General features: G+C 34.4%; 38 protein-coding genes, 16 tRNA genes and 7 rRNA genes (2 of these 61 only partly in view). 5 read left to right on the forward strand and 56 right to left on the reverse strand.

The features are described 5' to 3' along the window. From fusA to purR, 56 genes are all read right to left on the reverse strand, one after another. Positions 1-1,000 carry the 5' end (the start) of an elongation factor G gene (fusA, locus tag G9F70_RS23135; protein WP_164947573.1) on the reverse strand. It extends 1,079 nt beyond the left edge of the window, so only the first 1,000 of its 2,079 coding nucleotides appear in the window; its start codon is at positions 998-1,000; its stop codon lies beyond the left edge, outside the window. 319 nt (positions 1,001-1,319) lie between these two features. Continuing rightward, positions 1,320-1,394, reverse strand: a tRNA-Asn gene (locus tag G9F70_RS23140). Between the two features lie 8 nt (positions 1,395-1,402). After that, positions 1,403-1,519, reverse strand: a 5S ribosomal RNA gene (gene rrf / locus G9F70_RS23145). Positions 1,520-1,601: 82 nt separating this feature from the next. Continuing rightward, positions 1,602-4,527: ribosomal RNA gene (locus G9F70_RS23150) — 23S ribosomal RNA — on the reverse strand. Between the two features lie 310 nt (positions 4,528-4,837). Then, positions 4,838-6,356 (reverse strand): 16S ribosomal RNA (locus G9F70_RS23155). 872 nt (positions 6,357-7,228) lie between these two features. Further along, positions 7,229-7,304: transfer RNA gene (locus G9F70_RS23160), tRNA-Ala, on the reverse strand. Positions 7,305-7,307: 3 nt separating this feature from the next. Further along, a tRNA-Ile gene (locus tag G9F70_RS23165) sits at positions 7,308-7,384 on the reverse strand. A 7-nt stretch (positions 7,385-7,391) separates the two neighbouring features. After that, positions 7,392-7,508, reverse strand: a 5S ribosomal RNA gene (gene rrf / locus G9F70_RS23170). Between the two features lie 39 nt (positions 7,509-7,547). Beyond that, positions 7,548-7,622, reverse strand: a tRNA-Asn gene (locus G9F70_RS23175). 5 nt (positions 7,623-7,627) lie between these two features. Continuing rightward, a 5S ribosomal RNA gene (rrf, locus tag G9F70_RS23180) occupies positions 7,628-7,744 on the reverse strand. 58 nt (positions 7,745-7,802) lie between these two features. After that, positions 7,803-10,728, reverse strand: a 23S ribosomal RNA gene (locus G9F70_RS23185). A 157-nt stretch (positions 10,729-10,885) separates the two neighbouring features. Next, positions 10,886-10,962: transfer RNA gene (locus G9F70_RS23190), tRNA-Ile, on the reverse strand. Between the two features lie 5 nt (positions 10,963-10,967). Next, positions 10,968-11,043, reverse strand: a tRNA-Ala gene (locus G9F70_RS23195). Positions 11,044-11,218: 175 nt separating this feature from the next. Continuing rightward, positions 11,219-12,736: ribosomal RNA gene (locus G9F70_RS23200) — 16S ribosomal RNA — on the reverse strand. Together the 16S, 23S and 5S rRNA genes with 6 tRNA genes alongside form the textbook arrangement of a ribosomal RNA operon. Positions 12,737-13,309: 573 nt before the next feature. Continuing rightward, a complete protein-coding gene (gene murD / locus G9F70_RS23205; protein ID WP_164945010.1) occupies positions 13,310-14,686 on the reverse strand; it encodes a UDP-N-acetylmuramoyl-L-alanine--D-glutamate ligase in 1,377 nt (458 codons plus the stop codon). A 229-nt stretch (positions 14,687-14,915) separates the two neighbouring features. Then, positions 14,916-16,316 (reverse strand): glycine--tRNA ligase, encoded by a 1,401-nt coding sequence (locus tag G9F70_RS23210; protein WP_164945011.1) that lies wholly within the window; start codon positions 16,314-16,316, stop codon positions 14,916-14,918. 384 nt (positions 16,317-16,700) lie between these two features. After that, positions 16,701-16,775: transfer RNA gene (locus tag G9F70_RS23215), tRNA-Asn, on the reverse strand. Positions 16,776-16,935: 160 nt separating this feature from the next. Continuing rightward, positions 16,936-18,465 carry a lysine--tRNA ligase gene (gene lysS, locus G9F70_RS23220; protein ID WP_124998367.1) on the reverse strand — a complete coding sequence of 510 codons (1,530 nt, stop codon included), beginning with the start codon at positions 18,463-18,465 and terminating at the stop codon, positions 16,936-16,938. Between the two features lie 153 nt (positions 18,466-18,618). Further along, positions 18,619-19,101, reverse strand: a complete 483-nt coding sequence (gene greA, locus G9F70_RS23225) for a transcription elongation factor GreA (protein ID WP_124998369.1) — start codon at positions 19,099-19,101, stop codon at positions 18,619-18,621. A gap of 259 nt (positions 19,102-19,360) precedes the next feature. Next, positions 19,361-20,179, reverse strand: a complete 819-nt coding sequence (locus G9F70_RS23230) for a hypothetical protein (protein ID WP_164945012.1) — start codon at positions 20,177-20,179, stop codon at positions 19,361-19,363. 76 nt (positions 20,180-20,255) lie between these two features. Beyond that, the gene (gene dusB, locus G9F70_RS23235) at positions 20,256-21,233 is read right to left on the reverse strand and encodes a tRNA dihydrouridine synthase DusB (RefSeq protein ID WP_164945013.1); all 978 of its coding nucleotides are present in this window, start codon (positions 21,231-21,233) and stop codon (positions 20,256-20,258) included. Between the two features lie 8 nt (positions 21,234-21,241). Further along, the gene (locus G9F70_RS23240) at positions 21,242-22,021 is read right to left on the reverse strand and encodes a type III pantothenate kinase (protein WP_124998376.1); all 780 of its coding nucleotides are present in this window, start codon (positions 22,019-22,021) and stop codon (positions 21,242-21,244) included. A 452-nt stretch (positions 22,022-22,473) separates the two neighbouring features. After that, on the reverse strand, positions 22,474-22,635 hold the full coding sequence (locus G9F70_RS23245) for a hypothetical protein (protein ID WP_164945014.1): 162 nt from the start codon (positions 22,633-22,635) through the stop codon (positions 22,474-22,476). Positions 22,636-22,842: 207 nt separating this feature from the next. Further along, complete coding sequence (locus G9F70_RS23250; RefSeq protein ID WP_164945015.1) at positions 22,843-24,513, reverse strand: formate--tetrahydrofolate ligase; 1,671 nt, start codon at positions 24,511-24,513, stop codon at positions 22,843-22,845. A 312-nt stretch (positions 24,514-24,825) separates the two neighbouring features. Then, positions 24,826-26,661: an ATP-dependent zinc metalloprotease FtsH gene (ftsH, locus tag G9F70_RS23255; RefSeq protein ID WP_164945016.1), complete on the reverse strand. Its 1,836-nt coding sequence runs from the start codon at positions 26,659-26,661 to the stop codon at positions 24,826-24,828. Between the two features lie 111 nt (positions 26,662-26,772). Beyond that, the gene (gene hpt / locus G9F70_RS23260) at positions 26,773-27,309 is read right to left on the reverse strand and encodes a hypoxanthine phosphoribosyltransferase (protein WP_164945017.1); all 537 of its coding nucleotides are present in this window, start codon (positions 27,307-27,309) and stop codon (positions 26,773-26,775) included. Positions 27,310-27,311: 2 nt separating this feature from the next. Beyond that, positions 27,312-28,682: a tRNA lysidine(34) synthetase TilS gene (tilS, locus tag G9F70_RS23265; protein WP_224617754.1), complete on the reverse strand. Its 1,371-nt coding sequence runs from the start codon at positions 28,680-28,682 to the stop codon at positions 27,312-27,314. A gap of 249 nt (positions 28,683-28,931) precedes the next feature. Continuing rightward, positions 28,932-31,322 (reverse strand): stage II sporulation protein E, encoded by a 2,391-nt coding sequence (gene spoIIE / locus G9F70_RS23270; RefSeq protein WP_164945019.1) that lies wholly within the window; start codon positions 31,320-31,322, stop codon positions 28,932-28,934. Between the two features lie 461 nt (positions 31,323-31,783). Beyond that, positions 31,784-31,860 (reverse strand) — tRNA-Met (locus tag G9F70_RS23275). Positions 31,861-31,865: 5 nt separating this feature from the next. Next, a tRNA-Met gene (locus tag G9F70_RS23280) sits at positions 31,866-31,941 on the reverse strand. 5 nt (positions 31,942-31,946) lie between these two features. Then, positions 31,947-32,035, reverse strand: a tRNA-Leu gene (locus G9F70_RS23285). An 85-nt stretch (positions 32,036-32,120) separates the two neighbouring features. After that, positions 32,121-32,196 (reverse strand) — tRNA-Met (locus G9F70_RS23290). Positions 32,197-32,201: 5 nt separating this feature from the next. Beyond that, positions 32,202-32,290, reverse strand: a tRNA-Leu gene (locus G9F70_RS23295). 85 nt (positions 32,291-32,375) lie between these two features. Next, a tRNA-Met gene (locus tag G9F70_RS23300) sits at positions 32,376-32,451 on the reverse strand. A gap of 188 nt (positions 32,452-32,639) precedes the next feature. After that, positions 32,640-32,716, reverse strand: a tRNA-Met gene (locus tag G9F70_RS23305). 5 nt (positions 32,717-32,721) lie between these two features. After that, positions 32,722-32,797: transfer RNA gene (locus tag G9F70_RS23310), tRNA-Met, on the reverse strand. Positions 32,798-32,802: 5 nt separating this feature from the next. Further along, positions 32,803-32,891, reverse strand: a tRNA-Leu gene (locus G9F70_RS23315). A 126-nt stretch (positions 32,892-33,017) separates the two neighbouring features. Further along, positions 33,018-33,431: a S1 domain-containing RNA-binding protein gene (locus tag G9F70_RS23320; RefSeq protein WP_164945020.1), complete on the reverse strand. Its 414-nt coding sequence runs from the start codon at positions 33,429-33,431 to the stop codon at positions 33,018-33,020. A 79-nt stretch (positions 33,432-33,510) separates the two neighbouring features. After that, entirely contained in the window at positions 33,511-33,783 is a 273-nt protein-coding gene (locus tag G9F70_RS23325; protein ID WP_124998393.1) for an FtsB family cell division protein, read from the reverse strand. Positions 33,784-33,876: 93 nt separating this feature from the next. Beyond that, entirely contained in the window at positions 33,877-34,281 is a 405-nt protein-coding gene (gene yabQ / locus G9F70_RS23330; RefSeq protein ID WP_124998395.1) for a spore cortex biosynthesis protein YabQ, read from the reverse strand. 6 nt (positions 34,282-34,287) lie between these two features. Continuing rightward, positions 34,288-34,581, reverse strand: coding sequence for a sporulation protein YabP (gene yabP, locus G9F70_RS23335; protein ID WP_164945021.1), 294 nt, complete (start codon positions 34,579-34,581; stop codon positions 34,288-34,290). A gap of 133 nt (positions 34,582-34,714) precedes the next feature. After that, the gene (locus G9F70_RS23340; RefSeq protein WP_124998399.1) at positions 34,715-34,975 is read right to left on the reverse strand and encodes an RNA-binding S4 domain-containing protein; all 261 of its coding nucleotides are present in this window, start codon (positions 34,973-34,975) and stop codon (positions 34,715-34,717) included. A 231-nt stretch (positions 34,976-35,206) separates the two neighbouring features. Then, complete coding sequence (locus G9F70_RS23345) at positions 35,207-35,482, reverse strand: HU family DNA-binding protein (protein WP_124998401.1); 276 nt, start codon at positions 35,480-35,482, stop codon at positions 35,207-35,209. Between the two features lie 144 nt (positions 35,483-35,626). Beyond that, the gene (gene mazG, locus G9F70_RS23350) at positions 35,627-37,069 is read right to left on the reverse strand and encodes a nucleoside triphosphate pyrophosphohydrolase (protein WP_164945022.1); all 1,443 of its coding nucleotides are present in this window, start codon (positions 37,067-37,069) and stop codon (positions 35,627-35,629) included. A 14-nt stretch (positions 37,070-37,083) separates the two neighbouring features. Continuing rightward, positions 37,084-38,619 (reverse strand): polysaccharide biosynthesis protein, encoded by a 1,536-nt coding sequence (locus G9F70_RS23355; protein WP_164945023.1) that lies wholly within the window; start codon positions 38,617-38,619, stop codon positions 37,084-37,086. A 165-nt stretch (positions 38,620-38,784) separates the two neighbouring features. Beyond that, entirely contained in the window at positions 38,785-39,336 is a 552-nt protein-coding gene (gene spoVT / locus G9F70_RS23360) for a stage V sporulation protein T (protein WP_164945024.1), read from the reverse strand. 179 nt (positions 39,337-39,515) lie between these two features. Further along, positions 39,516-40,514, reverse strand: coding sequence for a peptidylprolyl isomerase (locus tag G9F70_RS23365; protein ID WP_164945025.1), 999 nt, complete (start codon positions 40,512-40,514; stop codon positions 39,516-39,518). Between the two features lie 101 nt (positions 40,515-40,615). Beyond that, the gene (gene mfd / locus G9F70_RS23370) at positions 40,616-44,143 is read right to left on the reverse strand and encodes a transcription-repair coupling factor (RefSeq protein ID WP_164945026.1); all 3,528 of its coding nucleotides are present in this window, start codon (positions 44,141-44,143) and stop codon (positions 40,616-40,618) included. A 46-nt stretch (positions 44,144-44,189) separates the two neighbouring features. Next, positions 44,190-44,753, reverse strand: coding sequence for an aminoacyl-tRNA hydrolase (gene pth / locus G9F70_RS23375; protein WP_164945027.1), 564 nt, complete (start codon positions 44,751-44,753; stop codon positions 44,190-44,192). 101 nt (positions 44,754-44,854) lie between these two features. Next, positions 44,855-46,003: a trypsin-like peptidase domain-containing protein gene (locus tag G9F70_RS23380; RefSeq protein WP_224617892.1), complete on the reverse strand. Its 1,149-nt coding sequence runs from the start codon at positions 46,001-46,003 to the stop codon at positions 44,855-44,857. A gap of 92 nt (positions 46,004-46,095) precedes the next feature. Then, positions 46,096-47,508 carry a sensor histidine kinase gene (locus tag G9F70_RS23385; RefSeq protein WP_164945029.1) on the reverse strand — a complete coding sequence of 471 codons (1,413 nt, stop codon included), beginning with the start codon at positions 47,506-47,508 and terminating at the stop codon, positions 46,096-46,098. Beyond that, entirely contained in the window at positions 47,509-48,195 is a 687-nt protein-coding gene (locus G9F70_RS23390) for a response regulator transcription factor (protein ID WP_124998419.1), read from the reverse strand. Positions 48,196-48,534: 339 nt separating this feature from the next. Beyond that, the gene (locus G9F70_RS23395; RefSeq protein ID WP_164945030.1) at positions 48,535-49,506 is read right to left on the reverse strand and encodes a ribose-phosphate diphosphokinase; all 972 of its coding nucleotides are present in this window, start codon (positions 49,504-49,506) and stop codon (positions 48,535-48,537) included. 241 nt (positions 49,507-49,747) lie between these two features. Further along, the gene (gene glmU, locus G9F70_RS23400) at positions 49,748-51,118 is read right to left on the reverse strand and encodes a bifunctional UDP-N-acetylglucosamine diphosphorylase/glucosamine-1-phosphate N-acetyltransferase GlmU (protein WP_164945031.1); all 1,371 of its coding nucleotides are present in this window, start codon (positions 51,116-51,118) and stop codon (positions 49,748-49,750) included. Between the two features lie 166 nt (positions 51,119-51,284). Then, a complete protein-coding gene (gene spoVG, locus G9F70_RS23405; RefSeq protein WP_164945032.1) occupies positions 51,285-51,611 on the reverse strand; it encodes a septation regulator SpoVG in 327 nt (108 codons plus the stop codon). A 107-nt stretch (positions 51,612-51,718) separates the two neighbouring features. Beyond that, complete coding sequence (gene purR / locus G9F70_RS23410; RefSeq protein ID WP_164945033.1) at positions 51,719-52,540, reverse strand: pur operon repressor; 822 nt, start codon at positions 52,538-52,540, stop codon at positions 51,719-51,721. Between the two features lie 422 nt (positions 52,541-52,962). On the opposite strand from purR, the gene murC reads away from it, so the two are divergent. The 5 genes from murC to G9F70_RS23425 form a co-directional block, all read left to right on the forward strand. After that, positions 52,963-54,342: a UDP-N-acetylmuramate--L-alanine ligase gene (murC, locus tag G9F70_RS23415; protein ID WP_164945034.1), complete on the forward strand. Its 1,380-nt coding sequence runs from the start codon at positions 52,963-52,965 to the stop codon at positions 54,340-54,342. Between the two features lie 118 nt (positions 54,343-54,460). Then, positions 54,461-54,583: a hypothetical protein gene (locus G9F70_RS27155; RefSeq protein WP_263484357.1), complete on the forward strand. Its 123-nt coding sequence runs from the start codon at positions 54,461-54,463 to the stop codon at positions 54,581-54,583. Between the two features lie 305 nt (positions 54,584-54,888). Next, the gene (locus G9F70_RS27160; RefSeq protein WP_263484358.1) at positions 54,889-55,014 is read left to right on the forward strand and encodes a hypothetical protein; all 126 of its coding nucleotides are present in this window, start codon (positions 54,889-54,891) and stop codon (positions 55,012-55,014) included. A gap of 349 nt (positions 55,015-55,363) precedes the next feature. Next, entirely contained in the window at positions 55,364-57,100 is a 1,737-nt protein-coding gene (locus G9F70_RS23420) for an ABC transporter ATP-binding protein (protein WP_164945035.1), read from the forward strand. Beyond that, on the forward strand, positions 57,100-57,671 hold the 5' end (the start) of the coding sequence (locus G9F70_RS23425; protein WP_164945036.1) for an ABC transporter ATP-binding protein. 1,216 nt of this gene lie beyond the right edge of the window; only the first 572 of its 1,788 coding nucleotides appear in the window; its start codon is at positions 57,100-57,102; its stop codon lies off the right edge, out of view. The genes G9F70_RS23420 and G9F70_RS23425 overlap by 1 nt, the downstream gene beginning before the upstream one ends.

Consider the following 57,671-nt stretch of genomic DNA (forward strand, 5'->3'; position numbering starts at 1 on the left):
TCTTAGCTTTCCCAGTAATTACACGGAACATAGATAATTTACCTACAAATGGATCTGCGATAGTTTTAAATACTAATGCAGAAAATGGATCAGTATCATTAATTTTAACTTGCATATATTTATTATTTTTTATATCTTTTGCACTGTAAAGAGTTGTATCAATTGGTGAAGGAAAACATTCAATCATATCTTCTAGCAAGGTGTTAATTCCTATCCCCAGTAATGCAGATCCGCACATTATAGGTGCAATTTCTCCCTTAGAAGCTCCTTTTATAAGTCCCTGGTATATTTCTTCTTCACTTATAGAGCCCTCATTAAAGTATTTATCTAATAAAATTTCATCAGTCTCAGCTACAGCTTCCATAACCATTTGTTTACATTCATCTACTTTATCAATTAATTCTTCTGGAATATCACTATCTTCCATGTTATGTGTTTTAGGATTAAATATTCGAGCTCTTCTAGATATTACATTTATTACACCTTTAAAATTTTCTTCACTACCTATAGGGTATTGAATTGGTACTGCAGATATTCCAAATTTTTCTTTTATCTCCTGCAAAACTACTTCAAAATTACTATTTTCTCTATCTAGCTTGTTAATAAAAAATGCTCTAGGTAACTTATGCTCGCTTATATATTCCCAAGCTTTTTCGGTTCCAACCTCTATACCTGATACACCACAGATAGTTATCATTGCCATATCTACAGCTCTTAAACCCTCAATCATTTCACCTATATAATCAAAATATCCAGGCATATCTACTAAATTTATTTTCACATCTTCCCATTCACTTAAAGCTACTGATGTAGAAATAGATGTTTTTCTCTTCTTTTCTTCACTATCATAATCACTAACTGTAGTACCATCATCAACTTTTCCAAATCTATCTATAGCTTTGGTGTAATATAGTATTGATTCCATTATTGTAGTTTTTCCCGATCCACTATGTCCAACAATTCCTACATTTCTTAGATTATTGCTTTTATATTCTTTCATATACAATACCTCCTAGCTTTTCATTAGATATATATTCATATATTCTACCTTTAAATAAAAAACCCTTTACGAATAACTAAATTTTCTAAATAGTCTAAAAATTCACTTGCACTATGTTGTATTTATTATCCCTTAAAAAAACATAAAAGTATCAATAACATAAAATTATTGATACTTAAGTATATATTTATAGTAAATAAAAGTTATTACTAAAAATTTCTATTTACTATAAAAATTTATATAATATTTGTTATAACAGATTAATTTTGGGCAAATAAAAAAAAGCTATTAACTAGCTTTTATATACTTTAAATAAAAATGGCTCCGCGAAAAGGATTTGAACCTTCAACCTATCGGTTAACAGCCGAGTGCTCCACCGTTGAGCTATCGCGGAATATTTTAACCTGGCGACGACCTACTCTCCCACAAAGTTACCCCTGCAGTACCATTGGCGCATTGAAGCTTAACCGACCTGTTCGGTATGGGAAGGGGTGTTACCTTCATGCCATAATCACCAGATTGAGAAAATATATATTCTCTCAAAATTGCACAGTGAAATTATCTTCTCGCTTTCGCTTGAAGCTTACGCTTTATATATATTAAGGTCAAGCCCTCGACTTATTAGTATTAGTCAGCTGAACATGTTACCATGCTTACACCTCTAACCTATCAACCTGGTGTTCTTCCAGGAGTCTTACTAACACCGTGCTTACGCACGAGTTATGGGAAATCTCATCTCAGGGTGGGCTTCACGCTTAGATGCTTTCAGCGTTTATCCCTTCCAAACATAGCTACCCAGCGATGCCACTGGCGTGACAACTGGTGCACCAGAGGTTTGTCCATCCCGGTCCTCTCGTACTAAGGACAGCTCCCTTCAAATTTCCTACGCCCGCGACGGATAGGGACCGAACTGTCTCACGACGTTCTGAACCCAGCTCGCGTGCCGCTTTAATGGGCGAACAGCCCAACCCTTGGGACCTACTTCAGCCCCAGGATGCGACGAGCCGACATCGAGGTGCCAAACCTCCCCGTCGATGTGGACTCTTGGGGGAGATCAGCCTGTTATCCCCGAGGTAGCTTTTATCCGTTGAGCGATGGCCCTCCCACGAGGTACCACCGGATCACTAAGTCCGACTTTCGTCCCTGCTCCACTTGTAGGTGTCGCAGTCAGGCTCCCTTCTGCCTTTGCACTCTTCGCGCGATTTCCAACCGCGCTGAGGGAACCTTTGAGCGCCTCCGTTACTTTTTTGGAGGCGACCGCCCCAGTCAAACTGCCCACCTAACAATGTCCTGTGACCAGATTCATGGCCTCCAGTTAGAACCTCAGTACTGTCAGGGTGGTATCCCAAGGATGACTCCACACAGGCTGACGCCCATGTTTCTCAGTCTCCCACCTATCCTGTACAGACAATACCGAAATTCAATGCTAAGCTACAGTAAAGCTCTACGGGGTCTTTCCGTCCAATCGCGGGTAGCCAGCATCTTCACTGGCACTACAATTTCGCCGGATGTGCTGTTGAGACAGTGCCCAAATCATTACGCCATTCGTGCGGGTCGGAACTTACCCGACAAGGAATTTCGCTACCTTAGGACCGTTATAGTTACGGCCGCCGTTTACTGGGGCTTAAGTTCATACCTTCGCTTGCGCTAAGTAATCCCCTTAACCTTCCAGCACCGGGCAGGCGTCAGCCCCTATACATCAGCTTTCGCTTTAGCAGAGACCTGTGTTTTTGCTAAACAGTTGCTTGGGCCTATTCTCTGCGACCTACTTTCGTAGGCACCCCTTCTCCCGAAGTTACGGGGTCAATTTGCCGAGTTCCTTAACAGCAATTCTTCCGATGGTCTTAGGATTCTCTCCTCACCTACCTGTGTCGGTTTGCGGTACGGGCACCAATATCCTCGATAGAGACTTTTCTTGGCAGCGTGGAATCAGATACTTCAGGAATAAATTCCCTTCCCCATAACATCTCAACGTTCCGAGCAAACGGATTTGCCTGCTTGCTCCGCCTAAATGCTTAGACACACATCCAATAGTGTGCACATCTTATCCTCCTGCGTCATCCCATTTCTAATAACGTCCATTGGTGGTATCGGAATATCAACCGATTGTCCATCACCTACGCCTTTCGGCCTCGGCTTAGGTCCCGACTAACCCTGAGAGGACGAGCCTTCCTCAGGAAACCTTAGGTTTTCGACCGTTAAGATTCTCACTTAACTCTCGCTACTTATGCCAACATTCTCACTTCTGTACCGTCCACCACTCCTTACGGTATGACTTCAGCCAGTACAGAAAGCTCCTCTACCGCGTACACATAGTGTACACCCATAGCTTCGGTGGTAAGTTTTAGCCCCGGACATCTTCGGCGCAGGATCTCTTGACTAGTGAGCTATTACGCACTCTTTGAATGAGTGGCTGCTTCTGAGCCAACATCCTAGTTGTCTTAGAAATCCCACATCCTTTTCCACTTAACTTACACTTTGGGACCTTAGCTGATGGTCTGGGCTGTTTCCCTTTTGACTACGGATCTTATCATTCGCAGTCTGACTGCCGAAATAAAAGTATATGGCATTCGGAGTTTGATAGGGTTCAGTAACTGTTGTCAGCCCCTAGCCCATTCAGTGCTCTACCTCCATTACTCAATTAATCGACGCTAGCCCTAAAGCTATTTCGAGGAGAACCAGCTATCTCCGAGTTCGATTGGAATTTCTCCGCTATCCACAGCTCATCCCATGGTTTTTCAACACCAACGTGGTTCGGACCTCCACGGAATTTTACTTCCGCTTCATCCTGGCCATGGATAGGTCACCCGGTTTCGGGTCTACGACATGCAACTATAGCGCCCTATTCAGACTTGGTTTCCCTTCGGCTCCGTACCTTAAGTACTTAACCTTGCTACATATCGTAACTCGTTGGCTCGTTCTACAAAAAGCACGCCGTCACACATAAAAAGTGCTCCGACCGGTTGTAGGCACACGGTTTCAGGTTCTATTTCACTCCCCTTCCGGGGTTCTTTTCACCTTTCCCTCACGGTACTTCTTCACTATCGGTCACTAGGTAGTATTTAGCCTTGGGAGGTGGTCCTCCCTGCTTCCCACAAGGTTTCACGTGTCTCGTGGTACTCTGGATTAGATCTGACTGTTTTTCCTTTTCATTTACAGGCCTATTACCTTCTGCGGAGCAGCTTTCCAGCTATCTTCAATTAAGGAATTGCAGTATTTATGATCTATCCTCAACCCCTAGGTCAAAGACCTAGGTTTGGGCTCTTTCCCTTTCGCTCGCCGCTACTTAGGAAATCGATGTTTCTTTCTCTTCCTCCGGGTACTTAGATGTTTCAGTTCCCCGGGTCTACCTCTGCATACCTATTTATTCAGTATGCAGTACATAGTTGTTACTATGTGGGTTCCCCCATTCGGAAATCTTTGGATCACTGGCTATTTGCGCCTACCCAAAGCTTATCGCAGCTTAACGCGTCCTTCTTCGGCTCCTAGTGCCAAGGCATTCGCCATGCGCCCTTTGTAGCTTAACCTTTATCTTTATCTATTTGCATAGATAATTTCGTTTATTTACATAAACGTTTTAATTCATTTTGCGAAATTGTATTAAATTCATCTATACACCATTTACATGGCTTTAACTTATTAAAACAACTTTAATTTCACTGTGCAATTTTCAAAGAACATTTTTAGAAAAACTATCTATTAGTCAACTCCAAAGAGTTAACTAAAATTAGTCTCTCAAAATTAAACAGAGAATAGGTTACGAGTAATTACAGTAGACATTTTGAAGAATAAATTCTTCTTGTTGCATTGACCGAAGTCTTTGCATCTACTCCCTAGAAAGGAGGTGATCCAGCCGCAGGTTCTCCTACGGCTACCTTGTTACGACTTCACCCCAATCATCAATCCCACCTTCGGCCGCTGGCTCCTTACGGTTACCTCACGGACTTCGGGTGTTACCAACTCTCATGGTGTGACGGGCGGTGTGTACAAGGCCCGGGAACGTATTCACCGCGACATGCTGATTCGCGATTACTAGCAACTCCGGCTTCATGTAGGCGAGTTGCAGCCTACAATCCGAACTGGGATGAGTTTTTGAGTTTGGCTCCACCTTGCGGTCTTGCATCTCTTTGTACTCACCATTGTAGCACGTGTGTAGCCCTAGACATAAGGGGCATGATGATTTGACGTCATCCCCACCTTCCTCCCGGTTAACCCGGGCAGTCTCACTAGAGTGCTCAACTAAATGGTAGCAACTAATGATAAGGGTTGCGCTCGTTGCGGGACTTAACCCAACATCTCACGACACGAGCTGACGACAACCATGCACCACCTGTCACCCTGTCCCGAAGGACTTCGCCCATCTCTGGGTTATGCAGGGGATGTCAAGTCTAGGTAAGGTTCTTCGCGTTGCTTCGAATTAAACCACATGCTCCGCTGCTTGTGCGGGCCCCCGTCAATTCCTTTGAGTTTTAATCTTGCGATCGTACTCCCCAGGCGGAATACTTATTGTGTTAACTGCGGCACCGAGGTTCGACCCCCGACACCTAGTATTCATCGTTTACGGCGTGGACTACCAGGGTATCTAATCCTGTTTGCTCCCCACGCTTTCATGCCTCAGCGTCAGTTACAGTCCAGTAAGTCGCCTTCGCCACTGGTGTTCTTCCTAATCTCTACGCATTTCACCGCTACACTAGGAATTCCACTTACCTCTCCTGCACTCTAGACACCCAGTTTCAAATGCAGCACCCAAGTTAAGCTCGGGTATTTCACATCTGACTTAAATGTCCGCCTACGCATCCTTTACGCCCAGTAAATCCGGACAACGCTTGCCACCTACGTATTACCGCGGCTGCTGGCACGTAGTTAGCCGTGGCTTCCTCCTCTGGTACCGTCATTATCGTCCCAGAAGACAGAACTTTACAACCCGAAGGCCTTCATCATTCACGCGGCGTTGCTGCGTCAGGGTTTCCCCCATTGCGCAATATTCCCCACTGCTGCCTCCCGTAGGAGTCTGGACCGTGTCTCAGTTCCAATGTGGCCGATCACCCTCTCAGGTCGGCTACGCATCGTTGCCTTGGTGGGCCGTTACCTCACCAACTAGCTAATGCGCCGCGGGTCCATCTCAAAGTGGAATTCTCTAAAAGAAAATTCCTTTGATGTAAAGGTCATGCGACCAAAACATATTATGCGGTATTAATCTCCCTTTCGGGAGGCTATTCCCCTCTTTGAGGCAGGTTACCCACGTGTTACTCACCCGTCCGCCGCTAATCCACCCCGAAGGGTTTCATCGCTCGACTTGCATGTGTTAGGCACGCCGCCAGCGTTCGTCCTGAGCCAGGATCAAACTCTCAATTTAAAAGTTTACACTTTTTATTTGAAATGAATAATCTGCAACCACTGTTAAGCTGGTTAGCAAGCTCATTACATACTTTTTAGTCTTACGACTAAAATTACTTTTTTATCTAAAGTAATTAACTGGTCTAACGAAATATTATTTCGCTATTTTACCTATTTCTCTGTTTAATTTTCAAAGACCAATTTGCTTTGTCATCATGTGACGACTTTTACTATTATACTAGGTATTTCTTATTTTGTCAATAACTTTTTTAATATTTTTTAAATATTTTTTTTAAATATTAAATGTTAACTTATCAATGTTTACCTTTATCGTTACTCACTAGTAGCGACAAGGAGTATTCTATCATAATAATAAAATAGTATATTTAGATTAATTCTTGTATATCAGTTTTATCCTTCATTTCCTAGATATTTCTACATATTACTTTGTTTTAGTTGTATTGACACACATGGCTAGGTATATAATAATTTGTCTATACTTAAGCATATTATGCATTTATTTTCAGAATTCATTGTAAATGTTATAAGATTGGTTAACAAGCTCTAAGTCTATTACATTAAAAATGCCGTTAAAATTCCCTACCCTAAGAAGGTTAAAAACAATAATGATAAAAAGTAATTTAAATATAATTTCGTACAAATAAAAACTAACATACCCCCATATTATAAATTCAACAAATGCTATATACACAATTAAAATGACACAAAAAATATTATAAGTTTTACTATGTATCAATTTAAAATCATACCCAAACAGGTATAAAAGTAAGACCTGAAAGTGCATAAAATTTTATTTACGAAAACTTTTAATGAATTTTAGAATTAATCATGCAAAAAATAAAAAAAACAGTCCAATATGAACTGTTTTTTTGGTGGAGATAAAGGGAATCGAACCCTTGACCCCCTGCGTGCAAGGCAGGTGCTCTCCCAGCTGAGCTATATCCCCTTATGGTGGACCTTCAGGGACTCGAACCCCGGACCGACCGGTTATGAGCCGGTAGCTCTAACCAGCTGAGCTAAAGATCCATAAATTACCTGGCGACGACTTACTCTCCCACAAGGTTGCCCCTGCAGTACCATTAGCGCATTGAAGCTTAACCTTCGTGTTCGGTATGGAAACGGGTGTTACCTTCATGCCATAATCACCAGATTGGTTAATATCACCAATATACTATTAAATTTTTAAAAATGGCTCCGCGAAAAGGATTTGAACCTTCAACCTATCGGTTAACAGCCGAGTGCTCCACCGTTGAGCTATCGCGGAACATTACCTAGCGACGACTTACTCTCCCACAAGGTCACCCCTGCAGTACCATTAGCGCATTGAAGCTTAACCTTCGTGTTCGGTATGGGAACGGGTGTTACCTTCATGCCATAATCACTAGATTGAGAAAATTTATATTCTCTCAAAATTGCATAGTGAAATTTTTCGCTTATATATATTAAGGTCAAGCCCTCGACTTATTAGTATTAGTCAGCTGAACATGTTACCATGCTTACACCTCTAACCTATCAACCTGGTGTTCTTCCAGGAGTCTTACTAACACCGTGCTTACGCACGAGTTATGGGAAATCTCATCTCAGGGTGGGCTTCACGCTTAGATGCTTTCAGCGTTTATCCCTTCCAAACATAGCTACCCAGCGATGCCACTGGCGTGACAACTGGTGCACCAGAGGTTTGTCCATCCCGGTCCTCTCGTACTAAGGACAGCTCCCTTCAAATTTCCTACGCCCGCGACGGATAGGGACCGAACTGTCTCACGACGTTCTGAACCCAGCTCGCGTGCCGCTTTAATGGGCGAACAGCCCAACCCTTGGGACCTACTTCAGCCCCAGGATGCGACGAGCCGACATCGAGGTGCCAAACCTCCCCGTCGATGTGGACTCTTGGGGGAGATCAGCCTGTTATCCCCGAGGTAGCTTTTATCCGTTGAGCGATGGCCCTCCCACGAGGTACCACCGGATCACTAAGTCCGACTTTCGTCCCTGCTCCACTTGTAGGTGTCGCAGTCAGGCTCCCTTCTGCCTTTGCACTCTTCGCGCGATTTCCAACCGCGCTGAGGGAACCTTTGAGCGCCTCCGTTACTTTTTTGGAGGCGACCGCCCCAGTCAAACTGCCCACCTAACAATGTCCTGTGACCAGATTCATGGCCTCCAGTTAGAACCTCAGTACTGTCAGGGTGGTATCCCAAGGATGACTCCACACAGGCTGACGCCCATGTTTCTCAGTCTCCCACCTATCCTGTACAGACAATACCGAAATTCAATGCTAAGCTACAGTAAAGCTCTACGGGGTCTTTCCGTCCAATCGCGGGTAGCCAGCATCTTCACTGGCACTACAATTTCGCCGGATGTGCTGTTGAGACAGTGCCCAAATCATTACGCCATTCGTGCGGGTCGGAACTTACCCGACAAGGAATTTCGCTACCTTAGGACCGTTATAGTTACGGCCGCCGTTTACTGGGGCTTAAGTTCATACCTTCGCTTGCGCTAAGTAATCCCCTTAACCTTCCAGCACCGGGCAGGCGTCAGCCCCTATACATCAGCTTTCGCTTTAGCAGAGACCTGTGTTTTTGCTAAACAGTTGCTTGGGCCTATTCTCTGCGACCTACTTTCGTAGGCACCCCTTCTCCCGAAGTTACGGGGTCAATTTGCCGAGTTCCTTAACAGCAATTCTTCCGATGGTCTTAGGATTCTCTCCTCACCTACCTGTGTCGGTTTGCGGTACGGGCACCAATATCCTCGATAGAGACTTTTCTTGGCAGCGTGGAATCAGATACTTCAGGAATAAATTCCCTTCCCCATAACATCTCAGCGTTAAGAGCAAACGGATTTGCCTGCTTGCTCCGCCTAAATGCTTAGACACACATCCAATAGTGTGCACATCTTATCCTCCTGCGTCATCCCATTTCTAATAACGTCCATTGGTGGTATCGGAATATCAACCGATTGTCCATCACCTACGCCTTTCGGCCTCGGCTTAGGTCCCGACTAACCCTGAGAGGACGAGCCTTCCTCAGGAAACCTTAGGTTTTCGACCGTTAAGATTCTCACTTAACTCTCGCTACTTATGCCAACATTCTCACTTCTGTACCGTCCACCACTCCTTACGGTATGACTTCAGCCAGTACAGAAAGCTCCTCTACCGCGTACACATAGTGTACACCCATAGCTTCGGTGGTAAGTTTTAGCCCCGGACATCTTCGGCGCAGGATCTCTTGACTAGTGAGCTATTACGCACTCTTTGAATGAGTGGCTGCTTCTGAGCCAACATCCTAGTTGTCTTAGAAATCCCACATCCTTTTCCACTTAACTTACACTTTGGGACCTTAGCTGATGGTCTGGGCTGTTTCCCTTTTGACTACGGATCTTATCATTCGCAGTCTGACTGCCGAAATAAAAGTATATGGCATTCGGAGTTTGATAGGGTTCAGTAACTGTTGTCAGCCCCTAGCCCATTCAGTGCTCTACCTCCATTACTCAATTAATCGACGCTAGCCCTAAAGCTATTTCGAGGAGAACCAGCTATCTCCGAGTTCGATTGGAATTTCTCCGCTATCCACAGCTCATCCCATGGTTTTTCAACACCAACGTGGTTCGGACCTCCACGGAATTTTACTTCCGCTTCATCCTGGCCATGGATAGGTCACCCGGTTTCGGGTCTACGACATGCAACTATAGCGCCCTATTCAGACTTGGTTTCCCTTCGGCTCCGTACCTTAAGTACTTAACCTTGCTACATATCGTAACTCGTTGGCTCGTTCTACAAAAAGCACGCCGTCACACATAAAAAGTGCTCCGACCGGTTGTAGGCACACGGTTTCAGGTTCTATTTCACTCCCCTTCCGGGGTTCTTTTCACCTTTCCCTCACGGTACTTCTTCACTATCGGTCACTAGGTAGTATTTAGCCTTGGGAGGTGGTCCTCCCTGCTTCCCACAAGGTTTCACGTGTCTCGTGGTACTCTGGATTAGATCTGACTGTTTTTCCTTTTCATTTACAGGCCTATTACCTTCTGCGGAGCAGCTTTCCAGCTATCTTCAATTAAGGAATTGCAGTATTTATGATCTATCCTCAACCCCTAGGTCAAAGACCTAGGTTTGGGCTCTTTCCCTTTCGCTCGCCGCTACTTAGGAAATCGATGTTTCTTTCTCTTCCTCCGGGTACTTAGATGTTTCAGTTCCCCGGGTCTACCTCTGCATACCTATTTATTCAGTATGCAGTACATAGTTGTTACTATGTGGGTTCCCCCATTCGGAAATCTTTGGATCACTGGCTATTTGCGCCTACCCAAAGCTTATCGCAGCTTAACGCGTCCTTCTTCGGCTCCTAGTGCCAAGGCATTCGCCATGCGCCCTTTGTAGCTTAACCTTTATCTTTATCTACTTGCGTAGATAATTTCGTTTATTTACATAAACGTTTTAATTCATTTTGCGAAATTGTATTAAATTCATCTATACACCATTTACATGGCTTTAAATCTTTTAAACAACTTTAATTTCACTATGCAATTTTCAAAGAACATAAATGGTGGGTCTAAATGGACTCGAACCATCGACTTCTGCCTTATCAGAGCAGCGCTCTAACCAGCTGAGCTATAGACCCATTAATGGTGGAGGTAAAGGGAATCGAACCCTTGACCCCCTGCGTGCAAGGCAGGTGCTCTCCCAGCTGAGCTATACCCCCATTTTTGGAATTTCATTTTAGAAAAACTATTTATTAGTTAACGCCTAAGAGTTAACTAAAATTAGTCTCTCAAAATTAAACAGAGAATAGGTTACGAGTAATTACAGTAGACATTTTGAAGAATAATTAAATTCTTCTTGTTGCATTGACCGAAGTCTTTGCATCTACTCCCTAGAAAGGAGGTGATCCAGCCGCAGGTTCTCCTACGGCTACCTTGTTACGACTTCACCCCAATCATCAATCCCACCTTCGGCCGCTGGCTCCTTACGGTTACCTCACGGACTTCGGGTGTTACCAACTCTCATGGTGTGACGGGCGGTGTGTACAAGGCCCGGGAACGTATTCACCGCGACATGCTGATTCGCGATTACTAGCAACTCCGGCTTCATGTAGGCGAGTTGCAGCCTACAATCCGAACTGGGATGAGTTTTTGAGTTTGGCTCCACCTTGCGGTCTTGCATCTCTTTGTACTCACCATTGTAGCACGTGTGTAGCCCTAGACATAAGGGGCATGATGATTTGACGTCATCCCCACCTTCCTCCCGGTTAACCCGGGCAGTCTCACTAGAGTGCTCAACTAAATGGTAGCAACTAATGATAAGGGTTGCGCTCGTTGCGGGACTTAACCCAACATCTCACGACACGAGCTGACGACAACCATGCACCACCTGTCACCCTGTCCCGAAGGACTTCGCCCATCTCTGGGTTATGCAGGGGATGTCAAGTCTAGGTAAGGTTCTTCGCGTTGCTTCGAATTAAACCACATGCTCCGCTGCTTGTGCGGGCCCCCGTCAATTCCTTTGAGTTTTAATCTTGCGATCGTACTCCCCAGGCGGAATACTTATTGTGTTAACTGCGGCACCGAGGTTCGACCCCCGACACCTAGTATTCATCGTTTACGGCGTGGACTACCAGGGTATCTAATCCTGTTTGCTCCCCACGCTTTCATGCCTCAGCGTCAGTTACAGTCCAGTAAGTCGCCTTCGCCACTGGTGTTCTTCCTAATCTCTACGCATTTCACCGCTACACTAGGAATTCCACTTACCTCTCCTGCACTCTAGACACCCAGTTTCAAATGCAGCACCCAAGTTAAGCTCGGGTATTTCACATCTGACTTAAATGTCCGCCTACGCATCCTTTACGCCCAGTAAATCCGGACAACGCTTGCCACCTACGTATTACCGCGGCTGCTGGCACGTAGTTAGCCGTGGCTTCCTCCTCTGGTACCGTCATTATCGTCCCAGAAGACAGAACTTTACAACCCGAAGGCCTTCATCATTCACGCGGCGTTGCTGCGTCAGGGTTTCCCCCATTGCGCAATATTCCCCACTGCTGCCTCCCGTAGGAGTCTGGACCGTGTCTCAGTTCCAATGTGGCCGATCACCCTCTCAGGTCGGCTACGCATCGTTGCCTTGGTGGGCCGTTACCTCACCAACTAGCTAATGCGCCGCGGGTCCATCTCAAAGTGGAATTTTCCGAAGAAAAATCCTTTGATGTTTCAATCATGCGATCAAAACATATTATGCGGTATTAATCTCCCTTTCGGGAGGCTATTCCCCTCTTTGAGGCAGGTTACCCACGTGTTACTCACCCGTCCGCCGCTAATCCACCCCGAAGGGTTTCATCGCTCGACTTGCATGTGTTAGGCACGCCGCCAGCGTTCGTCCTGAGCCAGGATCAAACTCTCAATTTAAAAGTTTACACTTTTTATTTGAAATGAATAATCTGCGCCAACTGTTAAGCTGGTTAGCAAGCTCATTACATACTTTTTAGTCTTACGACTAAAATTACTTTTTTATCTAAAGTAATTAACTGGTCAAGCGAAATATTATTTCGCTATTTTACCTATTTCTCTGTTTAATTTTCAAAGACCAACTGTTGTTGTCATCATGTGACGACTTTTACTATTATAATTCTTTTTTCTTTCATTGTCAACTGTTTTAAAAAACTTTGATAATGAATTTTTAATTCATCACTGTGAACTTAAATCTAACTTGAAACCGTATGTTCCAGCGACAATTAATATAATATCATATGTTTAAGGCGCACATTGTTTAAAATTATTGATTATACGAATTTATATTCATATTTATAGTTATTTCTCCAGTATATGACCTTTTACTTATAATGATACGCTAGGAGCATTTGTTGTGCATTTAACCACATTTCAAAAGGAAAGCCTCCCATTTCTATAAATGAGAGGCTAACAATTGAGAATTATCATCTCCCCAATCTCTTATTAAATCATTGCCTATATACTTCCATACTATAATAACATTATTATTTCCTTATATTTATTTCCTCTTACTTCAAAATTTTCAAACATATCGAAACTTGCACAGGCTGGTGACAAAGTCACTATATCATTAGGCCTTGCAATTTCTTTAGCTTTATAAATTGCCTGGTTAAAATCTTCTGCTAATATAATTTCTAAAGAAATTTTCTTTTCTTTTATTATGCAGTCGAAAACTTCCTTTATTTTATATTTAGTATCGCCTACCAATATTAGTGTTTTAATATTTGAGTAGCCTTGTTCTGCTAAAGGTTCAAATGGGATTTGTTTATCATATCCTCCTGCAATTAGTATAACCGGTTTTTCAAAGGCTTTAATACTTGCTATAGTCCTCGTTGGACTAGATGCTATCGAATCATTATAATACTTAACTCCATCTACTTCCCTAACAAATTCACCCCTATGAGGCACCCCCATAAATGTAGTAGCTACTTCTCTCATGCTCTCAACTGACACTTCATCTTCCGTTGCACAAAATGCAGTTAACATATTCGCCACATTGTGTATCCCTTTTATCTTTATTTCTGCGCGGCTGCATACTTCCTTATTCATAATAAACAATTTATCATTTTCAAAATATGCACCATCTTTTAACTTCTCTTTTAAACTAAAACACTTAACTTTTCCCTTAGCTTCTTTCCTAAGTTCATAAGTCAATGTGTTATCCTTATTAAGTATAAGGATACCCTCCTTATTTTGATACTTAAATATATTCCTCTTTGCATCTATATATTCTTCCATATCCTTATGGATATCCAAATGATTTGGACTTAAATTTGTTACTACTGCTACATCTGTAGAAACAGTCATGGTCATAAGCTGAAAACTTGATAATTCCAATACTACTTTATCATCTTTGCTTATTTGTTGAATATTTGCAAAAAGTGGAGTTCCTATATTCCCTCCAACCCAAGTTTTATATCCTTCTTCTTTTAATATATTATATATTATTGTAGTTGTAGTTGTTTTTCCATCGCTACCAGTAACACCAAAAATTTTCGCTGGACAATATTTTATGAACTCTTCCATTTCCGACGTTATATAAGTTCCTTCCTGTTTTGCTTTTAAAAGAGCAGGATTATCTATTCTTATAGATGGTGTTTTAAAAATAACATCAAACCCTGTTAAGTCATCTAAGTAATGCTCCCCTAAGACTAGTTTTACACCTTTTTTTTCAAAGTCTGTTGCAACTGTCCCAAGTAAACTATAAGTTTTTTTATCGAAAGCTGTAACAACAGCCTGCAACTCCACGAGGAATCCTATTAAAGGAATGTTACTAACTCCTATACCTACAACTCCAACTTTTTTTCCTTTTATAAACTCTTTAAATTCACTGAAATTCTTCTTCATATAACCCTCCATGCAATCTTCGTATATTTAATATTTTATTATTGGTTTCAAAATTTGTTTCTCTTAATTATAACACTTTAACGATTACAGTAGAATGCACTTTTTTCATAATATAAATATTTTTAGTTAAGTTTATTCTATAAAAAAATAGCCTATAGTATAAATATAGCTTCTTACAGCTTATTTTATACCACAGACTATCCTCTTAGTTCAAACTAACAATTGCAATTTAAAATTGTAATTTTTCTTCTATAAACTTTTCTAAATCATTTATATTTAATCTTATTTGATCCATTGTATCTCTATCTCTAACTGTTACGGTATTGTCTTCTAAAGTATCAAAGTCCACAGTTATACAATATGGAGTTCCTATTTCATCTTCTCTTCTGTATCTCTTTCCTATGCTTCCAGCTTCATCGTAGTCTACATTGAAGTTTTTGCTTAGCATAGCAAAAACTTCATTAGCTTTCTCTGATAATTTTTTACTTAGTGGTAAAATAGCTGCCTTAAATGGTGCAAGTGCTGGATGTAAATGAAGCACGGTTCTCACATCTCCATCTTTGCCGCCTTTAACTTCTTCTTCATCATATGCATTAACTAAGAATGCAAGTGCAACCCTATCTGCACCTAGAGAAGGTTCTATACAATAAGGTACATATTTTTCATTAGTTATAGGATCTAGATAGCTCAAATCATTCCCTGAATGTTCCATATGTTTTTTTAAGTCATAATCAGTTCTATCAGCAATTCCCCATAGCTCTCCCCATCCAAAAGGAAACAAGAATTCTATATCACAAGTAGCATTACTATAGAATGATAATTCTTCGGCGCCATGATCTCTAAATCTCAAATTTTCCTTATCCATTCCCAAATTATATAAGAAATTAGCACAAAACTCTTTCCAATATGCAAACCATTCTAAATCCGTACCTGGCTTACAGAAAAATTCTAATTCCATTTGTTCAAATTCTCTTGTTCTAAAAATAAAATTTCCTGGTGTTATTTCATTTCTAAAAGCCTTTCCTACTTGACCTATACCAAAGGGAACTTTTTTTCTTGACGCTCTTTGGACATTTTTAAAGTTTACAAAGATACCCTGAGCAGTTTCTGGTCTTAAATATATTTCTGATTTTCCTTCTTCAGTTATCCCCATAGAAGTCTTAAACATTAAATTAAATTTTCTAATATCAGTAAAATTTTTCTTTCCACATTTTGGACATACTATTCCCTGTTTTTCCATATAGTCTTTTAATTCTTCGTTTGTCCATCCATCCGCAGTAGCTACTTCTGCGCCTTGCTCTGTCATATGGTCTTCTACTAATTTATCTGCTCTAAATCTAGCTTTACACTCTTTGCAATCCATTAGTGGATCAGAAAATCCTCCAACGTGGCCTGTTGCAACCCATACTTCTGGATTCATAAGTATAGCGCAGTCTACACCCACATTATATGGACTTTCTTGAACAAATTTTTTCCACCAAGCTTTTTTGACATTGTTTTTAAATTCGACTCCCAGTGGACCATAATCCCATGAGTTAGCGAGCCCTCCGTATATATCGGATCCTGGAAATACAAATCCTCTATTTTTACATAAACCAACGACCTTATCCATGCTTTTTTCAAATGCCATGTTAATGCCTCCTAATTTTTTAATATTATTATGATACCTTAAATAATCTTCCAGTATTTTAAGTATAAAAAAAAGACTATACCTTAAGGGACGAAAATCAATTCCGCGGTTCCACCCTTATTGGCACAAGCCCTACTCTAAGTTCTATACACTCAAAAGTTCCTTTCATAATAACACTTTGATTGTTTACACTAGCCACAATCTCTCTTAAAAAGTACTACTACTACTCTTCTTTATCACAGTGAAATATTTCATTATATTAATATTATACTAAACTTCATGTTATTGTCAATAACAGCATACAATAATCCAATAAATTTATATTATTGTAAAAGAATTTACAATTTTATTATTAAGTTCAAAAAATAAAAAAATTAAAAAAAATGGCTCCGCGAAAAGGATTTGAACCTTCAACCTATCGGTTAACAGCCGAGTGCTCCACCGTTGAGCTATCGCGGAATAATATTTTTTTAACAACAATATTATTATAACATAAATAATTAAAAAATCAATAGCTTTGATGTATTTTATTATAATTTAATTTAATTTAGTATATACGAAAAAATTAAAAGGATATTTTAGATCAACTAAAATATCCTTTTAATATAATTTGTTTAAACTACTGCATTGGTTTCATTGTAGGGAATAGGATGACATCTCTTATTGAAGCAGAGTCAGTTAAGAACATTACCATTCTATCGATGCCTATACCTAGCCCTCCTGTTGGAGGCATTCCTGTTTCTAATGCACTCATAAATTCTTCATCTATTAAATAAGCCTCATCATCGCCTAGTTCTCTTTCATTTGCTTGTTGCATAAATCTCTCTCTTTGAACTACTGGATCATTTAATTCTGAGTATGCATTGCATACTTCACGTCCAAATACAAAACCTTCAAATCTCTCTGTATACTCTGAATTTCCTCTCTTCTTCTTAGTAAGAGGTGATATTTCTACAGGATAATCACATAAGAATGTTGGCTCCATTAAATGTTCTTCTGCATATTCTTCAAATAGCGCATTTAATATATCTGCTTTTGTACAGTCGTCTATCTCTTTTTTAAATTCTAAATGCTTTTCTTTAGCTATTTTTCTAGCTTCTTCATTAGTATTAATTAGCGCAAAATCTACACCTGAATACTCTTTTACTGCATCTACCATAGTAATTCTTCTCCATGGTGGAGTAAAGTCTATTTCAGTGCCTTGATAATTAACCTTTGTAGTTCCATGAATTTTTTCACAAACATAAGCTATCATATTTTCCGTAATTTCCATCATATCATTATAATCCGCATAAGCCTCATATAGTTCTATCATTGTAAACTCTGGGTTATGTCTTACATCCATTCCTTCATTTCTGAAGTTTTTACCCATATCATATACCTTTTCAAAACCAGCAACAATAAGTCTTTTTAAATATAATTCTGTTGCTATTCTAAGATACATATCAATGTCTAGGGTATTATGATGAGTCATAAATGGTCTTGCTGCTGCGCCTCCTGCTATTGGAGCTAAAATCGGAGTTTCAACTTCTAAAAATCCTTTATTATCTAAGAATTCTCTAATATACCTGATTATTGCTATTCTCTTCATAAAGGTCTCTTTTACTTCTGGATTCATTATTATGTCTACTTCTCTTTGTCTATACCTTAAATCAGGATCCTTTAAACCATGCCATTTTTCTGGAAGTGGTTTTAGAGACTTAGCTATAAGTTGAAAATCCACTATATGTAATGATATTTCACCAGTTTTTGTAACAAACGGAGTACCAGTTATGCTTAAAAAATCGCCTATATCAAAAGTTTTATATTCTTTTAATTTTTCTTCCCCTACATCATCTATTTTTATGTAAAGTTGAATCTTACCATATCTATCATGAACATCAGAAAAACCAGCCTTACCATGAACTCTTTTAGACATAAGTCTACCTGCTACAATAACCTGTGTACCTACTAACTTCTCGTAATTGTCTTTAACCTCTTGTGATGTATGAGTTCTTTCAACTTTGTACACATCAAATGGATCTTTACCTTGCTCTTGCAAATCAGATAACTTACGTCGTCTTATGGTTACCTGTTCGTTATATTTAGCTTCAAGTTCATGTAAATCCTTTTCTTCATTCTTTACTTCGTTCTTTTCTTCGTTTGACATTGATATCCCTCCTGATTTCTTCTAGCACAGAAAAAAGACATTAATATTTTAGTCTGCACTATTTCTTATGTATATATATTTCTTTAGGGTACCTATCAACAATAAATTGTTAGGTACCCTTATACAGTATAAAAAATTAAATATTAAAAAAAACTAACCTCGTTTAACTTCTAACACTTCGTATTTTCCGATACCATCAGGAACTGTCACTTCTATAATCGCTCCTGCTTTCTTTCCCACCAATGCACTTCCAACTGGTGATTCATTTGATATCTTATTTTCCATTGGGTCTGCTTCTGCTGAACCCACAATATAAAATTCAACTTCCTCATTAAACACATAATCCTTAACTTTAACTATAGACCCTATGCTTACTACACCTTTTTCAATTTCATTTTCATCTATAACACTTGCATTTCTAAGCATATTTTCTAATTGTATTATTCTACCCTCTACAAATGCTTGGTCGTTTTTAGCTTCCTCATACTCTGCGTTCTCACTCAAATCCCCATAGCCCAAAGCTACCTTTATCTTTTCTGTTATTTCTTTTCTCTTTACGGTTTTAAGAAATTCTAATTCATCCTCTAATTTTCTTATCCCCTCATAAGTCATTACATATTTTTTTGGTTGGCTCATTTCTTTCTCCCCTTTAAAATTTTTATTGAATAATCTAATAGCTATCCATAAAACCGCAATAATGTTTTTCTTAAACACTAGCATATTCGTATAATTTATAAGATATTCTTAACCTACAATTTTTCTGTACAATATTATATATTCAAATTAATGAATTATTGGGGCTAAAATTCATTATTAGAATAACAATCCACATAACCATATTAGCACATTATAAATCAGCCCATTAATATTGTCAATATGTTAGGCGGAAAACACACTAACATATTACATTATTGTTGAATTTTATTTCTTTTAAATATATACCATTATACTTAAGAGCTTTTTCAATATCATCCTCTTGCATTTGGCATAATATCGCTCCTATGAGTTCCATTGAAAATCCAACTTCAAAAGTGTTCCAGGGTACATTATAGCTTACATCATTTACAGAAATATTATTCTTTGCCTGGCTGATACTATTATCTAGAAGCCATACTAATTTACCCGAACTAAATTCGTAATCCGCAGACGAAACAATAAAATCTGCTATTTTAATAGCATAAATCTCATCATTTGTTACAATAGGTGATACACCAAAATTAGCAATAATATAATCTGCTAATTTTCTGGCTTTCACCAAATCCCATGACAAAAATACAATATATTTGCTTTGCTTTGCCAGTTCCACAATAATATTATAGTTTATCGTGTCGCTGGCATCACATACCACAATACAACAATTTTTAAGACTTTTATTTCTCACCCTAAGCATAAGTTTCATACTTTTTATAACAGTAAAAGCAAAAAATCTTTTTTGAAATAGATTAAAGTAATTGTAATCAAAGGGTCTTAGTGTTTTTAATGATAATTGCACTCCTTCGCATTTACATATCTTTTTCGCATAATTTAAGTTATTTAAGTATGCACTTTTATTAAAATTAGGTGGAAGCCTTACACTTGTCAATTTAATATCTAGTTCTTTAATGTACTCATTACTTATTAACTTTATCTTTCGTTTATCTTTAATTTTACTTAAAATTCCAAATTCATTATAGGAATTATCAATATCTGAAGTTACACATAAAATTGGCTTCATAAATATGCACCTTGTAAATTAATGTACTATTATCTTATTCAGTATAATTATATAAATTCATATATTAATCTAAAAATTATGAAGTTACCATTTTTAAATACTTTTTATAATCTAAAAGAAGTTGCAGTACATCTTCGTATTTAGTTTTAGTGTTAATTTTTTCCTTTATTTCAGTACAATTATTAAGGCCTTTAACATACCAGGCTGTATGCTTTCTCATTTCCCTAACCGCTTTAATCTCTTCATAATATTTTGTCGCTAAATCTAAATGCCTTATGCACATATCTATTTTTTCCACCGCAGTAGGAAATGTTACCTCTTGACCATTTATCGCCTGCATAATCTCTCTAAAAATCCATGGATTACCTCTTGCTCCTCTTGCAACCATTATAGCATCGCAACTTGTGACTTCCTTTATTCTTATAGCATCCTCTACAGAAAAGACATCTCCATTGCCTATTACAGGAACTCTAACACTTGCTTTTACATCCCTTATAATGTCCCAATCAGCCTTACCTTCATACATTTGCTCCCGAGTCCTACCATGTACTGCAATAGCATCTATTCCAGCATCCTCCATGTATTTAGCAAATTCTACAGCATTAACACTATTTGAATCAAATCCTTTTCTGAACTTTACTGTAACAGGCTTTGTAGAAACTTTTTTCATTTCCACTATTATTTCAGCTGCCAGTTTTGGATTTTGCATCAAAGCAGATCCCTCACCATTTTTTACTATCTTAGGCACAGGACAACCCATATTTACATCAACCATACATATATCAGGTCTTGCATTGAATATCTCACAGGCACTAGCCATAATCTTAGGATCATTCCCAAATATCTGAATAGCTACCGGTTTCTCCTTTGGTGAAATCTGCATAAGAGCCTCTGTATTGCTACTACCATAATACAGCCCTTTAGCGCTTACCATTTCAGTATATAGAAGACCACAACCTAATTCTTTGCATAATCCTCTAAATGCAATATCCGTAATCCCTGCCATAGGAGCTAAAAAAACATCATTTTCGAAGTGGATATTTGATATTTTCATTAAATCACCTATTCCCTATTTTTTTCATAAATCATTCTAAGGCCTTCTAATGTTAAATAAGGATGAAACTCATCAATAGTAGAACAATCTCTGCTTATTAATTTTGAGAGTCCTCCTGTTGACACTACAAACGGCTCTTCTTCTCCCATATCAATCATTTCGCTTTTCATTTTATTAACGATATAATCTATTTGTCCAATATATCCATATATTATACCAGCCTGCATGCTTGAAACAGTATTTTTACATATAACTGTTTCTGGTTTTATAAGTTCCACCCGAGGAAGCCTTGCCGCTCTCTCAAAAAGTGCTTCAGAAGCTATTTTAATACCAGGGCATATAGTTCCCCCTAAATAATTAGCATCTTTACTTATAGCACAAAAAGTTGTGGCTGTTCCAAAATCTATTAAAATTAATGCTCTTTTATAAATTTCATGGGCTGAAACAGCGTTAACAATTCTATCTGCACCTACTTCTTTTGGATTATCATATTTTACATTTATTCCAGTCTTAACTCCTGGCCCTACTACCATAGGTGTCAGTTTGAAATATTTTCTTATCATATGTTCTAATGAATACATAATATTAGGAACAACTGAGGAAATTATTACTCCTTTAATTTGCTCTATTTTTATGTTTCGTTGGTAAAACAATTGCATTACTTGAATTCCATATTCATCAGCAGTTTTTTTTGAATCAGTAGATAGTCTCCACTCTACAAGTAACTCTTTTTCCTTAAAAATTCCTAAAACAGTATTAGTATTTCCAACATCTAAAACTAAAATCACTTTATACACCGCCTATATAATATAAAGCAGCGTGTACGCTGCTTTGTATTTTTTCCATTGCTAAAAACAGAAGAATAGTACATAAAATAATACAAAATATTAGTTTTAACTATTCCTAATTTAACAATTTAATTTTAACAACTTGAACATATTTGTCAAGTTAATTTTTTATAAGAAGTTTTTTATGATAATAAGTTTTGTTTAAAATAGATTTTATTTATGTTAGTTTGTTGATATTTTATATTGAATTTCCTGTAATATCTCTTTCTGATCATTTAATAGGGTGTATATATTTTAGAAAATAATTAAAACCCTCCATCTGTTATTAGATAAAGAGTTTTATTTTTTACAAATTCACAAAATATGTACCTGCCTATTATTTCCCAAAAATAGTTAAGAGAATACCTGCTGCAGTACTTATAGCAAAAGCAATGGAACCTATAACAATTATTTTAAAAGTATCCTATTTCAATAAATGAGCCTTGTTCTAAAATAGATTGTAATCTTTCTCTTGCAGTCATTTTGTGTAAGTTATGTTGCATTTTTATTTTAGAATCTCCGCCGCCTTGCTGAGATTTTTTTACAACTTCAATTAAATTATCTAACTTGTCCATATCCATACCCCCATATTTATAAATCATGAAGCTCTTTGCCCATAATGATAATATCATAGGTCATGAATTTTCTATATTTGTTTTTGCAAGTTATAAATCATTTTTCTGTTTATTGAAAAAATAAGATTGTTATAGAATATATTCTATAACAACCTTATTTTAATCTATATTGAATCATCCTTGCATAGCTATTCATCTAAAATGTGCTTAGAATAAACCTGATATAGTGCCATCTTCAGAAATATCCATTTTATCCGCTGCTGGAACCTTAGGAAGACCAGGCATTGTCATTATACTTCCCGTTAAAGCTACAATAAATCCAGCTCCATTAGAAATCTTAACTTCTTTTACATTTATAGTAAAATTTCTTGGTCTTCCTAGTAAGCTTGGATTATCTGATAGTGAATTTTGAGTTTTAGCAACACATATAGGAATTTTATCTAATTCAAGTTTTTCTATTTCAGCAATTTGCTTATTTGCAGAAGAACTATATTCCACCCCATCTGCCCCATATATTTCTGTGGCAATAATGTTTATTTTTTCTTTTATAGTTAACTTTTCCTCATATAAAACCTTAAAGTTACTTTTTTCATTTTGCAGAGTATCCAATACTTTATTAACTAACTCCAGGCCACCATCTGCACCTTTTTCCCATACCTCCGTTAAAGCTACTTTAACACCCACATTAGCACAAAATTCACTTATATAATTAATTTCTTGTTGTGTATCAGTCATAAATTTATTTATTGCTACTACTACAGGAACTCCAAATTTTTTAATATTTTCTATTTGTTTTTCTAGATTTGTAATCCCTTTTGAGAGAGCTTCTACACTAGGCTCGTTTAGTTTATCTTTTTTTACTCCACCATGATGCTTAAGTGCTCTTATTGTAGCCACAAGAACCACACAATCTGGCTTTAAATTACCATATCTGCATTTTATATCAAAGAATTTTTCAGCGCCTAAATCTGCTCCAAATCCCGCTTCTGTTACAACATAATCACCGAGTTTTAAAGCCATCTTAGTAGCAAGTAAACTATTGCAACCATGAGCTATGTTTGCAAAAGGTCCACCATGTATTATGGCAGGTGTGTTATCAAGAGTCTGAACTAGATTTGGTTTTATAGCATCCTTCATAAGTAGTGCCATTGCACCATTTACTTTTAAGTCTTTGCAATAAATTGGATTACTCCGCATGTCATAGGCTATTAAAATTTTACCCATTCTTTCTTTTAGGTCCATAAGGTTTTCAGATAAACATAAAATGGCCATTATTTCTGAAGCAACAGTTATCATAAAGCCATCTTCCCGTACAAACCCATTAGGCTTACCACCAAGTCCAACAACAATATTTCGAAGGGCTCTATCATTCATATCCATAACTCTTTTAAATGTTATTCTTCTACTATCAATTCCCAACTCATTCCCTTGGTGAATATGGTTATCTATAGCCGCTGAGAGTAAATTGTTAGCTGCAGTTATTGCATGCATATCTCCCGTAAAGTGTAAATTTATATCCTCCATTGGTACTACTTGAGCATACCCGCCACCAGCAGCTCCACCTTTAACTCCAAATACTGGGCCTAGAGAAGGTTCCCTTAAAGCTATCACTGCATTTTTACCTTGTTTACATAATGCTTGTGCAAGCCCTATTGTAACAGTAGATTTCCCTTCTCCTGCAGGGGTAGGATTGATTGCTGTAACCAATATTAGCTTACCATTTTTTTTATTTTCATTTCTTTTTAATACATCTAAAGAAATCTTTGATTTATATTTTCCATATAAATCAATATCATCTTCAGTTAATCCTATTTTTTCTGCCACCTTAAGTATTGGTAGCATCTTAGCATTTTGAGCAATTTCTATATCACTTTTCATATACTGCACCCCTTATATATAAATTAAATCATCTCCTACGGAGCTGTAATTAATGACTTCAGAAGGAGATTTAGATTCCCATTGAAATTTTCTTTTTGTTACAATATGTCACCCCTACTTATAGAAGTGGGGGACTTCCTTTCTAAAATGTCGTTAAATCATATCTGCATAGGAATTATTTTTGTCTTAGTTTTTTGTGTTTTCTTTACATTATATCAGATGTTGAAGTGAAAATGCAGTAAAGATTTCAGAAAATTTCAGCAAATGCTAAAAAAAACATACAGTAAATTTACTGTATGTCTTTTAATCTAGCTAAATCTTTGATAAATCAATGCTATCTGTATCTGGTCTAGCAATTATTTCCTCAAATTCTGCCCCTTCGAGTTTTTCTTTTACAAGAAGTTCTTGAGCTACTGCATGAAGTTTATTTATATTTTCAGTAAGTATCGTTGAAGCCTTTGCATATGCTTCATCAATAAGAGCCTTAACTTCTGAATCTATTTTGTTAGCTATCTCTTCGCTAAAGTTTCTACTTTTGCCTAAATCTCTTCCAAGGAATACTTCATTATGATCATTACCAAATGATATTGGTCCAAGAACATCGCTCATACCATATTCCATTACCATTTTCCTTGCAATAGCTGATGCTCTGTCAATATCATTCTTAGCACCTGTGCTAATGTCTTGAAGTATTAATTTTTCTGCAACTCTACCACCGAGAAGTCCAACCATTTCATCTTTAAGTTTTAATTTTGAAGTATAAGCAGTATCTTCTTCTGGTAAATGCATTGTATATCCGCCTGCCATACCTCTTGGTATAATACTTATTTGATGAATTGGATCTGAAAGTGGAGAATATTTCATTACTACAGCATGCCCTGCTTCATGATAAGCAGTTAATTTCCTATCTTTTTCGCTTATAACCTTACTTTTCTTTTCAGGTCCTGCAATAACCCTAGTTACAGCTTCATCTAATTCTTTCATCTCTATAACTGTTTTATTATTTCTTACTGTAAGCAGTGCAGCTTCGTTCATTAAATTCTCTAGGTCTGCACCAGTGAAGCCGGGTGTTCTTTTTGCTAACACTTGAAGACTTACTTCTTCTGATAAATGTTTACCTTTAGAATGTACCCTAAGGATTTCTTCTCTTCCTTTAACATCAGGTGCACCCACTAATATATGTCTATCAAATCTACCTGGTCTTAAAAGAGCAGGATCCAATATGTCTGGTCTATTGGTAGCGGCTATCATGATTATACCCTCATTTACACCAAACCCATCCATTTCAACTAATAACTGATTTAGGGTTTGTTCTCTTTCATCATGACCTCCACCAAGGCCCGCCCCTCTTTGTCTACCTACTGCATCAATTTCATCAATAAATATTATACAAGGAGCACTTTTTTTCGCTTGTTCAAATAAATCTCTTACTCTTGAAGCTCCAACACCTACGAACATCTCTACAAATTCAGAACCTGATATACTATAAAAAGGTACTCCTGCTTCTCCTGATACAGCTTTAGCGAGTAAAGTCTTACCTGTACCTGGTGGTCCTACAAGAAGAATACCTTTAGGAATCCTTGCACCTGCTTCTAGATATTTTTTAGGTTGTTTTAAGAAGTCCACAACTTCTGCCAGTTCTTCTTTTTCCTCATCTTCTCCTGCTACATCATCAAATGTAACTTTCTTCTTATCCGGTGTGGCTATTTTGGCTCTACTTTTTCCAAAATTCATTACACCTCTATTACCACCGCCGCCGCCACCTTGTGATTGCTGCATATACATAAACCAAAATGCTACTAACATTAAAATTATAAGTAATGTCGGTACTATTTGTAACCACATTGGCATTGTTGCTGGCTTTATATACATTTCTTTAACATCTTTGTTTGGATTTTTATCCATAACTTGCATTAATCTCTGTAATGGAACTATGGTTTCGTATTTTGTTCCGTCTTTTAGTTCTCCAACCACAGTTTTATCTTCTCTTACTTGAACATTTTTAATTTCTTTTTTATCCCAATGTTGTTGAAATTCATCAACACTAAGTGATGTAACACTTTTACCGTTTTCATTTAAAGCTAATGCTGCAAAAATTACAAGTACAAGTACCACGAGCCAAATTGATGCACTCGAAATTTTTTTCATTAAAAACCCCCCTCTCTATTTAGCTACTTTAAAATTTTATCACATTAAAAATCGCTTGACAATAAAATATATATTAATTATTAATTAATAAAAAATATATTTTGTACACATCTACTTATAAATTTTTTCTTTAAGTATTCCTATGTATGGTAAATTTCTATACTTCTCTGCGAAGTCTAACCCGTATCCCACAAGAAAATAATCTGGCACATCATAGCCCAAATATTTAACATCAATATCTACCGCTCTTCTATCTGGTTTATTCAATAAACATATAATTTCTAAACTACTTGGTTTCCTTGCAGATAGTAACTTCATTAGATATTTAAGTGTAACTCCAGAATCTATAATATCTTCTACTATTAAAACATCCTTTCCTTCAATTTCAAAGTCTAGATCTTTTAAAATCTTTACAACACCTGACGTTTTAGTGGAATTACCATAACTTGAAACTGCCATAAAATCCATTTTACATGGAATTGTAATTTGTTTTACTAAATCTGACATAAATATAACGGATCCCTTTAAAATACCAATAAGTATAAGATCTCTTCCAGAATAATCTTTACTTATCTTTGCACCCATTTGTCTGACTTTATCTCTTAATTCATCTTCATTGTACAATACCTCTTTAATATCATTGTTCATTATTATTCCTCGCTTCCAATTCTAATCTGCAATATATTTTTAGTATTTTTTGATACCTTAAATTTTTCACTAATTCTATATCCAACTACCCAAGCTATGTGGGGTCCAAAACATATTAATGGGATTTCATTTCTCTTATCTTTGTGGATTTTTAAATCCATAAATAAATCCTTTAATTTCTTATTACCCTTCATACCAAGTGGTACGAATTTATCCCCCTGTTTCCTATATCTTAATGTTATTGGCTCCACAATCTTATCATAGTCGAAATACATAATATAATCATTCTCTTTACCCTCTGTAAATTGTAATTTAGATATAACATCAATTTCTATTACCCTATTTAAAGATTGAATGAAATTTTTCTCATTAACCTTTAGACAATACTCTTTATTATTAACTTCAGTAACTTTTTTATGTATATGTATATGTACATCCCCATAACAGTTTTCAACTATTATATCCTGAGGCAGCATTATGCTTTTACCTGTGCCGTGCTTTTGAAGTTCTATTATGTTCCATATATGGATTTTATCAAAGTTATATAAATTATGATTCACAGCGAGAAGCGATTGTCTTATAACCCTACTTAAAATTGCTTCATGCTTTAGAAAAGCATTCTTATTTATTATAACCATTTGGTCACCTATCACACAATGTTTTTTATATTCTTTTTCAGAAATATTTTCTAAATAATCATTATCCTTTTTAAGGATATCAGATAACCGATTTATTGTATTAATTATATCCTTATTAAAATTTTCTTCAATATAAGGAATTAAATCTAGCCTAACTTTATTTCTAGCATAAATTTTTTCGGAATTTGATTTATCTATTCTTGGTTGGATATTATTATCATCACAATATTTTTCTATCTCACTTCTGCTAAGATGAAGTATAGGCCGCACATATATTTTGTCGCGAACAGGCTTGATACCCACCATACCTTCAATACCGGTTCCCCGCATTATCCTCATTAAGATAGTTTCAGCTTGATCATTAGCATTGTGTGCTAGTGCAATTTTGCTTGCAGTTAATTTTATCATAAGTTCACTAAAAAATTCATATCTTACTTCTCTTCCTGCCATTTCACAAGATATACTTTTTTCTTCCGATATTCTATGTACATCCACCTTTTTGCTATAAAACTCTATATTCAAACTTTCACAAGTTTTTTTTGCATATTCCTCATCACTGTCAGCTTCAAGGCCTCTAAGGCAATGGTTTATATGCGCACCAAAAAGTTTAATCCCCAGTTCTTCCTTAAGTTCATTTAAAATATAGAGCAAGCATGTGGAGTCAGGACCGCCAGAAACCGCCACTATAACCTTATCGCCCTTATCAAACATAGAATTTTCTTTTATAAAATTCATAACCTTATGCCACAAAACTTTCACTTCCCAAATTTAATTTTTTAAAAAATTTTATTAATTTACTATGTTTATACATCTTTAGTCTCATATTACTATATCATATTACTATATAATATAATAATATATATTTTTCGTTTTTTAAACATTTTTATAAAAATTAAAAAATGAAGAATATAAAAGAGCACATTCTTCATTTCTTTACTTTTTCACATATTACCTTAAATTATATAAAATTTGAATTTTTTTTCGTTAATACAAACTATATATCTTTGAAACAAGCACCGTCATATCATCTTTTACTCTATTACCACTTAATTTTTTCGCTTCACTTAACAACCCATCTGCTAATTCCTTTGGATTGTTGCAATTATTTTTCCCCAAATAATCAACTATCCAATCCACTCTGCCTACATTTTCATCATTATAATCTAATACTCCATCACTAAGCATAACTATAATGTCTCCATTTTTTAATCTCATTTGTTGTATGTCTATATCAGCCTTGTCTAAAACACCAATGGGAAGAGATTTTGATTTTATAATTTCTAACCTATCACCAGATTTTAAAAAAGTTGCAACAGCTCCCACTTTCATGAAATCAATTTCTCCAGTATATAAGTCTATACTACTTAAATCTATAGTGGAGAATTTTTCTTCCTGCGAGAATCTCAATGTCATTATTGAATTTACTGTATTAATAGCTGTGATTTTGCTAAAACCTGCAGATGTAAATTTTTCTATTAATTCAACAGCAGCTTCACTCTCTCTCCCTGCCTCAGGACCAGATCCCATACCATCACTAATAATTGACATATAACTCCCATCCATTAGCTTCCCAAAGCTGTAGCTATCTCCATTAAACTTTTCACCATCTTTACACTGCCTAGCCACATTAGTTACAACATGAAACTTAGGTGTTTCTTCCATAGTTACCTTACACATATTAGTCTTTGGATTTATACTGCAACCCTCATCACTAACGCACATGCACTTGCCAGTGACCCCATTTATAATAGGCAATAATTCCTTAACACACATTTGTCTTCCACTACAAGCCTCAAGTGAAAATTTAATGTTCATTCTTCCCGTCTTGTCATTTAAACACATAAGCTCATTGTACTTAATACTATTTTTATCTAATGCTCTACAAATAAGCTTTTCCATAGAAGTATCTATTTGAATCTCAGAATTAAAATCTTCAACGATTTCTGAAACAGAATCCGCCATATTGCTAATCTGATTTGCTAAGAGCTCTCTACCTTCACTAAGTCTTGTTCTCCACATTTCATTTATAATATGCTTATTAACAATATCCTCTGTATTTTTAAGTAGAGCAGTTCGCTTTATACATTTTCTTTCAATTTCTTCTGGTACACTGTCGCTTTTTCTTTCAAAATTTTGGATTAATTCTTCAAATGCTGCGTATGTATAATGCAACTCTCTTTTCCAACACATAGACTTCATATTACAATCACTACACACCCTATCTGCAAGATTTTCAACTAAGGCACTACTTTTGCCCTTCATTGCCAATCTTTCATTATCCACTAAATTATTTAATATATCGGACATATTAGAAAGCACATCAGAAAAATTATTTAACCTTCCTACAAATGTATCTTTAATTTTATTTATATATCCTTGCTCAATATATTCCCTCTTTTTATCTGCGTTAAACTCTGTAGATAATTCCGCGTATACTTTTAATGGTATAAGCAAAAATATCACCGCTGCAAGCATTGCCTCGAATATTATAAACTCAGATCCTGTAATACAATATATTTTTATTATTGAAAAAGCTACTAGATAAGCTGCTGCACTTAGCCACTTTCCAGTTTCTTTAAACACACCTGCTATTAAGCCACAAATACCATACATTCCTATAAATATAATCATATTTTTAGAAGACATTCCTACAATAATACCCATAGCAACTCCAGATGCCGCACCAGCTCCACTTCCGTTTATATAAGCTATTATTATAACAAAAGCCAAACCTAAAACGTTTGTAATTGATATATTAAAAACACTGAGTCCCCAAGTTCCTGCTATAATTAGTGAACTTATAATTGACATACTTATTATTTCTTCGTTTGAAAATATATGCTTTGTTTTAATTTCCTTAAAGCATAAAAGACTGTAATCTAGAATAAAATATAAAGGAAAGATACATAAGACTAGAAACATTGCGTTTAAGAAAGCCATTAATCCACTTACCCTAATGATGAAAAAATTATAAATAAACAATTCAAATATAATAATGGCAAACATGCTAGCTAAAGCTCTAGTTTTCACTCTTATCTTATTAAAAATATTACTTAAAACAGCAATGGTAACTATTAATACTAAATATAATGGTAAATTTACTATGCTCTTGTATAAAGTGATATATCCTAAAAATGTACCACTAGCTGTAATTATAGAAATTTTTTTATTATTAATAAATATTGTCGCTATCAAAAAAGCTATACCAAATGGTGCCGTATTATTAATAAGTAGCACCCTGCTTATTAATAAACTTACTGTAAAATAAACAACTGCTCTAATAATTAAATTAATATTTAATTCATTTTTCTTTTGTACTTCCTCTTTTATCTTTTTAAGTCTTTGGTATGGAAATATATCAATACCGTATTGCATTTTACAAATCACCCACCTTTGTTAATTAGAACTTCATTATAGCAAAGGCTTTTGGAAATAATTGTCATAAGATGAGATGCTTATACATTTTTCATGAGACATTAATTTGTATAATTTTTACAATTAGATTTTACAATCTCCTATAATATAAAACAACCTACCATATTTATATAGCAGGTTTTAAAATATTAAATGAAGCTTGTCACTTCATGCCATTATTTATTTGAGGAAATTATATTTATATGTTTTTACTTGCGGATATATTAAATCATCATCTGCGATGCTGCAATATTAACGACTTCAGAAGGTGATTTAGACTCCCACTGAAGTTTTCTATTTATTATAGCTTGTAACTCCCACTTATAGAAATGGGAGACTTTCCTTCTGAAATGTCGTTAAAATTTAGCTTTATGTTTTTTTTATGAAATAAAAAAATAACTCATAAGTTTCCTTATGAGTTATGGTAGCGGAAATAGGACTTGAACCTACGACCCTTCGGGTATGAACCGAATGCTCTAGCCAGCTGAGCTATTCCGCCATGTTTGGTTGCGGGAGCAGGACTTGAACCTGCGACCTTCGGGTTATGAGCCCGACGAGCTACCAACTGCTCCATCCCGCGATATTTGGTGCTGAAGACCGGAATTGAACCGGTACGGTGTTTAACCACCGCAGGATTTTAAGTCCTGTGCGTCTGCCAGTTCCGCCACTCCAGCTTATTTGATTTTAGCATACTTGTTATGCTCGCATAGTCATTATGAAATTTTATTTAACCGACATATTCAGTAATTTAAAATTCATTGGTTGCGGGGACAGGACTTGAACCTGTGACCTTCGGGTTATGAGCCCGACGAGCTACCAACTGCTCCACCCCGCGACATTTGGTGCTGAAGACCGGAATCGAACCGGTACGGTGTTTAACCACCGCAGGATTTTAAGTCCTGTGCGTCTGCCAGTTCCGCCACTCCAGCTTATTTGATTTTAGCATACTTGTCATGCTCGCATAGTTATTATAAAATTTTATTTAACTGATATATTCAGTAATTTAAAATTTATTGGTTGCGGGGACAGGACTTGAACCTGTGACCTTCGGGTTATGAGCCCGACGAGCTACCAACTGCTCCACCCCGCGATATTAGTATTAAAAGTCTAAACCAAATCAATATCACGTTTAACTCTTGCAGGATAATAAGTCCTGTATTTTGTTAATTTTAATTTCTTGTGTTGATATAAGTTATTGTAAGACAATTATAACTATACACTTATCTGCTTAACATGTCAACTGTTTTTCATAAATCAAATTTAGATTTATAATGGTAATGGTAGCGGAAATAGGACTTGAACCTACGACCCTTCGGGTATGAACCGAATGCTCTAGCCAGCTGAGCTATTCCGCCATGTTTGGTTGCGGGAGCAGGACTTGAACCTGCGACCTTCGGGTTATGAGCCCGACGAGCTACCAACTGCTCCATCCCGCGATATTTGGTGCTGAAGACCGGAATCGAACCGGTACGGTGTTTAACCACCGCAGGATTTTAAGTCCTGTGCGTCTGCCAGTTCCGCCACTCCAGCTAACTTATTAACATACAAAGTGTTGCCTTGTAGCAACATTTTATATTATATATGATGTACAAACTATTGTCAACAACTTTTTGTTTTTTTTAAATAGGAACTAAAAACTTAGTTCCTAAAATTTTATTAATAACTTGAAGTTTTTTTACTATAACCTCTGCCTTTTCCTTCTTGGTGCTTTTTAACGTCTTGAAATCTTTCTTCACTATCTTTTAAGAATTTAGTCATTATATCTTCAAAACCACTTGCATTTGCTTTGCTTTTTTCCTTTTCCCAGTCTATCTCCATTGGTTTAATAGATTTTTTAGGTACTCCAGCTTGTTTTATGGATAAACTTATCTTGCCATTATCATCTACAGAAATTACTTTAACTTTTACTATATCATTTTCTTTAAGATGATCATTAACATTTTTAACGAATGTATCTGAAACCTCAGATATATGCACTAATCCTGTTTTGCCCTCCACTTCTACGAATGCACCAAAATTGGTGATATTTACTACTTTACCTTCTACAATACTTCCAGCCATTAAGGTCATATTAAAAAGTTCCTCCTCAAAATAATGTTTTTTATTTTATATATTAATTTAATAATAAGCATAACAATAATTATAGCATTTAGTTTTTATTATCCATTACAGGAGTTTCACCTTCTTTAACAAGACCTAAAATTTCTCTTGCCAGTTTCTCTATATATTTGTCAGTTTTAGATAACTTTACTTCATCCTGCAAGGTTTCTTTTTCATCTTTTTTCTTTTGTAATTCAACATTGTACTTTTCTAGTTCTTTCTTTTGTCTTGCCATTGTTGCCTGTTGGCTAATCATAACATAACATACATATACCACAGCAAAAACTAATACGACACTCTTAATACTAAATTTTTTTTTCATATCCCATACCCTTTTCCTTTCAATGGAATGAGTATTTTTTAAGTTTCATAAATCTATTTTAATTTGTATTTCACATTTCTTCAAGCTATTTCTTTATAATTTATTGTTTTTTTTTATTCTAAGCTTATAAAACAATAAATCTACCGGGTATAAAATCACATTCCATACAACTCTAACTGCTTTCCCATTGAATTTTAACAATTTATATTGTAGCTTTATAAAAACACCACTTAAGAGTTTTAAATATAAGTATGCTCCTATTATTAAGCAAACATACACATAAAAGTTTATGTAGCCCTCATTAGTATACATCAAAAATATAAAAACCACTATAGAAGTTAATGTCCAAAATAGTAAATCTTGTATTACTGTCAGAACCTTGTTAGGTTTTTCAAATCCTCTTATTAATCTATATATATCAAAAAGTACTCCAGTTACTATTCCAGACAGTAAACCGAAAATTATAAGTTTAATTTGGGTTATCATAGAAATTATCATAACTCTTTACCTAAACAATCTTGATATTATGCTATCTTTTTTAACTTTGCTTTTGTCGCTAGTATATATAAACGCATCCACTTTACCAGATATTACTACATCTCCATTTTGGACATCCAACTTATTCATTTTTAATTGTTGTCCTTTGACTATCATTGTTCCAACATCTGTATTTAATAATATTTGATTCTCATTAAAATTAATAACCTCAATAACTCCGTTAATAGTTAGTTTTTTTCTGTTTTCGAGCAATAAATTGCTTCGCTTATCTTCTATTTTTACTTCTTTCTTTACTTCCATAATATCCTCCTTATTAATTTTAATAATAAAAATTGAGAATTAATACTTTCAATCCACAATTAGCACATACCTTTATATTCCTATAAAATATATATGCTTATTAAGCTTAATTAAGAATTATATTTAGCAAGATTTATTCTTTGTCTTCTGTTCCTGAAACTATTTCATACATTTCTTTTGCAGTGTCCTTTGTTACATGTTCTGCAATATTTATAATTTTAGCTTTTAAAATTTGATTTGCAAATTTAATCTCTATAGTGTCGCCTTCCGCTACCACAGTACCTGCTTTTGCAACTTTATTATTTATAGATACTCTGCCACTTTCGCAAGCTTCTTTTGCTATAGTCCTTCTCTTTATAATTCTAGAAACTTTTAAATATTTATCGAGTCTCATATGTCCTTCTCCTTTTCTAATATTATTTAATATTATAAACATTTGTAAAAGAAAATCCTCTCCTGATGCGCTGTAATTAATGACTTCAGAAGGATATTTAGATTGCTACTAAAGTTTTCTTTTTGTTGTAGTATGTGCCCCCTACTTATAGACGTGGAAAACTTTCCTTCTGAAATGTCATTAAAATAAAAAACCCAGATATACATCCAGGTTTTTTACATCATAGTAAAATTATTTATTTACTATATCTTTAAATTCTTTACCAGCTTTAAATACTGGAACTGTTGATGCTGAAATTTGGATTTCTTCCTTTGTTCTTGGGTTTCTACCCATTCTAGCCGCTCTTGCGCGTGTTTCGAAAGTTCCGAATCCAACCAATTGAACTTTTTCACCTTTTTCTAATGTTTCTTCAATACTTTCTATAATTCCTTTTAACGCTGCTTCTGCATCTTTTTTTGTTAACTTAGACTTTTCTGCAATACTTGTTATTAATTCTGATTTATTCACTTTTGTTACCTCCTTATTATTGAGTACACTATTTAGTAGTGAGTACACTATTAAATAGAGTATTCTTCACCATTAAATAGCATATTCTTCACCGATTTAGAAATTCCTTCTTTTTGTGCTAGATTTTATTTTTAAATAAATTTATTAGCTTTTAGATTCATTCCATAAAACATCCATTTCCGCAAGTGACATATTCTTTAAATCTAAATTTCTATGACTTGCATTTTCTTCTATGTACTCAAAGCGATTAATAAATTTATCTATAGTATAATTTACTGCAAATTCAGGGTCTATGTCAAGTAATCTCGCAACATTCACAGTCGTAAATACCAAATCTCCCACTTCTTCTAGTATTTTTGCCCTATTTTTGCCTTTATATACATCTTTTACTTCCTGTAATTCTTCTAATACTTTTTCCATGGCAGGTTCAACCGAGTCAAAATCAAACCCTATTTTCGATGCTTTTTCTTGAACCTTACATGCTCTCATTAAACCTGGTAAATTTTTCGGAACATGCTTTAGTGTATCCGTATAATTATTAAAGCCTTTTTCTTCAATTTTAATATTTTCCCAAGTTTCTAAAACTTGCTGAGAATTTTTATTTTGTATATTTTTAAAAATATGAGGATGCCTGTTTATCATTTTACTGGTAACACCTTTAATAATATCATTTATGTTAAAATACCCCTGCTCTTTTCCGATTTGCGCATGAAAAACTACCTGCAATAGTACATCTCCTAGTTCCTCAATAATTTTATCCTCATCATTCTCATCGATGGCTTCCAAAACTTCATAACATTCTTCAATAAGAAATTTTTTCATAGATTCATGGGTTTGCTCTTTATCCCATGCACATCCATTTTCACCCCTTAATGTGTTCATAACATCGATTAGATCTTGGAAATCCAATGTAGCTTCTAGTTCTTTTGGGATATATATAGATGTTAAGTAGTCAATGTCTTCTTGCCTATCTAGCTCATATAATTTAATTTTCCTAGTACATTCTAGCCCCTTTATCCCTGCAGCCCTAACAAAACAAATTTCCATATCATCTTTGTAATACTCGAGTAAGGCAAGTTTAACCTCAGACGCTATAAACTTATTGTAAACTTGTGTTATTAAAAGTCCTACTCTTTTATCTAAAACTTGATTTTTTATATCAAAGGCATCTATAATTTTCAGTCCCTCGATAGGATCTAATTTTAAACTTTGAATAACTGCATCTATAAAACTGACTGCAGCAAGAATTTCTATATCTATTTTGTTTTTTTCGCAAAGCTGTATTAAAAGTTTAACAGAAGTTTCTGCCACTAGAGGATGACCTGGAACCCCATAAATAATATCTCCATACATTTCATGTTTTTGGATAAGATCCTCTGCAATATCCCTATATACCTCATCAAAATTATTATGTTCTTCGTATCTATCATCATAGGTTTCAAATTGAATTGATAGGGATTTCAAATAATCTACGGTAGGATGTTTTTCTGTCCTTAAATAAATTTTTTTACCATTTTTAAGAATCTCCAATGTTTCTATAGTTAGTGATCCTATAGCACCGGGTCCGAGTCCCACTACTTTAATCATTAGCTTTCACTCCTTTAATTTCTTCTTAATTTATTTTTAATTTCCTCATATTCAAAAATTCTAAGGATAAAAATGAATAACAAATAAACAATAATGCCTATTAATATGGATATTACGCAAGATAATTCTTTACTCATTGTATAATTATAGACACTAGCGTTACTAAATACAACTGCAATTATCATTATACCAGAAGCAATAGCTGGTTTTACAAAAGCATCCACCCAGTTAATTTTTATATTTAAAGTACTCTTTAAATCCTTCATATTTAATAAGCAGCTTGCACCATACCCTAATATAGTTCCTATAACTGCACCATAGATATTTACAAACGAAAATGAAACTAATATATAAGTTATAATAACTTTTACAATGCACCCTAATGCTAAATTGTATACAGGCTTCATATAATTGCCTATACCTTGTAGTATTGCGGTACTGGTTTGAGTTAAGATTAAAAAAGGTATGGATATTGATATATATTGCAAAATTTCATATCCTGCTGCATCTTTCATAAAAATTAAATGCATTATAGGATAAGCCATAAAAAACATCCCCAGGGAAGATGGTAATGAAATAACATTAGACAATTTCACAGCCATATCTACCCTTTTAACCAGTTCTCCCCTTCTGCCTAAATAAAAGGCTTCGGCTATTATAGGCATCAGAGACGCGCATAGCGCCATAGAAAGAGCTAAAGGTACATTCATCAAGGTAAACACCTTCCCAGTCAATTGACCATACATCACAGCTGATTGTAACTGCGAGAATCCAGCTTTTAGAAGCTGCTGGGGTACTAAAATAGAATCTATTAATGACATAATAGTCCCTACTGCAGCACCTAAAGATATGGGAAGTGCGGCCTTTGCTAAATCCGCTAAAATATGCTTATGCTTTGATACTTTTCTTACTGGCAGGTCCTTTTTAACCTTAAAATAAGTTAAAATTAAATATATACTTCCCATAATAGCACCGACTAAGGTCCCAATAGCCGCTCCTCCAGCCGCATATTCAATGCCCCTTGGAAACAATAAATACGCAAATAAGACTCCAGCAACAACTCTTCCAACTTGTTCTACTATTTGGGAAATGGCAGTGGGTTTAACATTCTGCAGCCCTTGGAAAAAGCCCCTGAAGGTACACATAATAGAAACAAAAATTGGTGCTATGGCAATTACCGAAAAAGAGTAGTATGATTTAGGATCCCATTTTAATATAGATATAATAGGCCTTGCAAAGGTTAACATTAGCATACTAACTACTAAACCTACCGTAATCATAAAGAAAAGTGTTTGTCTTAATACCTGCCCTATCCCTTCCCTATCATTTTTAGCATTCATCTCTGCAATAAGTTTAGACATAGCTAGTGGTACACCTGAAGCTAATGCTACAAAAGTCATGTAAAGGGGATAGGACATCTGGTAGTATCCCATACCCTCATCTTTTATTAGTGCCTGTATTGGAATTCTAAAAAATAAACCTAAAAATCTTGCAAATATTCCTGCCAGTCCAAGTATAATAGTCCCTTTTATCAATGAATGTTTCTTCATAATATCCTCCTTGTATTCCTGTGGTGTATCAAACAATTACATTCTATGATTATAATTATTTAATTTAAGGGCTTATTATTACTTATATTTCAAAAAAATAAAAGTATATATTACTGCAAATATGTTTCACTTTGCTGAGTAATATATACTTTTTAATCTTTTTTTTTATTGTTCCATTTGTTTTCCTAAAAAAGATGCTGCTGTTTCGGCTAGTTTTAACTCTAAATCCCCAAATTTAATTCCTGGCTCTGTAGAAATTATGAGCACTGCTCCAATTGCATCACCTTCTGTTATTATAGGAGCAATTACTTGAGCACTATATTTGTTTTCCATTTCGTCATCATACAATACAATAACTTTTTCCGAGCCTTCCCCAAGCACTATAGCTTTTCTATCTTCCATTGATTTTTCTAATTCATTACTGACTTTTTTATCAACATACTCTTTTTTAGGTACACCACTTACAGATATTATGTTATCTTTATCACAAATAATTACTATATTACCTATAGTTTGTTGTAATGATTCAGCATATTCTCTAGAAAATTCACTTAATTCACCTATAGGTGAGTATTTCTTTAAAATAACTCCCCCTTCTCTATCAGTAAATATTTCTAGCGGATCTCCTTCTCGTATTCTCAGAGTTCTTCTTATTTCTTTTGGAATAACAACTCTTCCCAAATCATCTATACGCCTTACTATTCCCGTTGCTTTCATTTAAATAATTCCCTCCTTATATAAAATCTCATATAATATACTTGCACTATTATTATCTTTCTAAACTTGAAATTTTATGCACATTTGTATATGTTTAATTTTAATATAAGAAATAAAAATATAAAAATAAAGAATACCCCTATTAGAGGTATCCTTTATAATATTATAAATATAAAATCCTAAAGATTTTTTTCGTATTTGGTTATTTTAGCTTCTTCAGTCCATTTTTTCATAGCCGCAGTCCATGCCGCTTTCTTGCCCTCTGTTACAAGAGTTTTTTCTACTTCTGCCTTAACAGCTTCAAATTTCTTTACAGGAAACTCTTCTTTTGCAATGGTTTTTATTACATGCCATCCATATTGTGTGTTAACAGGTGCTGAAATCTTACCTACTGCCTGCACTGATGCTGCTGCCATAAAAGTTTTATCCATTTGAGGATCATTATATGGTATAAATCCTAAATCTCCACCATTTTGTTTAGCACTTTGGTCTGTACTTTTTTCTTTTGCTACCTTTGCAAAATCTTCGCCAGCATCTAAACGTTTCTTAACAGCTACTGCTTCTGCTTCTGTTTTAAGTAAAACATGAGCTGCATGAACTCTGTTTGGCTTTTCTGTATATGAAGTTAAATTACTATTGTAGTATGCTTTTTCTTTTGCTTCGTCAGTTTTAACGCCTTTTGTAACTTCAGCAGTTAATGCATCTTGAATAATACTTGGCTTTATCCTTGCTTTCAATTGTTCTTCTGTAATGTTAGCCTGTTTTAACGCTTCTTTATATTTAGCATCTGTTTCTAAACTTTTCTTGATTTCTGTTAATTGTTTGGTGATTTCTTCATTTAATTTAGCTTCCGTAGGCATTACTTTTAACTCTTCGGCTTTATAAATTACTATTTTTTCATTAATTAGGCCTTCTAACACCTGTTGTTTTTGTTCTGTTAATTTAGTCATTGCCTCAGCATTGTCTTTATAATTTGCTCCATACTGTGTTTCAAATTGTTTAATAACTGCGGCTACTTGTTCATCCACCTGGCCTCTAGTTATTTTAACATTATAAACCTTTGCTACTGTACTTTTAGCAACACCTGCTGGTGTTTTTTCAATCATATTACAACCAACTAATGATGTAGCAAGTATAGTTATCAAAGCTGCACTAATTAACTTTTTTACGTTTTTCATTTTATTACCCCCACTTTTGTATGTAATATTTCCATTTAAATTTTTGTTACATTACATTACATATCAATTTTAATACATACTAATCTTATCACAATTTCACTTTATTTCAACTTTATTTCTGCGATACTTTTTATATACTTCACAATCTCTATGAGATTTGAAAGTATTTCTTCCTTTTTTAAATCTTTGTATTTATATGCAAAGACTGGTTTAGTCCCTAGTTTAAAAATAATACTCCTATTATATTTACTAACCAATGCTTTCACTAATCCTGCATTTATTCTTTCACTACTATCAAATTGTAGTACTATCTCCTCCTTTACCTCTTTAATTTCTATTATTCCCACCTGTTTAGATATACTCCTAAGATAGGCGATGTCCATAAGGTTTGCAACTGATGATGGTATATCCGAAAACCTATCCTCTATTTCTTCTTGTATATCTAACATATCCTCATGGGAATCAATAGCTGCAATTTTTTTATAGATTTCAATTTTCTGCGACTCATCCTCAATGTACTTACTAGGAATAAATGCATCTATTTTGATTTCAACAGAAGTTTCAATAGGTTCCGCTTCCACATCACCTCTTATTTTTTTAACTGTCTCCTCTAACATTCTACAATATAAATCGTAGCCTACCGTAGCCATATGACCATGTTGAGCCGCGCCCATCATATTTCCAGCGCCCCTAATTTCAAGATCCCTCATGGCAATTTTAAAACCTGACCCCAGCTCTGTAAAATCCTTAATTGCTTTTAACCTTTTTTCAGCTACCTCAGTTAACACCTTATCTTTTTTATAGGTAAAATATGCATAGGCTATTCTATTTGAACGCCCAACTCTACCCCTCAATTGATAAAGCTGAGAAAGCCCCATCTTATCTGCTTCGTATATTATTATTGTATTTGTATTCTGGATATCTATTCCTGTCTCTATAATTGTAGTACACATTAATATATCATACTTATTCTCCATAAAATCCAACATGACAGTTTCTAATTCTCTTTCTGTCATTTGCCCATGAGCAATACCTAGTCTAGCTTCTGGAACGAGCTTACCTATGTATGCTGCCATATCCTTTATAGTTTCTACTCTATTGTACACAAAAAAAACTTGACCATTTCTATTTACTTCTCTGAGTATTGCATCCCTTATTAGTTGATCATTAAACTCCACTACATAAGTTTGTATTGGATATCTTTCTTCTGGTGGGGTTTCAATTACACTTATATCTCTCACACCAGTAAGAGACATATGTAACGTTCTTGGAATTGGAGTGGCTGTTAGAGTAATTACATCTATATTCTTTCTTATACTCTTTATTTTTTCCTTGTGAGTAACCCCAAACCGTTGTTCTTCATCTATAATTAATACCCCTAAATCTTTAAACTTTACATCTTGCTGAATTATTCTGTGAGTTCCTATTAATATATCTACATTTCCTTCTTTTGTAGCCTTAAGCACAACTTTCTGCTGGGCTGGGCTTCTAAATCTACTTACCATTTCAATTTTTACCGGAAAATCCGAGAATCTTTTGGTAAGATTTTTATAATGTTGCTCAGCTAGTATAGTAGTCGGTACTAAGAATGCTACTTGTTTGCCATCCATAACTGCTTTAAAAGCAGCTCTAACAGCTACTTCTGTTTTGCCATATCCAACATCGCCACATATCAATCTGTCCATAGGTTTATCGGATTCCATATCTTTCTTGATCTCTTCAATTGCAATTAATTGATCTGGTGTTTCTTCAAATGGGAATTCTTCTTCAAATTGTTTTTGCCATACCGTATCCTTGCTATATCTATATCCCTTAAGTGTAGCCCTTGATGCATAAAGCTTTACCAAATCCTCCGCAATATCCGCAATAGAGTTCTTGACCTTATTTTTAGCCTTAATCCATTCTACTCCACCGAGTTTGCTAATCTTTGGTGCTTTGCCCTCACTTCCAATATATTTTTGTACTAAATCTAATTGCTCTACTGGAACATAGAGGGCATCGCCAGAATTATATCCAAGTTCTAAATAATCTCTTTTATGACCATGAACCTCTAATTGCTTGATTCCTTTGTATATTCCTATACCATGATTTACGTGAACAACATAATCACCCAATTTAAGTTCTGTAAAACTTTTAATTTTGCTTACTCCCTTTTTACTGGAACGACTAGTAGCTTTTCTTTTCGCTCCACCAAAAACCTCTTTATCTGAGATAACGCATAATTTTAATTCTGGGTATTCAAAGCCTTTTAGCTGGTTACCAAAGGTTATAACCACCTGGCCAAACTGAATTTCTGAAATACTGTCTTTATAAACGCTTTCAATTCCTCTATCCCTTAGGATATCTATTAATCTTTCCCCTCTAGTTCTTGTACCAGAAAGAATTACAATTTTGTAGCCTTTAACCTTTTTATCTTTTATATCTTCAATAAGTATATCTAATTGTCCATGATAATCATTAATTGTAATTTGTGAAAAAGATATTATAGACTTCGGTTTAAGAACTTTTGTGCTTTTAGCGATAGCATTTATTGTAATAACTTCCCTAGTATCTAAATCCTCGTATATATGTTCCTTATCAATTAAAATCCCTGCTTGACTTGGCAGTATATTTCCTCGTTTCAAAAAATTTTCATAATTTTCCTGGAATTCGAAATACACGCTATCTAATTTGCCCATGCACCTTTGTGCATCATCGACTACTATAAATGAATCCTTCATATAATCTAAAAAAGTAGCTGTAGTATCATAAAAATAAGGCATATAGCTGTCAATAGCTTCAAATTTCCAAGTTTCTTTAAGTGATTCTAAGTTAATATTAACTAGTGAAGTTATTCTTTCTATAGCTTCCTTGTCTTTTTTTTTATTAAAGCTACCTAGTATATTCACTAAATCTTCCTTTATTCCATTGTATCCACTTTCCATGCTTTCCTGCGTCAATATTATTTCCTTGGCTGGGAATATATCTATTTGGGATACCTTATCAATACTTCTCTGAGTTTCACAATTGAAAGTCCTTATGGAATCTATTTCATCATCAAAGAGCTCTATCCTAAAAGGTAGCGCTGATATAGGAGGATATAAATCTATTATCCCCCCCCTTATAGAAAATTGGCCTTTAGTATCAACTCTATCTACTCTCTCATATCCACACTGAATTAATTTTTCTGTAAAATCCTTCAAATCTAATGTGCTTCCTACAAACAATTCAAAAATATATTTTTGCAATAAATCTATAGGTATATATGTAGCTGCCAATGCTTCAATACAAGTAATTACTATTTTTTTACCCTTTTGCATAATCTTTTTCATTACTTTAAGTCTTTCCCACCGAAGATCCCCAGATACAGCATCTGCATTATAAAAGCCCACTTCTCTAGTTGGGAAATAATATACATCATTTACATAAAAAGATAAGTCATCGTAAATATTTTTAGCTTCTACATCACTATGTGTTAAAATTAATAGGGATTTATCTAATTGCTCATACACGCCATTCACTAAATAGTTCTTAGCTGATTCTGAAAGCCCATATAGTCCAATTGGGTAATTTTCATTTTCCATATTTGTTTGTATATTTTTAAATTGAACACTATCTTTCAAAGGCTTCATAAGCCCGCTCAGTCTCATTTTAACACCTCTCACTTACTACATAAATATATAATAATAATTTCATTTAAGCATTAAACCCATTAAATTCATTCATAGCCTCAGTGACCCCTTTTGCTATTATAGTTTCCACAGCCTTTATACTAGCTTCAAAGGTCTTTTCTACGAGTATCCGATCCTCCTTTGAGAATCGTCCTAAAACATAAGATACCATGGACTTTTCTGGTTGTCCTACCCCTATTTTTATTCTTGGAAATATGTCTGACCCCATATTGGAAATAATGCTTTTTATGCCATTATGCCCTCCAGCACTCCCCTTACTCCTTATCCTTAATTTACCTACATCCAAACTAATATCATCATATATTATGATGATATTCTCACTTGGAATCTTATAAAAAGCAGCTGCTTGCTGTACACACTCTCCACTTAAATTCATATATGTACTAGGTTTTAAAAGTATAACCTTTTGGGATGATATGTTAATTTCTCCATATACACCTTTAAATTTTACCCTATTAACTGAAACATTATACTTACTTGCCATTAAATCAATTACGTCAAATCCTATATTATGTCTTGTATGTTTATATTCATCTCCTGGATTTCCTAGTCCAATTACCAAGTACATTATTGCCTCCAAATATTATTATGTTTAAGCCCTGTATCTTGCACATAATTTTTTTATTTTATTTATAATATTATACTAAAAAAATGTTTAATCCACAAATTTTATTGTGTTTTTAATTCAGAGAGAATTATGCTAATCTCTTTAACTTTTCCACCTCTCCAAATCTTACAGGATAATTTTGCTCCAACTTTGTATTTTCCCAAAACGTTACTTAATTGCTCCATATTTTTAACATTCTTCCCGCCTATTTCAATTATAATGTCAGTAGGCATAATTCCAGCTACAGCGGCACCGCTTCCCCGAGCGACGTCTTGTACATACACTCCCTCTACACCATCAACGCCCACGGAAATTGCAGTTCCTCCATAAATACCTATAGCTGTTCTAATAACTTTACCATAAGTTATCAAATCATTAATAATCTCTTTAGCTTCATTTGTACCAATAGCAAAACCCGTTCCTTCACTTCCAATGACCGAATTAATTTTAAAACTATTTATACCAATAACTTCTCCATAGCCGTTGCACAATGCTCCCCCACTATTCCCTGGATTTATTGCTGCATCAGTTTGTATCACTTTATATATAGTTTGTTCCCCAGTTTTTTCATTAACTATATTAATTTTTCTATCTAGTGCACTTATAATTCCTGCAGTGGTACTTCCTGAAAACTGGTCTCCTAGTGGATTCCCAATGGCAATAGCTAAATCACCCACTTTAAGCTTTGAGGAATCACCAAATTTTGCAACAGGCAGGTTACTAGCTTCAACTTTTATAACCGCCAAATCCGATATAGCATCACTACCTACAACTTTTGCTTTCAAAACGTAATCATTACTCAGCTTTACTTTTATTTCTGTTGCGCCTTCAACCACATGGTAATTAGTAATAATAAACCCATCACTTTTATATATAATCCCCGAACCACTTTCTTCTGGAGTATCCCATATCCCTTTCTCTTTATTACTTATACCAACTATTGTTGGTGATACCTTTTGGGAAACTGCCCAAATAGGATTATCTGCTATTCCCTGGTTTTTAACTAGAGCGCTTGGGCTTAACCCGCCACTAATATCTTTTGTTGATTTTTCTTTATTAATTGCATACTGAGCTGTAATTCCCCCAGAAATGGATGCTATTAGTATAAAACTAACTACTTTTAAAAATGATTTGAAATAATTTTTCTTATTATTTTTTCTAAAAATAATTTCTCCAAAAATATCATTACCAGACTCCGCATTCTTCCACATAGCATCTTTTATTTCTTCATGAGCTTTATAGTTATTCTTATTACCCATAGCATCACCCCCTAATTATTATAATTAAGTTTTGGAAAAATAGTTTATTTTACTTTCATTAATGTAAAGGTAAAATAAACACCATTATCCTTATTTTCAACCCATATATCTTCCTGTAATTGAGTTATTATATTTCTCACTATAGATAATCCAAGTCCAGTACTATCTTTTGCTGTTCTTGCTTTATCTGCTTTATAAAACCTATCCCAAATGTGCAATAAATCTTCTTCTGCTATTTTAGGACCATCATTGAACACAGATATGAAGGCTTTCTTTCCTTTAATCTTTGAACTAATTTTAATTTTACCACCTTCATTTACATATTTTATTGAATTGTCTAATAAATTTGTAATCACTTGAACTAACCTATCCCTGTCTCCCGCTACAAATAAACTATCCCCATCAAAGCATACGTCTACAGATGCCCTTTTTTCTTTAATTTTTCTTTCATAATTTATAACTGTAAGTCTAATTATTTCGTTAATATCCACTTCCATAATTCTTAAACTAAACTCTCCCGCTTCAATTGCAGACATATCTAGTAAGTCATTTACAAGTCTAGTTAATCTTTGAATTTCTTCATAGGCAATAGACAAGTAGTATTTTTCCTTTTCCTGTGGAATTACACCATCTAGTATTCCACTAATAAACCCCTTAATTGAGGTTATAGGAGATCTAATCTCATGGGATACGTTGGATATAAATTCACGTCTATTTTTCTCATTTTTCTCTATGGAATCAGCCATAAAATTAAAAGATTGAGCGAGTTCTCCGATTTCATCGTTGGATTTTAAATAAACTCTCTTATCTACATCCCCATTAGATATTCTTCTAGCTACAGAATTAATCTCTGCTAAGGGCTTTATAATTATTTTTTGCGAAAAATAATATATAACTATACAAGAAAATATTATTGCAAAAATTGAGGATATCCAAATTATTTCATAAACCCGTTTTAAGGATTGACTTAATTCTTCAACTGAATTGTACAATATTATGGAACCCTTAAATATACCCTCATTCATTATGGGTGTACCGTAAACTCTTACAGTTTTATCAAGTACTCCAGCATAAGGTCCTGTAACTTCAAAAGTGTTACCACGTCTAAGCTCTTCTAGTTCCTTAACAAAGACCTGTTTATACATAAATTCTTTATGCTCTTTATTAGATACAGCATAAACACGTCCATAGCTATCTGTAAGCCAAATATCCGACTTTATATAATCACCAAATATTGTTATAATATCATTCACTTGCGCTGAAGTAACCTCCCCCGCCATATATTTCTTAGCATACTCTTGTATCATTTTGGAGTTATTCAAAAACTGTTCTTTCCGCTCATCGAAAAAATAGTTTTGAAACCAATAAGACAGAAAAGAAGCAATAATTATAAGGCTCATAGATATTATAATAGTATAAGTGGCTAGCATCTTAGAAAAGAGTCCTTTTTTAACCATCTATTTCACCTCGAATTTATATCCAACTCCCCAAACTGTCTCAATTTGCCAATTCGGGCCTCCTTGAAGCTTTTCTCTTACCCTTTTAACATGCACATCCACAGTTCTAGAGTCTCCAGGATAATCATATCCCCAAACCTCACATAGTAGCTGCTGCCTAGTAAATACCCTATTCTTATTAAGAGCTAAATAATGCACTAATTCAAATTCTTTAGGCGGCATTTTTACCTCTTCACCTTTATAAGTAACATTATAAGAATTAATGTCAATTTCTAAATCCTCAAAATTTAAAACTTCTTTACCACCATTATCTAAATTGTAACGCCTAAGCACAGCCTTGACTCTTGCAATTATTTCTTTTGGTTCAAAAGGTTTTACTACATAGTCATCTGCTCCTAGTTCTAGTCCTAGCACTTTATCAAAGGTTTCTCCTTTGGCAGTAAGCATAATAACCGGAGTTTCGTGTTCTTTTCTTATCCACTTCAAAACATCTATTCCATCAATATAAGGCAACATTATATCTAGTAGTACCAAATCTGGTTTATAGCTTAAAAAAGCCTCCTGTGCAGCCCTACCATCATGCACTACTTTCGTTGCATATCCTGAACTTTCAAGATACATTTTGATTACCTCAGCAATATTTTTATCATCATCAACTACTAGTATTTTACCTATAGTTCCTTCCATATGTATACCTCCAAATTATTTTATCTATTATTTTTTATTGTCATCTTGCAAAAACTGCTATCAATTTATTCTTATTTATTTTTTTTTAAAATCCCTTATAAAAAATTTATCATATCACTAATTTATCATACTTTAATGTCAACTGATTAGTTTTTTGAAAATGTTACAAATTATTCACTGTTAGGATTATGAATTTACAGGTTTTATAGATTTATTGCTTATATATAGTATAATCATTATCTCAATACTATATAAATATTACACCATTATAAATTATAAAAAAAAATAGTGATACTCAATTATAAAAATAATTCAGCATCACTATTTCAAGATATGTATTTATAAATTAGAGTCTTCCTCGAATAGTTTACTTACAGAAACGTCTTCGTATATTCTCTTTATAGCCTCAGCCAAAATTGGCGCTACAGATAATGTAACGAATTTATTACATTGTTTATCTTCCGGTAGATCAATTGTATTTAATATTATTAATTCTTTTATTACTGAATCATTTATTCTTTGAATAGCTGGTCCAGATAGTACCCCATGGCTGCAACAAGCATAAACATCTTTTGCTCCCAGTTTAACTAGTGCATTAGCTCCGTTAGTTATAGTTCCAGCAGTATCTATCATGTCATCCATCATTATACAGGTTTTTCCCTTAATATCACCTATAACATTCATAATCTCTGCAACATTGGCCTTTGGTCTTCTCTTATCAATTATAGCTATCGAAGCATGTAATTTATCTGCAAATTTTCTTGATCTAGCAACACTTCCAAGATCTGGTGCAACTACAACTACATCATCTCTATCCTTAAATCCTTTTTGGATATAATATTTTGCAAGTATAGGTGTTCCCATTAAATTATCAACAGGAATATTAAAATATCCTTGTATTTGAGCTGCATGTAAATCCATAGTAAGTACTCTATCTGCTCCTGCTGTTGTTAAAATATCTGCTACGAGTTTTGCTGTAATTGGATCTCTAGCTTTTGCTTTTCTATCTTGTCTTGCATATCCATAGTATGGTATAACCGCAGTTATCCTTCCTGCTGAAGCCCTTTTAAATGCATCAATCATAATAAGTAATTGCATTAAATTGTCATTTACTGGAGCATTAGTTGATTGAACAACAAATACATCTGCGCCCCTAACAGTTTCGTGAATATTAACAGATATTTCTCCATCACTAAAAGTCCCTACTTCTGATTCTCCAACTTTTAGTCCTAGTATTTCAGCTATATCTGCAGCTAATTTAGGATTTGAATTACCTGTAAAAATCTTAATATTCTTGCCGTGGTTTATCATCTGTGATCCTGATTTCCAAAATCTTATAAATTATATTTAATATAATTTATATGAATTTTCATTCCATCCACTAAATAGAAGGGTAGTATCATAGGATTTATATACTAAATTTAATGCACCTTTAGTAGTTTTTATATATCCACTTTACTACAAAAATCAGTTTTCCACCTCCCTTTATTATTTACTTATTAAATCATCACCTGCGGTGCTGAAATATCATTAACTATTATACCTTGTTACTTTATTTACTATGTCCTTTTCTCACTACCCAATTTTCAATATTTACTTGCCTTGCTCTAGCTATGGCCAAAGCATTTTTAGGCACCTCATTTGTAATTGTAGAACCAGCAGCGATATATGCATTATCATTAATTTTTACAGGAGATACTAGGTTAGCATTGCATCCTATAAAAGTATTATTGCCTATTATTGTTTTGAATTTTGATTTACCATCATAATTTACAACCACAGTTCCGCAGCCAAAATTACAGCCACTTCCAACCTCTGCGTCACCTATATAAGTAAGATGAGATACCTTTGTATTATCTCCAATAGTTGATTTTTTAATTTCAACAAAATCTCCTATTCTGGCATGTTTACCTATAATACTTTCCGGTCTAATGTACGCATATGGTCCCACAGTTGTTTCCTCACCTACCTGACTTTCAATTATCACAGAACTTTGAACTGAAACTCCATTTTGAATAATACTATCAACAATTCTATTATTCTGATAAAGAACACAGTTTTCTTTAATAATTGTAGTGCCTTGTAGTATATTCCCTGGATATATAATAGTATCCTTCCCTATTATAACTGACCAATCAATATAGGTGTTATTCGGATCCATTATTGTAACTCCATTTTCCATATGTTTTCTATTTATTCTTGCTTTCATAATTAGCTCTGCATCTGCAAGCTCTACTTTAGAGTTCACAGCAGTAATTTCCTCAATGGGTACATCAAAAGCTCCAACTTTAAACCCTTGCCCCTTTAATATACCAATAACATCCGTTAAATAGTATTCCCTTTGAGCATTATTATTATTTAATTTATCTAAACTACTAAGTAATTCTTCTATATTAAAACAATACATTCCTGAATTTATTTCCTTAACTGCTAGTTCGTAAGGATTACAGTCTTTGAATTCAACTATTTTTTCAACCTCACCAATATGGCTTCTAATTATTCTACCATACTTTCCAGGATCATTCATAGTTGAAGTTAATATAGTAGCCTTAAATTTCCCCTTTTCATGATAATCTAAGAGTTCCCTAACAGTTGTTTCAGTAATTAGTGGACCATCTCCAACAAATATTGCCACTGTGCCTTTATGCCCACCTAGAAATTCTTTAGCGCACATTACTGCGTGTCCTGTCCCTAACTGCTCTTCTTGCACGGAGTAACTAATCTTTCTGTCTTCTGTTGCTTTTTTAACCTTTTCCGCTCCTCTTCCAATTACCACATCAATGGTTTCTATATCTGCACTTCTAATAGTGTCAATAACGTGATTTATCATTTCTTTACCACAGACCTTATGTAGCATCTTAGGAGTATTAGAGTTCATTCTTTTTCCTTCACCTGCAGCTAATACTATAGCGCATTTATACAAATTAAACACCTCTTTATACAATAATTCGACACATTAAAACATCTTATATTACATTATAATCAATTAAAACACCTCTTATATTATATTATATTATATTTAATTGCAAGAAGCCTTAAGGTTTTTTAAATATTTTCTTTCAAAAAATAAAAAGGGGTTTTCACCCTTTTTATACTTCTAAATTTTCTTCTACTTTTCCTTCTAAATTTTCTACTACTTTTATTACTTTTACAGGTTCTTCACTTTTTACTTTTTCATATTCTTCCAAAATAGCTGTTTGGATCTTTTCCCTTGTTCCAGTATTTATGGGATGCGCTATATCCTTGAATTCTCCATCTGGAGTTTTTCTACTTGGCATAGCGATAAAAAGTCCACTCTGTCCTTCTATAACTTTAATATCATGAACAACAAATTCATTATCAAAAGTTATTGATACAATGGCTTTCATTTTACCTTCTGTAGCTATTTTCCTAATTCTAACATCTGTAATTTCCATGTACTCCACCTCCAAGTTGCATTATGTTGCCTTATAATTATACTATTTCTCTATAACTTGGTTTATTCCTTCTTAAATTGTAAAAAAAATATTAAATATTTTGAATATTACGCTTTTTCGAAGATTTCTGATGGATTTAACTTGGATTTACCTTCAGGACTTATTCCTTTAAACTGGATAATTGATATATACTCTTCTACTAATTTATGCCCACTTTCAATATTCTCAATGAAAACTCCAATACCTAGAAGTTCACTTTCAAACTCTTTTAGCAAATTAATTATGCCTCTTGCAGTGCCTCCAGCTTTCATAAAGTCATCTATGAAAATACATTTGCTTCCCTTTTTTATAGAGTTTCTTGTAAGAGACATAGTCTGAATTCTATTAGTAGAACCAGACGCATAATTGATACTAACAGTACTTCCCTCAGTAACCTTTGGGTCCCGCCTTACTATAACTAATTGAACCCCTAGCATCTTCGCCACCTCAAAGGCCAGTGGTATTCCTTTAGTCTCTACAGTTACTACATAGTCTATATGTAACTCATTAAAGGCAGATGCAAGAATAACTCCTGCTTTATGCACTATTTCTGGATTATACATAATATCAGTCATAGATATAAAATTACCTGGTATTACTCTATCCTTGTGACTTAAAATCTCACATACCTCTTCTGCAAATATTCTACTTTCCTCCTGTGATACTCCACAAATATATTTTACTCCTCCAGCTGCACCTGCAACTGTCTCCACTCTTCCCATAGCTAGCGTGCCTAGCGTTTCGCGAACAATAACAATATCTTCGCTAATTGTGGATTTAGCCGCATTAAATAATTCTGTAAATTTTTTTAAATTAATTGTCTTATTAGGATTTTCTGTTAATATTTTAGTAATTCCCGTAACTCTTTGGTTTCTACTATATTTATTCATTATTTATCACCCATATCTTTATTTTACGAATTTTACCGAGTAAAACTTTAACCATCATTCGTAATTTTATTGTAAATCTTTTTAATCACTATTACAATGCTTATCTAATGGACATTAAAATAAATAACAAGGAAGCTTTAGAATTATCAATTATAAATGATCATCGGTCATTTATAAAACTTCCTTGTTACCCATTTTCAACCCCCTAAGTAATCACCTTCAAAAGATTTTATTCTATGCCTGTGTTGTTTTTATGTAATTTTGTATATAATTAAGAAGAGGCCTTGATCATATTAAAATAGACTAGTGTGATGATTTGTTGTTTATTTGAATGTGCCTTATGTTCATTAATTTGTTATAATCAATATTACTGGTATTTGAATATACTAAACAAGCTTAATAATTTTTAAGGAGTTGATATAATGTCTTTTGATTTTATAAAAGATAAAAACAAGAAAATTCATTTTATAGGAATTGGCGGTATAAGTATGAGTGGCCTTGCTGAAATACTTATAAAAAATAATTATAAGGTTTCTGGTTCTGATATGCAGTCATCCCATATAACAAATAAACTTAGTGAAAAAGGTGCTGAAATTTATATAGGTCATAATGGCGATAACATAGTGGATGCAGATTTAGTTGTTTACACTGCCGCTATTTCTCCTGAAAATCCTGAATACCTTAAAGCTATGGAGCTAAATATCCCTTTAATGGATAGAGCTGAATTTTTAGGTCAAATTATGAAAGGCCATAAGTATAATGTGGCTGTATCAGGTACCCATGGTAAAACTACTACAACATCAATGATTGCCCACATAATTTTAAATGAAGATGTAGACCCTACTATATTGGTAGGCGGAGAACTTGATGCTATTTGTGGTAATGTTTTAGCTGGGAATAGTGATTATTTTGTTACAGAAGCTTGCGAATATAAAGCATCATTTTTAAAGTTCTTTCCTTATATAGCCACAATAACAAATATAGATGCAGATCATCTAGATTACTATAGAGACATAAATCACATTAAAGATACCTTCAAAAAATTTATTGATCTTATCCCTAAGGAAGGCTATTTAGTTGCAAATGCAGAGGATGAAAATATTAAAACTATTCTTCGTAATAATAATTACAACTCTAATATACTTACTTATGGAATTAACGAAGGAATACTTAAAGCCGAAAATATTCACTATAACGAGTCAGGTTGTGCTAGCTTTGATGTGTATAAAGAAGGTCACCTGCTATTTAAAATAAACCTTAATGTGCCAGGTCAGCATAATGTTCTAAATGCCCTTGCAAGTATAGGAACTTCGCTGTGTCTTAATTTCTCTAAAGACTCTATTACTAAAGGCCTATCTAGTTTCAGGGGGACTCATAGAAGATTTGAACTAAAAGGGACTAAGGATGGGGTAACTGTTATTGATGAATACGCTCATCACCCTACAGAAATTAAAGCAACTTTAAGTGCTGCAAAAAATTACCCCCACAATAAAATTTATTGTGTTTTTCAACCTCATACTTATTCAAGAACCATAAGCTTATTTGAAGATTTTTCAGATTCTTTTTATGATATAGATAACTTAATCCTGGCAGATATTTATGCTGCTAGAGAAAAAGATACTGGAATAATAAGTTCTACTATGCTAGGAGACAGAATTCGATCTAAAAATGTAAATTGCGTAAATCTTCATAGTTTTGATGAAATTGTACATTATCTTAGAATTAATTTAAAAGCTGGTGATATGCTTATTACAATGGGCGCAGGAGATGTATTTAAAATAGGAGAAATGTATTTAAAGTAATTAATTGAATATTTTTAAAATTAACTATTGACATCTATTAACAAATAAAGTATTCTTAAAAAGGAATCATTTGAAAGAAATGTTAATTATAATATATTTTGAAAAGGAGGTAGCAATCATGATCAATAAAGAAATATGTATTAATTCTAATGTTGAATTTAATTTATCTATGTCCAGTAGTATTTTTATGTCTAAAACTTTATATGATAGTCCTACCTTAATGGAAATTATCTTTTCATAATATTTTATCTTTATTAAAGTATTTTTATGAAATTATAAACATTGATCATGGGCTACTCGCCCATGATCTTTTTATATGAGTTAATTTCTTATGTATGCCTGTTGATTTAGCATAAGATTAATCATTTTTTAAGCCATGGATATTTCCATGGCTTTTTTCTGTTAACTACATTTCAGTTTCGAAGAAAATTATTAATAAATCACATAAGTGATTAATTATAAAAGTCAAAACAAATTACGGGAGGAATTACAATGTACAGTTCTGAAAATTCAACAAAACCAAAATCTAGCTTAGGAGGGGTATTTATGAAACATAGTTTTTTTAAACTTGGAAATTCTCGATATATTTATCGAAAAAAACCTTTATTCTTAAACACATTTAAAACTATTAGTGACCTTGATTATTTTCTTATTACAAACAAACAAATATAATCCGCCCATTAGTATCTAATAAAAATTTGAAAGCGAGGAAATTATAATGAATAACTCTACAATTTCAAAAAACTATAATATTAATTTAGGAGGAATCACTACGGGGTTTGCTTTCTTTGAAAATAAGAATCTACTCAGTCGTTATCGGCGAAAGCCACTATATTTATGCAATAATAGCCTGAGCAATGACTTATATTATTTCGTAATATTAAATAAACGCATCTAATCCTGTATCTTTGAGATACTGATGCTTATAATTTAATATTATATGAACACATAAAAATATTTTAAGAAATAGATTAATCTCTATTTCTTAAAATATACTAACCGTTAAGGAGGTCAAATTTTAATGAAACGAATTTTAAAATATGTTACAAAATACAAACTCTTTATTATTATAGCTTCTATTGCAATGATAATAAGTATAATACTAGACATGTTTAATCCCTATTTAGTAAAAGTTATGATTGATAAAGTACTTCGCAATAGTGAATATAACCTTCTAACTTTTGTATTAATGTCTCTTGCTGGAATTACTCTTACTCGGTCAATACTTGGCTATATTAGAGAATACAGCTTAGACTACTTATCTTCTAGAGTAAGCATAGATTTAAAAACAGATCTATTTGATCATATTCAAAGTTTACCATTTAAATATTTTGATAGTATGAACACCGGCGAACTTATGTCAAGGATGGGATCTGACGTGGATAATGTATGGAGATCCATTTCTTTTGGTATAGGCCTTGCTATAGAACAATTAATTTATTTCCTAGTTGCCTCTGTACTAATCTTTCGTATGAATGTTCAGCTTGCACTTGTAACTCTTATAACTATGCCTCTTATTGGCTATATAGCAATGAAGCTTGAACGTGAAGTTTCCGAAGCTTTTGGCGCCATAAGTGACCATAATGCAGTTTTAAACACTACAGCTCAAGAAAATATTGCTGGTGTACGTCTTGTAAAAGCTTTTGCTAGAGAAAAACATGAAACATTAAAGTTTTTAAACCATAACAGAACAAATTATGATCTTAATATGAAGCAAACTAAGATATGGAGTAAACATTTCCCTATGATAGAATTCTTATGTAACATGTCTGTTTTAGCCGTAGTATGTGTTGGTGGAATGCTAGTAATTGGTAAAAGTTTATCTATTGGAGAACTGGTGGCCTTTAGCCAATATGTGTGGATGTTAATTTGGCCAATGAGAATGATAGGCTGGCTTACAAATATCATAACTCAGGCAAATACTTCTGCTAAAAAAATCTTTGATATAATGGATGTAGAACCTGAAATTAAAGATAAAGATGATGCCATAGCTATGCCTGTAATTAAAGGCTCCATAAAATTTGAAAATGTGTCTTTTAAATATAATGAAAATTACATTTTGGAAAATATAAATTTGGATATACCTGCTGGAAGCACTGTTGCAATAATGGGCACAACAGGTTCAGGTAAAAGCTCTCTTGTAAATCTTATAGGCAGATATTATGAAATCTCCAAAGGTCGTATTACTGTAGATGGTAATGATGTACGTGATATAATTATCCATGATTTACGATCTAAAATGGCTGTAGTTTCTCAAGATACTTTTTTATTCTCAGAGAGTATTTTTGAGAATATCCGTTTTGGAAATCTGGATGCCTCCTTTGAACAAATAAAAAAAGCTTGCACGGACGCCTGCGTGGACGAATTTCTGGATAGTCTGACGGAGGGCTATGAGACAATTATTGGCGAGCGAGGACTAGGGCTTTCTGGCGGTCAAAAACAAAGACTTTCTATTGCAAGAGCCCTGGTTAAAGATTCTAGTATTTTAATACTTGATGATGCCACTTCAGCCTTAGATATGGATACTGAATACAATCTTTTAAAAAATCTTCACCACAGAAATAACAAACAAACTACTTTTATAATTGCACATAGAATTTCTGCAGTTAAAAATGCGGATATTATACTATTCCTTGAAAATGGCCACGTGGTGGAAATGGGCAATCACAAAACTCTCCTTGAAAAGAGAGGGCAATACTATGATGTGTACAATCAACAATTTACAGACTTTATGGACCTTGAAGGGGTGGTGGTATAATGCCTAGAAATTCAACACAGCAAGATGAACAATTTAAGGAAGCTTCCAAGGGAAAACTGATAATAAGGATATTTAGTTATTTAAAGCCTTTTAAACTAAAAGTAGCTTTAGTTATTTTGCTTATGGTAGTCGTCATGGTATGTTCTCTAGTAAACCCATATATTTTGAAGCTAGCAATAGACAAATATATAGGAACCTCTAATATACGAGGCCTAGCACAAATTGCCGGTCTTATGGTAGTTTTTAATATAATATCCCTCATTGCATCTAGAATAAGAATTAATATTATGGCGTCAGTTACTAACTCTGCACTATTAAATATAAGACAGGAATTATATACTCATATTCAGAAACTATCCTTTACTTTTTTTGATAATAGACCCGTTGGAAAAATACTTGCAAGGGTTATTGGAGATGTAAGTTCTCTGCAAGATCTCTTTGATAACAGCGTAACTAACTTTATCCCAGAAATCTTAACTCTAGTATTTGTAACAATTATTATGTTTTCTATGAATGTTAAATTAGCTCTAATTTCGATTTCATTCTTACCAGTGCTAATTATAGCTCTTTC

It is taken from the genome of Clostridium sp. FP1 (genome assembly GCF_011065975.2).
In the GTDB taxonomy this organism is placed as follows: domain Bacteria; phylum Bacillota; class Clostridia; order Clostridiales; family Clostridiaceae; genus Clostridium_AD; species Clostridium_AD tagluense.

Coding starts and splice junctions, on each gene's coding strand:
- G9F70_RS23250 (WP_164945015.1), bottom strand. CDS start 24,513: ATGAAAAGTGATATAGAAATTGCTCAAAATGCTAAGATGCTACCAATA.
- G9F70_RS23355 (WP_164945023.1), bottom strand. CDS start 38,619: ATGAAGAAACATTCATTGATAAAAGGGACTATTATACTTGGACTGGCA.
- spoVG (WP_164945032.1), bottom strand. CDS start 51,611: ATGGAAATTACAGATGTTAGAATTAGGAAAATAGCTACAGAAGGTAAA.
- G9F70_RS23395 (WP_164945030.1), bottom strand. CDS start 49,506: ATGATAAACCACGGCAAGAATATTAAGATTTTTACAGGTAATTCAAAT.
- yabP (WP_164945021.1), bottom strand. CDS start 34,581: ATGGAAGTAAAGAAAGAAGTAAAAATAGAAGATAAGCGAAGCAATTTA.
- murD (WP_164945010.1), bottom strand. CDS start 14,686: ATGAAGAAGAATTTCAGTGAATTTAAAGAGTTTATAAAAGGAAAAAAA.
- hpt (WP_164945017.1), bottom strand. CDS start 27,309: ATGAACAATGATATTAAAGAGGTATTGTACAATGAAGATGAATTAAGA.
- G9F70_RS23385 (WP_164945029.1), bottom strand. CDS start 47,508: ATGGTTAAAAAAGGACTCTTTTCTAAGATGCTAGCCACTTATACTATT.
- mazG (WP_164945022.1), bottom strand. CDS start 37,069: ATGATTAAAGTAGTGGGACTCGGACCCGGTGCTATAGGATCACTAACT.
- G9F70_RS23390 (WP_124998419.1), bottom strand. CDS start 48,195: ATGGAAGGAACTATAGGTAAAATACTAGTAGTTGATGATGATAAAAAT.
- G9F70_RS23340 (WP_124998399.1), bottom strand. CDS start 34,975: ATGAGACTCGATAAATATTTAAAAGTTTCTAGAATTATAAAGAGAAGG.
- greA (WP_124998369.1), bottom strand. CDS start 19,101: ATGAGCCAACCAAAAAAATATGTAATGACTTATGAGGGGATAAGAAAA.
- murC (WP_164945034.1), top strand. CDS start 52,963: ATGTCTTTTGATTTTATAAAAGATAAAAACAAGAAAATTCATTTTATA.
- G9F70_RS27155 (WP_263484357.1), top strand. CDS start 54,461: ATGATCAATAAAGAAATATGTATTAATTCTAATGTTGAATTTAATTTA.
- yabQ (WP_124998395.1), bottom strand. CDS start 34,281: ATGATAATTTCTATGATAACCCAAATTAAACTTATAATTTTCGGTTTA.
- G9F70_RS23245 (WP_164945014.1), bottom strand. CDS start 22,635: ATGGACAAGTTAGATAATTTAATTGAAGTTGTAAAAAAATCTCAGCAA.
- G9F70_RS23365 (WP_164945025.1), bottom strand. CDS start 40,514: ATGAAAAACGTAAAAAAGTTAATTAGTGCAGCTTTGATAACTATACTT.
- G9F70_RS27160 (WP_263484358.1), top strand. CDS start 54,889: ATGAAACATAGTTTTTTTAAACTTGGAAATTCTCGATATATTTATCGA.
- spoIIE (WP_164945019.1), bottom strand. CDS start 31,322: ATGCAATACGGTATTGATATATTTCCATACCAAAGACTTAAAAAGATA.
- spoVT (WP_164945024.1), bottom strand. CDS start 39,336: ATGAAAGCAACGGGAATAGTAAGGCGTATAGATGATTTGGGAAGAGTT.
- G9F70_RS23420 (WP_164945035.1), top strand. CDS start 55,364: ATGAAACGAATTTTAAAATATGTTACAAAATACAAACTCTTTATTATT.
- mfd (WP_164945026.1), bottom strand. CDS start 44,143: ATGAGACTGAGCGGGCTTATGAAGCCTTTGAAAGATAGTGTTCAATTT.
- purR (WP_164945033.1), bottom strand. CDS start 52,540: ATGAATAAATATAGTAGAAACCAAAGAGTTACGGGAATTACTAAAATA.
- G9F70_RS23380 (WP_224617892.1), bottom strand. CDS start 46,003: ATGTGGAAGAATGCGGAGTCTGGTAATGATATTTTTGGAGAAATTATT.
- G9F70_RS23210 (WP_164945011.1), bottom strand. CDS start 16,316: ATGGCATTTGAAAAAAGCATGGATAAGGTCGTTGGTTTATGTAAAAAT.
- G9F70_RS23320 (WP_164945020.1), bottom strand. CDS start 33,431: ATGACCTTAATGGCTGGAAGTATTGTAGAAGGTAAAGTAGTAAATATC.
- G9F70_RS23230 (WP_164945012.1), bottom strand. CDS start 20,179: ATGAAGCCAATTTTATGTGTAACTTCAGATATTGATAATTCCTATAAT.
- dusB (WP_164945013.1), bottom strand. CDS start 21,233: ATGAAAATATCAAATATCCACTTCGAAAATGATGTTTTTTTAGCTCCT.
- pth (WP_164945027.1), bottom strand. CDS start 44,753: ATGTACTTGGTAATTGGACTAGGAAATCCAGGAGATGAATATAAACAT.
- G9F70_RS23325 (WP_124998393.1), bottom strand. CDS start 33,783: ATGAAAAAAAAATTTAGTATTAAGAGTGTCGTATTAGTTTTTGCTGTG.
- ftsH (WP_164945016.1), bottom strand. CDS start 26,661: ATGAAAAAAATTTCGAGTGCATCAATTTGGCTCGTGGTACTTGTACTT.
- lysS (WP_124998367.1), bottom strand. CDS start 18,465: ATGTCAAACGAAGAAAAGAACGAAGTAAAGAATGAAGAAAAGGATTTA.
- tilS (WP_224617754.1), bottom strand. CDS start 28,682: ATGAATTTTATAAAAGAAAATTCTATGTTTGATAAGGGCGATAAGGTT.